Annotated in this window: 47 protein-coding genes and 8 tRNA genes (1 of these 55 only partly in view); 27 read left to right on the top strand and 28 right to left on the bottom strand. The window is 43.0% G+C overall.

Going from position 1 to position 57,671, the window contains the following annotated elements:
* Nucleotides 1-51 precede the first annotated feature (51 nt).
* Nucleotides 52-127: transfer RNA gene (locus tag L3V43_RS03605), tRNA-Glu, on the bottom strand.
* A gap of 75 nt (nt 128-202) precedes the next feature.
* Nucleotides 203-278, bottom strand: a tRNA-Ala gene (locus L3V43_RS03610).
* Between the two features lie 522 nt (nt 279-800).
* On the opposite strand from L3V43_RS03610, the gene L3V43_RS03615 reads away from it, so the two are divergent.
* The 7 genes from L3V43_RS03615 to L3V43_RS03645 all read left to right on the top strand — a co-directional run bounded on the left by L3V43_RS03615 (nt 801) and on the right by L3V43_RS03645 (nt 3,899).
* Nucleotides 801-876 (top strand) — tRNA-Val (locus tag L3V43_RS03615).
* 65 nt (nt 877-941) lie between these two features.
* Nucleotides 942-1,017, top strand: a tRNA-Val gene (locus tag L3V43_RS03620).
* Between the two features lie 226 nt (nt 1,018-1,243).
* Nucleotides 1,244-1,319 (top strand) — tRNA-Val (locus tag L3V43_RS03625).
* Nucleotides 1,320-1,449: 130 nt separating this feature from the next.
* Nucleotides 1,450-1,525 (top strand) — tRNA-Val (locus tag L3V43_RS03630).
* 65 nt (nt 1,526-1,590) lie between these two features.
* Nucleotides 1,591-1,666, top strand: a tRNA-Val gene (locus tag L3V43_RS03635).
* A gap of 131 nt (nt 1,667-1,797) precedes the next feature.
* Nucleotides 1,798-1,873 (top strand) — tRNA-Val (locus tag L3V43_RS03640).
* 394 nt (nt 1,874-2,267) lie between these two features.
* A complete protein-coding gene (locus L3V43_RS03645) occupies nt 2,268-3,899 on the top strand; it encodes a response regulator (protein WP_010378834.1) in 1,632 nt (543 codons plus the stop codon).
* Nucleotides 3,900-3,922: 23 nt separating this feature from the next.
* Here L3V43_RS03645 and msrB read toward each other — a convergent pair whose 3' ends face one another.
* From msrB to L3V43_RS03675, 6 genes are all read right to left on the bottom strand, one after another.
* Nucleotides 3,923-4,363 carry a peptide-methionine (R)-S-oxide reductase MsrB gene (gene msrB / locus L3V43_RS03650; protein ID WP_039491435.1) on the bottom strand — a complete coding sequence of 147 codons (441 nt, stop codon included), beginning with the start codon at nt 4,361-4,363 and terminating at the stop codon, nt 3,923-3,925.
* Nucleotide 4,364: 1 nt separating this feature from the next.
* Nucleotides 4,365-4,877, bottom strand: coding sequence for a DUF2919 domain-containing protein (locus tag L3V43_RS03655; protein ID WP_045990300.1), 513 nt, complete (start codon nt 4,875-4,877; stop codon nt 4,365-4,367).
* Nucleotides 4,878-4,881: 4 nt separating this feature from the next.
* Nucleotides 4,882-6,900 (bottom strand): NAD-dependent DNA ligase LigA, encoded by a 2,019-nt coding sequence (gene ligA / locus L3V43_RS03660; protein ID WP_237115730.1) that lies wholly within the window; start codon nt 6,898-6,900, stop codon nt 4,882-4,884.
* A 66-nt stretch (nt 6,901-6,966) separates the two neighbouring features.
* On the bottom strand, nt 6,967-7,692 hold the full coding sequence (zipA, locus tag L3V43_RS03665) for a cell division protein ZipA (RefSeq protein ID WP_102057497.1): 726 nt from the start codon (nt 7,690-7,692) through the stop codon (nt 6,967-6,969).
* 18 nt (nt 7,693-7,710) lie between these two features.
* A complete protein-coding gene (locus tag L3V43_RS03670; protein WP_237115729.1) occupies nt 7,711-11,100 on the bottom strand; it encodes an AAA family ATPase in 3,390 nt (1,129 codons plus the stop codon).
* Nucleotides 11,101-11,164: 64 nt separating this feature from the next.
* Nucleotides 11,165-11,899, bottom strand: a complete 735-nt coding sequence (locus L3V43_RS03675; RefSeq protein ID WP_010607584.1) for an RNA methyltransferase — start codon at nt 11,897-11,899, stop codon at nt 11,165-11,167.
* Nucleotides 11,900-12,026: 127 nt separating this feature from the next.
* Between L3V43_RS03675 and L3V43_RS03680 the strand changes: the two genes are divergently transcribed.
* Nucleotides 12,027-12,323, top strand: a complete 297-nt coding sequence (locus L3V43_RS03680; RefSeq protein WP_237115728.1) for a hypothetical protein — start codon at nt 12,027-12,029, stop codon at nt 12,321-12,323.
* A 32-nt stretch (nt 12,324-12,355) separates the two neighbouring features.
* Here L3V43_RS03680 and gpsA read toward each other — a convergent pair whose 3' ends face one another.
* From gpsA to L3V43_RS03700, 4 genes are all read right to left on the bottom strand, one after another.
* On the bottom strand, nt 12,356-13,363 hold the full coding sequence (gene gpsA, locus L3V43_RS03685) for an NAD(P)H-dependent glycerol-3-phosphate dehydrogenase (protein ID WP_010607583.1): 1,008 nt from the start codon (nt 13,361-13,363) through the stop codon (nt 12,356-12,358).
* A gap of 3 nt (nt 13,364-13,366) precedes the next feature.
* On the bottom strand, nt 13,367-13,855 hold the full coding sequence (gene secB, locus L3V43_RS03690) for a protein-export chaperone SecB (RefSeq protein WP_010607582.1): 489 nt from the start codon (nt 13,853-13,855) through the stop codon (nt 13,367-13,369).
* An 83-nt stretch (nt 13,856-13,938) separates the two neighbouring features.
* The gene (gene grxC / locus L3V43_RS03695; protein ID WP_237115962.1) at nt 13,939-14,196 is read right to left on the bottom strand and encodes a glutaredoxin 3; all 258 of its coding nucleotides are present in this window, start codon (nt 14,194-14,196) and stop codon (nt 13,939-13,941) included.
* Between the two features lie 12 nt (nt 14,197-14,208).
* Complete coding sequence (locus L3V43_RS03700) at nt 14,209-14,640, bottom strand: rhodanese-like domain-containing protein (RefSeq protein ID WP_010378806.1); 432 nt, start codon at nt 14,638-14,640, stop codon at nt 14,209-14,211.
* A gap of 277 nt (nt 14,641-14,917) precedes the next feature.
* On the opposite strand from L3V43_RS03700, the gene gpmM reads away from it, so the two are divergent.
* From gpmM to L3V43_RS03725, 5 genes are all read left to right on the top strand, one after another.
* The gene (gene gpmM, locus L3V43_RS03705) at nt 14,918-16,459 is read left to right on the top strand and encodes a 2,3-bisphosphoglycerate-independent phosphoglycerate mutase (protein ID WP_237115727.1); all 1,542 of its coding nucleotides are present in this window, start codon (nt 14,918-14,920) and stop codon (nt 16,457-16,459) included.
* A gap of 12 nt (nt 16,460-16,471) precedes the next feature.
* The gene (locus L3V43_RS03710; protein WP_102057500.1) at nt 16,472-17,617 is read left to right on the top strand and encodes a peptidoglycan DD-metalloendopeptidase family protein; all 1,146 of its coding nucleotides are present in this window, start codon (nt 16,472-16,474) and stop codon (nt 17,615-17,617) included.
* 38 nt (nt 17,618-17,655) lie between these two features.
* The gene (locus L3V43_RS03715; protein WP_010607577.1) at nt 17,656-18,867 is read left to right on the top strand and encodes a S41 family peptidase; all 1,212 of its coding nucleotides are present in this window, start codon (nt 17,656-17,658) and stop codon (nt 18,865-18,867) included.
* An 80-nt stretch (nt 18,868-18,947) separates the two neighbouring features.
* On the top strand, nt 18,948-19,691 hold the full coding sequence (locus L3V43_RS03720) for a divergent polysaccharide deacetylase family protein (RefSeq protein ID WP_102057501.1): 744 nt from the start codon (nt 18,948-18,950) through the stop codon (nt 19,689-19,691).
* A gap of 9 nt (nt 19,692-19,700) precedes the next feature.
* Entirely contained in the window at nt 19,701-20,174 is a 474-nt protein-coding gene (locus L3V43_RS03725; protein ID WP_102057502.1) for a GNAT family N-acetyltransferase, read from the top strand.
* 21 nt (nt 20,175-20,195) lie between these two features.
* On the opposite strand, the gene L3V43_RS03730 is transcribed toward L3V43_RS03725, so the two are convergent.
* A complete protein-coding gene (locus tag L3V43_RS03730; protein ID WP_102057503.1) occupies nt 20,196-20,849 on the bottom strand; it encodes a DUF2987 domain-containing protein in 654 nt (217 codons plus the stop codon).
* A 137-nt stretch (nt 20,850-20,986) separates the two neighbouring features.
* On the opposite strand from L3V43_RS03730, the gene L3V43_RS03735 reads away from it, so the two are divergent.
* Nucleotides 20,987-21,406, top strand: a complete 420-nt coding sequence (locus L3V43_RS03735; RefSeq protein WP_010378791.1) for a CBS domain-containing protein — start codon at nt 20,987-20,989, stop codon at nt 21,404-21,406.
* A gap of 60 nt (nt 21,407-21,466) precedes the next feature.
* Here the strand turns inward: L3V43_RS03735 and pepB are convergent, their stop codons facing one another.
* Nucleotides 21,467-22,762 carry an aminopeptidase PepB gene (pepB, locus tag L3V43_RS03740; RefSeq protein ID WP_102057504.1) on the bottom strand — a complete coding sequence of 432 codons (1,296 nt, stop codon included), beginning with the start codon at nt 22,760-22,762 and terminating at the stop codon, nt 21,467-21,469.
* A gap of 76 nt (nt 22,763-22,838) precedes the next feature.
* Between pepB and sfsA the strand changes: the two genes are divergently transcribed.
* The 10 genes from sfsA (at nt 22,839) to L3V43_RS03790 (ending at nt 31,038) form a co-directional block, all read left to right on the top strand.
* Complete coding sequence (gene sfsA, locus L3V43_RS03745; RefSeq protein ID WP_010607573.1) at nt 22,839-23,558, top strand: DNA/RNA nuclease SfsA; 720 nt, start codon at nt 22,839-22,841, stop codon at nt 23,556-23,558.
* Between the two features lie 174 nt (nt 23,559-23,732).
* On the top strand, nt 23,733-24,176 hold the full coding sequence (gene dksA, locus L3V43_RS03750; RefSeq protein WP_017216564.1) for an RNA polymerase-binding protein DksA: 444 nt from the start codon (nt 23,733-23,735) through the stop codon (nt 24,174-24,176).
* Nucleotides 24,177-24,186: 10 nt separating this feature from the next.
* Nucleotides 24,187-25,134: a tRNA glutamyl-Q(34) synthetase GluQRS gene (gene gluQRS, locus L3V43_RS03755; RefSeq protein WP_237115726.1), complete on the top strand. Its 948-nt coding sequence runs from the start codon at nt 24,187-24,189 to the stop codon at nt 25,132-25,134.
* Nucleotides 25,135-25,307: 173 nt separating this feature from the next.
* Nucleotides 25,308-26,624, top strand: a complete 1,317-nt coding sequence (pcnB, locus tag L3V43_RS03760; RefSeq protein ID WP_029215927.1) for a polynucleotide adenylyltransferase PcnB — start codon at nt 25,308-25,310, stop codon at nt 26,622-26,624.
* Complete coding sequence (gene folK / locus L3V43_RS03765; RefSeq protein ID WP_237115725.1) at nt 26,625-27,107, top strand: 2-amino-4-hydroxy-6-hydroxymethyldihydropteridine diphosphokinase; 483 nt, start codon at nt 26,625-26,627, stop codon at nt 27,105-27,107. It begins immediately after the preceding gene.
* 20 nt (nt 27,108-27,127) lie between these two features.
* Nucleotides 27,128-27,922 (top strand): 3-methyl-2-oxobutanoate hydroxymethyltransferase, encoded by a 795-nt coding sequence (panB, locus tag L3V43_RS03770; RefSeq protein WP_237115724.1) that lies wholly within the window; start codon nt 27,128-27,130, stop codon nt 27,920-27,922.
* 85 nt (nt 27,923-28,007) lie between these two features.
* Nucleotides 28,008-28,856: a pantoate--beta-alanine ligase gene (panC, locus tag L3V43_RS03775; protein WP_102057508.1), complete on the top strand. Its 849-nt coding sequence runs from the start codon at nt 28,008-28,010 to the stop codon at nt 28,854-28,856.
* Between the two features lie 9 nt (nt 28,857-28,865).
* Nucleotides 28,866-29,096, top strand: coding sequence for a hypothetical protein (locus tag L3V43_RS03780; protein WP_010607566.1), 231 nt, complete (start codon nt 28,866-28,868; stop codon nt 29,094-29,096).
* Between the two features lie 329 nt (nt 29,097-29,425).
* Complete coding sequence (locus L3V43_RS03785; protein ID WP_102057509.1) at nt 29,426-30,619, top strand: porin; 1,194 nt, start codon at nt 29,426-29,428, stop codon at nt 30,617-30,619.
* 11 nt (nt 30,620-30,630) lie between these two features.
* Nucleotides 30,631-31,038, top strand: coding sequence for a phosphate ABC transporter substrate-binding protein (locus tag L3V43_RS03790; protein WP_102057510.1), 408 nt, complete (start codon nt 30,631-30,633; stop codon nt 31,036-31,038).
* Between the two features lie 333 nt (nt 31,039-31,371).
* On the opposite strand, the gene L3V43_RS03795 is transcribed toward L3V43_RS03790, so the two are convergent.
* The 12 genes from L3V43_RS03795 to L3V43_RS03850 form a co-directional block, all read right to left on the bottom strand.
* Complete coding sequence (locus tag L3V43_RS03795; RefSeq protein ID WP_010607563.1) at nt 31,372-32,994, bottom strand: HAMP domain-containing methyl-accepting chemotaxis protein; 1,623 nt, start codon at nt 32,992-32,994, stop codon at nt 31,372-31,374.
* A gap of 209 nt (nt 32,995-33,203) precedes the next feature.
* Nucleotides 33,204-34,172, bottom strand: coding sequence for a phosphate ABC transporter substrate-binding protein (locus L3V43_RS03800; protein ID WP_017216573.1), 969 nt, complete (start codon nt 34,170-34,172; stop codon nt 33,204-33,206).
* A 77-nt stretch (nt 34,173-34,249) separates the two neighbouring features.
* Entirely contained in the window at nt 34,250-35,578 is a 1,329-nt protein-coding gene (gene phoR / locus L3V43_RS03805) for a phosphate regulon sensor histidine kinase PhoR (RefSeq protein WP_237115723.1), read from the bottom strand.
* A 51-nt stretch (nt 35,579-35,629) separates the two neighbouring features.
* Nucleotides 35,630-36,319: a phosphate regulon transcriptional regulator PhoB gene (gene phoB / locus L3V43_RS03810; protein ID WP_010378755.1), complete on the bottom strand. Its 690-nt coding sequence runs from the start codon at nt 36,317-36,319 to the stop codon at nt 35,630-35,632.
* 301 nt (nt 36,320-36,620) lie between these two features.
* Nucleotides 36,621-37,574: a porin gene (locus tag L3V43_RS03815; RefSeq protein WP_010607560.1), complete on the bottom strand. Its 954-nt coding sequence runs from the start codon at nt 37,572-37,574 to the stop codon at nt 36,621-36,623.
* Nucleotides 37,575-38,102: 528 nt separating this feature from the next.
* Nucleotides 38,103-39,167, bottom strand: coding sequence for a class II fructose-bisphosphate aldolase (gene fba / locus L3V43_RS03820; protein WP_010607559.1), 1,065 nt, complete (start codon nt 39,165-39,167; stop codon nt 38,103-38,105).
* Between the two features lie 198 nt (nt 39,168-39,365).
* Complete coding sequence (locus tag L3V43_RS03825; protein WP_010607558.1) at nt 39,366-40,544, bottom strand: phosphoglycerate kinase; 1,179 nt, start codon at nt 40,542-40,544, stop codon at nt 39,366-39,368.
* Between the two features lie 127 nt (nt 40,545-40,671).
* A complete protein-coding gene (gene epd / locus L3V43_RS03830; protein ID WP_010607557.1) occupies nt 40,672-41,682 on the bottom strand; it encodes an erythrose-4-phosphate dehydrogenase in 1,011 nt (336 codons plus the stop codon).
* Nucleotides 41,683-41,791: 109 nt separating this feature from the next.
* On the bottom strand, nt 41,792-42,409 hold the full coding sequence (locus L3V43_RS03835; protein WP_237115722.1) for a 3'-5' exonuclease: 618 nt from the start codon (nt 42,407-42,409) through the stop codon (nt 41,792-41,794).
* Between the two features lie 3 nt (nt 42,410-42,412).
* A complete protein-coding gene (locus L3V43_RS03840; RefSeq protein WP_102057515.1) occupies nt 42,413-44,251 on the bottom strand; it encodes a DUF294 nucleotidyltransferase-like domain-containing protein in 1,839 nt (612 codons plus the stop codon).
* A 90-nt stretch (nt 44,252-44,341) separates the two neighbouring features.
* The gene (locus L3V43_RS03845) at nt 44,342-46,066 is read right to left on the bottom strand and encodes a sodium:solute symporter family protein (RefSeq protein ID WP_010607554.1); all 1,725 of its coding nucleotides are present in this window, start codon (nt 46,064-46,066) and stop codon (nt 44,342-44,344) included.
* Between the two features lie 11 nt (nt 46,067-46,077).
* The gene (locus L3V43_RS03850) at nt 46,078-46,341 is read right to left on the bottom strand and encodes a DUF4212 domain-containing protein (protein ID WP_010607553.1); all 264 of its coding nucleotides are present in this window, start codon (nt 46,339-46,341) and stop codon (nt 46,078-46,080) included.
* A gap of 410 nt (nt 46,342-46,751) precedes the next feature.
* Between L3V43_RS03850 and L3V43_RS03855 the strand changes: the two genes are divergently transcribed.
* Nucleotides 46,752-50,177, top strand: a complete 3,426-nt coding sequence (locus tag L3V43_RS03855) for a PAS-domain containing protein (protein WP_102057516.1) — start codon at nt 46,752-46,754, stop codon at nt 50,175-50,177.
* A 76-nt stretch (nt 50,178-50,253) separates the two neighbouring features.
* Here L3V43_RS03855 and L3V43_RS03860 read toward each other — a convergent pair whose 3' ends face one another.
* Complete coding sequence (locus tag L3V43_RS03860; protein WP_158299130.1) at nt 50,254-50,400, bottom strand: hypothetical protein; 147 nt, start codon at nt 50,398-50,400, stop codon at nt 50,254-50,256.
* 356 nt (nt 50,401-50,756) lie between these two features.
* Here L3V43_RS03860 and L3V43_RS03865 point away from each other — a divergent pair, with 356 nt between their 5' ends.
* A complete protein-coding gene (locus L3V43_RS03865) occupies nt 50,757-51,305 on the top strand; it encodes an ECF-type sigma factor (RefSeq protein ID WP_206473067.1) in 549 nt (182 codons plus the stop codon).
* 18 nt (nt 51,306-51,323) lie between these two features.
* Nucleotides 51,324-54,104, top strand: a complete 2,781-nt coding sequence (locus L3V43_RS03870) for a serine/threonine-protein kinase (RefSeq protein ID WP_237115721.1) — start codon at nt 51,324-51,326, stop codon at nt 54,102-54,104.
* A gap of 172 nt (nt 54,105-54,276) precedes the next feature.
* Here L3V43_RS03870 and L3V43_RS03875 read toward each other — a convergent pair whose 3' ends face one another.
* Nucleotides 54,277-57,671, bottom strand: partial view of a choice-of-anchor U domain-containing protein gene (locus L3V43_RS03875; RefSeq protein ID WP_237115720.1) — the 3' portion only. The gene runs 2,197 nt beyond the window's last position; 3,395 of the gene's 5,592 nt are visible here — the last part of the coding sequence; its start codon lies off the right edge, out of view; its stop codon occupies nt 54,277-54,279.

Consider the following 57,671-nt stretch of genomic DNA (forward strand, 5'->3'; position numbering starts at 1 on the left):
CTTTATTTAGCTGTTTATTCTCTCGCTAACCGAGTTACTTACCAAAGTAAGTGGCGTCCCCTAGGGGATTCGAACCCCTGTTACCGCCGTGAAAGGGCGGTGTCCTAGGCCTCTAGACGAAGGGGACACAATAACAAACAACTTCACACTCGAGGCGTTGTCATTTGAATTATGTACTAGGACATATGCACTAACGATAAATTGGTGGAGCTAGACGGGATCGAACCGTCGACCTCTTGCATGCCATGCAAGCGCTCTCCCAGCTGAGCTATAGCCCCATAAATAGTCAGACCTGAACTGCTAGCCTGTATCGCTGAGTGCGGGGCGCATTCTATGCAGGAGCAAAAATAAAGTCAACAACTTTTATGAAAGTTTTTTCTAACTGATTCATTTTAAATCAAGAAGCGTAGAATATAACCAAACAGCTCCCCTTTGCAAGCCTAACACCTTGAATTGGATTATTTATTACACAATTTAAAACGCATACTTACCGCACCTCTGCCTTTTTGTTTTAAATCCAATTAGGCCAGAGTTTTTTACGGCTCTTTTCTTACTTCCGCATGGTATCCAACCCTGCTTAATTTCGCGCTATAACATGCAAAGCTCAGCAACTCATTTTCCCCCAAATAAGATGATTCTAGGACCAAAAATATAAGCCCTTTCACCTCTTCTATAATGAAGAGCTTAAAGCATTGAGCATAAAAACATCATACAGTATAGTTTTTTAAAGTTAAGTGTTGACTCTTTTCAAACTAAACCTATAATACCGCCCCACAACGGCAGACGTTGTAATACAATTTGGGTTGTTAGCTCAGTTGGGAGAGCATCGCCCTTACAAGGCGAGGGTCACTGGTTCAAGTCCAGTACAACCCACCACTTCTACTCTTAGATTAGAATTGGACATTAAACTCTATTCAAGAGTATAAATTGAAACACAATTTGGGTTGTTAGCTCAGTTGGGAGAGCATCGCCCTTACAAGGCGAGGGTCACTGGTTCAAGTCCAGTACAACCCACCACTTTATTCTTTATTAGATAGAGTGGTTGATGCAAAGCATCGCACTAAGCCTGAGCAAGGCGAGGGTCACTGGTTTAAGTCCAGTACAACCCACCACTTTATTCTTTATTAGATAGAGTGGTTGATGCAAAGCATCGCACTAAGCCTGAGCAAGGCGAGGGTCACTGGTTTAAGTCCAGTACAACCCACCATAACTCTATTCAAGAGCATAAATTGAAACACAATATGGGTTGTTAGCTCAGTTGGGAGAGCATCGCCCTTACAAGGCGAGGGTCACTGGTTCAAGTCCAGTACAACCCACCACTTTATTCTTTATTAGATAGAGTGGTCGATGCAAAGCATCGCACTAAGCCTGATCAAGGCAAGGGTCACTGGTTAAGTCCAGTACAACCCACCATAACTCCATTCAAGAGTATAAATTGAAACACAATTTGGGTTGTTAGCTCAGTTGGGAGAGCATCGCCCTTACAAGGCGAGGGTCACTGGTTCAAGTCCAGTACAACCCACCACTTCTACTCTTAGATTAGAATTGGACATTAAACTCTATTCAAGAGTATAAATTGAAATACAATTTGGGTTGTTAGCTCAGTTGGGAGAGCATCGCCCTTACAAGGCGAGGGTCACTGGTTCAAGTCCAGTACAACCCACCACTTTATTCTTTATTAGATAGAGTGGTTGATGTAAAGCATCGCACTAAGCCTGAGCAAGGCAAGGGTCACTGGTTCAAGTCCAGTACAACCCACCATCACTCTATTCAAGAGTATAAATTGAAACACAATTTGGGTTGTTAGCTCAGTTGGGAGAGCATCGCCCTTACAAGGCGAGGGTCACTGGTTCAAGTCCAGTACAACCCACCACTTTATTTTCTAGATAGAGTGGCCGATACAAAACATCACGCTAAGTCTAAGCAAGGCTAAAACCACAACTTTAAATCTAGTACAAGACACTTTTTCACTTTATTTATAGTCATTGTTACTTGTCATATACTCAAACAGCACATCAAACTGAATCAATTTAAAACTGCCATAAAGTCCATAGAAACAACCTCGTTTTTCTCATTTATTAACTAATTAGTTACTCTACTAAGCCTCCCAAATTTTGGTTATACCCTTAACTATTTTGCCACTAACCCCAGTAAATAGTTGGGATAAGCTAAATAGACTAACCTACTAAAAATGAGTTAATTTTTGTTTTCAAAACTACACCTAAGTACTAGACTAGAAGCAAAGCCATTGTCTAAAAATTGTTTCTATGTCAGCTCCATCTATTCAAAATGCCAAAATGTTAATCGTTGAAGATCAACCATTAGCATTGAGCTATATGAAACAATCTTTAGAACAGTTAGATTTCAGAAATTTAAAATTTGCAGAGAGTGCAGACAGTGCAAAGGAGCTTTGTACCATCAATAAGTTTGATCTCATCGTATGCTCTTTTGGTTTAGCAAAAAAGCAAAATGGCTATCAATTTTACGAAGAGCTACGCTCCAAACAGTTAATTCGCTCAAGTACCGCTTTTATTTTTATTTCTTCTGAAACTAGCCCCGAGTTAGTCCATAGTATTATCGAACTTCAACCTGATGACTTTTTAGTTAAGCCCTTTTCAATAAAAGAGCTACAAAACCGTATAGAACGAGTTTTAAAGCGTAAACAAGCTTTAAGGCATATAAACTTGCTTGTAGACGACAAGAACTACTCAAAGGCCTTAAAAGCGCTAGATCTAGAACTAGACAACAAAGATCATAACTACACTTCCCTACTCCTAAAGCTAAAAGGAGAACTTTTACTCAGACTCAATCAATTAGAAGAGGCAAAGTCTTTTTATAAGTCGGTTTTGGCTCTGCAAAAGTTTACATGGGCAAAGCTAGGCTTGGTCGAGGCGCTCATTACCAACAATGAAGATGTTATCGCTCAAAAGATGTTGAAAACCTTAATCGAGCGACCGGAAACTCGTCTTCCTGCGCTCGATTTATTGAGCAAACTCGAAATAAAGCTAAACCAATATGAGAATGCCCAACAATTGTTAGAGCAAGCAATTGAGATGGCACCTAGAAATATAAATAGACAACAGTCACTTGGTCGAGTTGCGCAAATTAATCACGACTATGAAGCCAGCTATAAAGCGCATAAAGATATCGCAAGTTTCGCGCGCTACTCGATCCATGACAAACCAGAAGTGTATTTGAACGCCGCACGAGCAGGAATAGACTTTGCCTTGAGTACCGATCAATCAGACCAAGTTACTCGTCTCACAAGGCAAACGCAACAATACCTGAGTGATTTAAAACAGCAATTTCCAAACGCACAAACCCAAGCGCAAATCGATGTCCTCAACGCCCGCGTCCATTACCTAAAAGATGAGCATAAAAAAGCGAAACAACTGCTAGAACAGTTAGAAGATGAACCCGTTATTCGCTCAGTAGATTCCACTTTAGACAAAGCAAAAGCACTACATGAGGTGGGGTTAAACCACAAAGCTCAGGAGCTATTTAGTCAAGTTATTGCACACTGTGAACGCCATAACTCAAGCGCAGATCCCATCACAATGCACTATCTATATCAGCAGCAACAAGAGAAAAAAGAGATCACTATGGGTCCTAGAGAGCTGAATAACCATGCGGTCACACAGTTTAACAAAGGACAATATGAAACCGCTTTGGAGGCATTCACTCAAGCATTTAGAATTATGCCTAAAAACTCAGGAATAGCGCTAAATTTACTGCAATGTATGAGTGATAGTTGTGCTAAGTCAGGAAGTACTTTTAATTCCAATTTAGCAAAGCGTTGTACTACCTTGCTAAATCAGTCTGAGTTGGATAGTGAACAGCAGATCCGCTACGGTAAACTCAAAGCTAAACTAAATGAAATGAAACTCGACTTTGAGTAATCACTTGTTTTATCGCAATTGAGCTATTTCTTTTCCATTGCAAGGGCATTAACACAATAACGCAGTCCACTTGGTTCAGGGCCGTCGGGGAATACGTGACCTAAATGGCTATCACACACGTTACAAGTGATTTCGACGCGCGTCATTCCATGACTCTTATCGCCATGATACGCAACCGCTTCCACTGCTGCAGGCTGTGTAAACGAGGGCCAACCAGAGCCACTATCAAACTTTTCTTCGGCATCGAATAACAACTCGCCACAGCATACACAGTAGTATTTACCAGGTTCAAAAAGCTGACAACTTTGTGAGCTAAACGGGCGTTCAGTCCCCTTTTTCCTGGTGATCATGTAAATTTCTGGAGCAAGCTCTGATTGCCATTGCTGGTCCGATTTTTCAACTCTGCGAGGAGCAACAGGATTACCATTTCTGGCAAAGTTTAGTATATCTAACCACTTTAACATCTCAATTCTCTCTCTTGTTTACTTCTGTCTTTTGCTCTTCAACAGGAAGTGGCCAATCGCCAAAAAAGCAACTTAGATAGCGGCTTTTAATTAAATATAAAAGTACCCAACTCACCAACACAATTTGTACAGCAATATAAGGAGAAAAACTATAATGGGTTTTCCCAGCTTGCAGGATCAACCACGCTAAATCGAGTACCGCTGTTAATATAAGCGGCAAACGCATATAACGCCAGACGGCAGCGAGCTTTGGAGAGCTTGTTGGTCGCCTAAGAGAAAACACAACGGTTGGTATGAGCGCGATACAAGCGATCCCTGTCGCGACAAAAAAGTGAAACTTAGACTCAAAAAATAGCGACATCAAATCCAAGTCTGGGCGTCTCGCAAGTGCAGAAAACACCCAAATAAGTAACGGGCGGAGCAACACAACCAGCGCTAAATTAAAAGCGATTGGCGTACGATAAACGCCATATTTATCCCAGTATTCAGGGCCGTATCGTGTTACTGATTTCATTTTACTACTCGTATTTGCTTAACAGTGCGATCAGCGCCTCTTCATCGAACACCTCAACACCTAGCTCTTGTGCCTTCGTGAGCTTAGAGCCTGCTTTTTCGCCAGCATAAACTGCATCCGTATTTTTCGACACACTACCCGCGACCTTAGCGCCAAGCGCTTGCAATCTCGCTTTAGCATCGTTGCGGTTCAATTGGCTCAAGGTTCCAGTCAACACATAAGTTAGCCCTGCTAAAGGTTGTGTATCCTCTGACGGTGCTGCCACATCTTGCCAAGTTACACCCACTTCAATCAATGCAGTTACCACCTCTTGATTGTGCTGCTCGGCAAAAAAGCTATGAATGTGCTGCGCAACAACAACACCAACATCACTTACTTGCTGTAGAGTATCAATGGAGGCGGCCATCACTTTTTCAAGCGTCAGGAAGTGATTTGCCAAGTTTTGTGCTGTCGCTTCACCGACTTCTCTGATCCCAAGCGAATACAAAAATTTGGCTAACGTTGTTTGCTTTGCTTCTTCAAGTGCCGCAACCAAGTTTTTAGCAGACTTAGGTCCCATACGTTCAAGAGACTCAAAATGCCCTTGTCTTAAGATAAACAGATCGGCAGGGGTTTTGATTAGCTCGCGCTCAACTAACTGCTCAACTATTTTGTCGCCAAGGCCATCTATGTCGAGGGCCTTTCTCGATGCAAAGTGCTTAATTGCTTCTTTACGTTGTGCACGGCACACTAAACCGCCAGTACAACGCGCAACCGCTTCTCCTTCAACGCGTTCAACATGAGAATCACACACCGGACAAGTATCTGGGAACTCAATCTCTTTGGCATCATCTGGACGCCTATCTAACACGACCTGAGTTACCTGAGGGATCACATCCCCAGCTCGGCGTACAATAACGGTATCACCAATCTTTACACCTAAACGCGCAATTTCATCACCATTATGAAGCGTGGCATTCGATACCGTAACACCACCAACAAAAACAGGCTCTAAGCGTGCGACGGGCGTGATCGCCCCAGTACGACCGACCTGAAACTCAACATCAAGCAGCTGAGTGATCTCTTCTTGTGCAGGGAACTTAAATGCAATCGCCCAGCGCGGCGCACGAGCAACAAAACCAAGCTGCTCTTGCTGCGCTTTATCATTCACTTTGATCACTACGCCATCAATTTCATAGGGAAGCTCAGCACGGCGCGTCATGATATCTTGATAATAAGCCAAAGCTTGCTGTGCATTATCGACAAGCTTTGTCTCAGGGCTCATTGGCAAGCCCCAACCTTGTAATTGCTGTAGCTGCGCATAGTGCTCGTTGGCCAGCTCACCGCCTTCAACTAAACCCATAGAATAAGCATAAAACATCAACGGACGCTTAGCGGTGATTTTTGAGTCTAATTGACGTAAACTTCCCGCTGCCGCATTTCTTGGGTTTGCAAAGGTCTTATCACCTTTCGCTTGTGCCGTTTCATTTAGCTTAATGAAACCCGCAGTATCCATAAAAACTTCACCACGCACTTCTACTTCATGCGGAATATGTTCTCCACGCAGTTTCAGCGGAATATTGCGAATGGTTTTGACGTTCTCAGTGATGTTTTCCCCAACTTGACCATCTCCCCTTGTCGCCGCTTGAACGAGCACACCATCACGATACAAAATAGACACAGCCAAGCCATCGAGCTTTGGTTCACAGCAAAAAGTAACATCTTTACTTGTCAATAGGCGCTCTTTTAAACGGCGATTAAATGCCGTAAATTCACTTTCGTCGAAGGCATTATCGAGCGACAACATAGGTACTCTGTGTGTTACTTGCTCAAACTTGCTAAGCGCTTCACCACCCACTTTCTGCGATGGGGAATCCGGACTTTGTAACTCAGGATGCTGCTGCTCAAGCACCATCAACTGGCGCATTACACGATCATATTCCGCATCAGGCACACTTGGGTTATCTAGAACATAATATTGGTAATTGTAATCTTCGAGTTGCTGCCTAAGAGCTGCAACTTGGCTTTCAATGTTGTCTGACATTTAAACCTCTAAACGTAAAAAGCCACCAGCGGATGCCAGTGGCTTAAAAATAATTCTAAGTAGCGATTAAGCGGCGAATTCACGCACTTTTTCAACATAACCACGCACGGCTTCAACCGTTAACGGCTCGCGGTCTTTATCAAGTACGGTTGCACCAAACTCTTCAGCTAGTTTTTTCGATGCACTGTGAAGCATATTAAATGCAGCCAAGTTATCGCCTTCACAAGGTAAGGTCATAAATAGGCTAATGCCAGCGGTGCTAAATTGTTCCATGTTATCGATATCAAACGTACCTGGGTTGTACATGTTTACCAATCTAAATAACACAGGACCGTTTCCGGACGGCTCTAAATGGCGATTGAAGAAGCCCTCATCAGAATATTTAAACCCAAGGCTTAACACGGTTGGTAACAACCTTGAACCTGCCATTTTCAGGCCTTCAGGCATGTCAACGTGAAGAATAATAAAGTCTTGTGGCTCTATCGCATTCTCTTCAAGCTCAACCTCTTCAGATCCACTGTTCTCGGTTTGCACCTCAGTTTCAGACTCTTCAGTCGCTATAATGCCCTCAGTCGCAGGCTCGTCATCCACCGCACTAAAGGTCATCTCTCCAATTTCAGGTTCGTCAGGCTCTTTATCATGATTCGGCGTTTGCTCTTTGAGTTCATTGGGCTCCTTTTTAGACACTTTATCGCTGCTCTTCTTACGAACAGACCAAAGTCCATGTATGAGTAACCCGCCTATGACCAACGCACTGATCACGATTAATGCCCATCTTAACTCTGTGGCCATTGCTCACCTTTTTTGTTGTTATGCCTGTGCCATTTGCACCGCTTGTTCTATATCTACGGCAACCATACGCGACACCCCGGGTTCTGCCATGGTTACCCCCGTCAGTCTACCCGCCATTTCCATAGCGACCTTGTTATGACTGATATAAATAAATTGCACTGTTTGCGACATTTCTTCAACCAAACGACAAAATCGTCCTACGTTTGCGTCATCAAGCGGTGCATCTACTTCATCCAGCATACAGAATGGGGCTGGATTAAGCCTGAATATTGAGAACACCAATGATAATGCGGTCAGCGCTTTTTCTCCACCACTTAACAGATGAATTGTCGAGTTTTTCTTACCAGGCGGCCTTGCCATGATAGAAACACCACTTTCAAGCAGGTCATCGCTAGTCAATTCTAGATATGCATTCCCCCCACCAAACACTTTAGGAAACAACTCGGCTAAATCTTCATTCACTTGATTAAAGGTGGCACTAAAGCGGGTTTTGGTCTCTTTATCAATTTTTCTGATCACCGCTTCTAACGTTTCTAACGCATTAGTGAGATCATCCAGCTGTGTATCTAAATAGGTTTTACGTGCCTTCGCTTCTTCAAACTCTTCAATTGCGGCTAAGTTTACAGCCCCTAACTTACCAAGATCATTACTGACTCGACTCAAATTGGCTTGATACTGGCCCAAGTTTGCGTCTTCAGGTAATTGCGCCAGCTCCGCTTTTAGCGTCCGACCAAGCTCCTGCAAAGGTTCAAGTGCCGCTTGCGCCTTTATCATCAAGCTTTGCTCTTCAAGTTTCACTTGTTGCAAAGACTCATTGAGTTTACTCACTTCGCCTTGTGCATCTTTTAATGCCGCTTGTTTTTGGGAGAGGTTTTCCTTGGCTTGGTTAAGCGTATCCAACATCGTTTGCTTTTGCGCCTTGGCTTCTAGATGTTGGGAGAGCAATAATTCAATGTCTTCATGTGCCTCCGCGAGCGGCTCTTCACAAAGCAAAATATCTTCTTGTGTTTGCTCGATGCGCTGATTTATTTCATCGCGGCGATGTTGCAAGTGTTCCAACTTAGAATTGCTGAGCTGTAGTTCACTTTCTGCCTGCTGCGACGCAAGTTTAGTGGTATGAACTAATTGCTGCGCATCTTGTAATGCGGCGCGTCGAGATTGACTATGTTGTTTAAACTCAGTCAACTTAGCCTCGGCTAGTTGTTGTGTTTGTTGTGCTTGCGCTAGTAACTCTTCACGTTGTAATTGCTGTTCAGTATAAAGTTCAAGTTGTTCAATGACCTCGCCTCGTTCTTGAGCAATGACATCAAGCTGTTCCTGAATTTTCTGTCCTTGCTCACGCCAAGCGCTCAGATTCTCATCCAGCATTTCAACTTTGGTTTTATGGCTGGCGATTGCTTGGGCCTTTTCGTGAACACATTGCTGTATTTCTAATAAACCAACTTGCGTGTCTTCAAGAGCAATACGCTTTTGTGCTACAACCTGTTCAGCCTCTTCTGCGAGTTGTTGCAAATGAGGAAGTTGAGTATGACATGACTGCAATTGGGCATAGCGTTTTAACGCGCCACTCTCTTCATTGCTTTTCGTCTTGGCCTTAAAGTTATCTCCCACAATAACGCCACCGACCGTCACGCCGAGAAGGAATTGTTCACACGATTTAAAGTCTGTAGATTCAGCACATAATTTTATTTTCGTTAAAAAGCTGGGGAACAGCCCTGAGCTTATTTTTGTCGCAACGGAATCAGCGGGAACTTCGAGTTCAGTGGGCCACAGCGTATTCATTTCGCGTTGCTCAACGACTAAATGCGTCAACCCAAGCAGTGCCGCCTCCACGCACTCTTCATACCCAGACTCAACAACAAGCTGCGATAACATAGTCGTAGCAGAAGTCTCCGACGTTTCCTCTGCCCAGCGTGATAACGCCTTTATTTCAGATTGCACTTCTTGTAACGCCTGAAGCGCTTTTTGAGCATGAGTCTGTGCCTGTAAGATTTCTTCTTTATTGGTTTTCTCTTGACCTTGCAACTTACCAGCTTGGCTTTGTAATTTAGCCATCGCTTGAACTAACTGATGATGTGCATCCTGAGCTTTAGCCAAGTCATTTTCCAACATAGATGCGTGATGCGCGTCAGCCTGTTCCTGCAACTCAGCCTGACGCTTATCTATGTGCAGTTTAGCTTGCTGTTGTTGCGCTAATTGGCTTGCCCCTTGCTGTACCTGAGCATGTATTTGTTGATACTGCTTCTGCGCGTCATTATACTGTGCTTCTAATTGAGTTTGCTCTGTGTCACTTTGCTCATTTGTGAGTTGAATTTCTTCCAATTGCAATAGCGCAATCTCAAGTCGCTCAGAAACTTCAGCGACTTTTTCAGCACTGCTCGCCACATACTCGGCTTGCTCGTCTTGCGCCTCAATCACTTCTTGCTGTTGTGATTTCAGTATTTGGGACTGCTCAATAAGCTGACGCTTTTTTTCAGTTAGATTGACCTTCTGTTGCTCAAGCGTTGCCAACTGGGTTTCAATTCGGTGCACGCTATGTTGTGCTTGCTCATAGCCATCATTGAAATGCTTAATTTCATGTTCTAGCGTCGCCAAAATGCTGTCATGGCCACTGTGAGCTTCATTAAAAAATGCTAATTTTTCGTTGAGTTTGGCAATTTCTTTGGCTTTTATTGCCTGCTTTTGCTCAAGGCTTTGCCACTTTAAAATTGCTATCCACGACTTTAAGTCACGCTCTTGCGACTTTAAAGACTTATATTCGCTCGCCTGTTGTGCTTGAAGTGCCAGTTTATCTAGCTGACTCTGTAGCTCTTGCCTAACATCGAGCAAACGCTCCATGTTTTCGCGGGTACTCTTGATCCGGGTTTGGGTTTCTCGTCGACGCTCTTTATATTTTGAAATTCCGGCGGCTTCTTCTAAAAAAACTCTTAACTCTTGCGGCTTACTTTCGATCAAGCGAGAGATCATCCCTTGCTCAATGATTGCATAACTGCGAGGACCTAGGCCAGTACCTAAAAAGATATCCGTGATATCGCGCTTACGGCACTTACTACCATTTAAAAAATAAAGAGATTGGCCATCTCGCGTCACTAAGCGCTTAATGGCAATTTGGTTACGATCTGCAAACGTGCCGGGCAACCGGCCTTGAGTATTATCAAAAATCAGTTCTACAGAAGCTTGCGAGATAGGTTTACGTTTGGTCGAACCGTTAAAAATAACGTCCGTCATGGCATCGCCACGGAGGTTTTTCGCGGAGCTTTCTCCCAGTACCCAGCGAACTGCATCAATAACATTAGACTTACCACAGCCGTTTGGCCCAACCACACATGTCATCTGGTCAGGAAACGGGATCTTGGTTGGCTCTACGAAAGATTTAAAGCCGGCCAGTTTGATGCTACTCAGTCGCATAGCTTATTATTATTGTTCGCGGTTACTTTTGAGAATAAGACAATTCATTAGTAAGATCTATGAGTTAGCAATGACAGCGTTTAATATTATCCAAAATGATCCCGGTAGCCATCGCCACATTCAATGATTCAGCACCACCAAACGCAGGAATAGTCACCTTTTTATTGATGTGCGCCGCTATGGTATCGCTAATACCATGAGACTCGCTGCCCATGACCAACACGGCATTACGACTAAATTGGCACTGATGTACGCTCTCACCACCAAGGAATGCACCATAGCACTCGCCTTGATATTGTTTTAAAAAGGCCTCGAGATCGGTTCTCACCACATTAACACGCACAAATGAGCCCATAGTGGCACTGATCACTTTAGGGTTAAATTGATCGGCGCAGTTTTCGCTTACCACGAGCTGCGTTAATCCATACCAATCAGCAAGACGAATAATGGTACCGAGATTACCCGGGTCTGAGACTCCATCTAATGCCAACACCAGCCCAGCAGTATTGATTTCTTCTGCTGGCGGCATTGCAACGACCGCTATCGCCGCATTATTTGACACCAAAGTACTCACCTTGCTCAACACTTCCTCTTCTGCTTCTACACAGTCAATATTAACGAGTTTGGATTTATACTTTGTCATGAACTCATTGGTCGCGAACAGCTGTTCAACAGCCAACCCAGCATCAACTAACTCAATCACATTCTTTTCGCCTTGTACTAAATACAGGCCATGTTGTTTGCGATATTTTTTTTGCCCTAAAGCACGAAGTAGTTTTTGTTGATTCTTGGAGATCATGTGCACCTCAAAAGTTGGATTCACCATTATACCTGTTCAGTATCAGATAAAAAGCGTTTCCACGAGGCATTAAGCTAAGAAATTATGTTATCTTGTGCCGAATGACACACAAGGCATAGAGGTAATCATGTCACCTGAGCTAACGCTTATTTTACTCAACTTTATTCTACTTTTTGTGGCCTACGTATTCGTTTACCCAAAGTTAAAAGAGAAAAGCCTCGCCAGTATCAGCAAACAAGATTTATTGGTTACTGCGGTTTCTTTAGTCGTGTCTGGAAGTTTGTACTATGGCAAGGGTATCGAATTTTCGTTAGTGTTTTTTAAGAGTAATTGGGTGGTGTTTACGATTGTCGCATTTAGCGTGATTGAAATCCCATTTTTACTGTGGTTTAAGCGTCGCTATAACATTAAGTTTGGAGAGTAATAGAGAGGTAGCTACGCCTCTCTATTCGATTATCACTCAGCTCGCTTCTCGCGACCAAGTAACGCCATTGCGGCTTCTTTCACATCTTTTTGCTCATAAAGCACTTGATAGATCTGCTCAGTGATCGGCATTTCAATACCAGTGCGTTTGGCAAGTAGATAAACTTCTTTGGTATTGCGATAACCTTCGACCACCTGACCTATACTCGACATCGCCTCATCGACCGACTTTCCCGAGCCAAGTGCAAGACCAAAACGGCGATTACGCGACTGGTTATCCGTACAAGTGAGAATGAGATCACCAAGCCCCGCCATACCCATAAAGGTTTCAGAGCGCGCGCCTAACGCACATCCTAAACGACAAAGTTCAGCGAGTCCTCGGGTGATAAGCGCCGTTCTAGCATTCGCACCAAAACCAAAGCCGTCAGACATGCCCGCGCCAATTGCGATAACATTTTTGACCGCGCCGCCGAGCTGAATACCAATAAAGTCTTCGTTGCTATACACCCTAAACGAGCGACCGCAATGCAACAGCTCAGCGAGCTCTTCACGAAACTTTGCACAAATCGAAGACACTGAAATAGCAGTAGGTAATCCTGCGGCCATTTCTTTTGCAAAAGTAGGTCCACTTAGCACCGCCAGCGGCACATCGTCACCTAACACATCCAGTGCCACCTCTTGCAATAGTCGCCCAGTATTTGGTTCGAGCCCCTTGGTTGCCCAAGCTACTTTTGCATTCTCAAGTAGCATAGGTTTAATCTTCTTCAAGGTGTCTGCAAACGCATGACTTGGCACAACCACCAAAATACGCTCGCTAGACTTAACAGCCGTTTCTAAATCGGCCTCAAGTTCAAGCGTGTTTGGAAACTGGATGTCAGGAAGATAACGTTGGTTTTTGCGCTCAGCTGCTAGCGCCTCAACGTGTTCGCTATTGCGGCCCCACAGTGTCACTTGGTGACCATTTCGGGCGAAACAAATAGCAAGGGCGGTGCCATAAGACCCCGCCCCCAATACAGTTACAGCTGATTTTGCTGTACTCATCAATTATGCGTCAGCGGTTTGCTCAGGCTGTGCTTGAGCCGCACGTTGCTGCATATACTGAGCGAATAATGCGTCAAAGTTAACTGGCGCAAGGTTTAACTGTGGGAAAGTACCACGGTTAACTAGGCTAGCTACCGCTTCACGCGCATATGGGAATAGAATGTTAGGGCAGAATGCGCCTAGCATGTGTGCCATTTGCATTTCTTCAAGATCTGCAATTGCAAAGATACCAGCTTGTTGGATTTCACATAGGAATGCAGTTTCTTCACCAATAGTTGCCGTTACCGTTAGTGCTAGAACAACTTCAAAAACGTTGTCATCAAGCTTTGCTGAACGTGTGTCCATGTCTAGCTTAACTTCTGGTGTCCACTCTTTTTGGAAGATACCTGGTGAGTTTGGCGTTTCAAACGATACATCTTTAGTATAGATACGTTGAATGTTGAACTGAGCGCCTTCTTGTTGTTGTTCTGCTGCTTGGTTTTGTTCTGCCATGATAATTTCCTAAATTCTGTTGTGATCCTGCTAATTCTTAGCAGTCATTATAAAAAGTAAGCTGAGCCAAAGCTCAATCAATCTTATGCTTGTAATAGCTTATCAAGTTCGCCTTGCACTTCAAGCGCCATCATATCGTCGCAACCACCAATATGGCGCTCAGCGATAAAGATTTGTGGCACAGTATAGCCACCGTTGGCTTTTTCGATCATCTCGTCACGAAGCTCAGGCTGTGCGCCAATATCATACTCAGTGTATGTGACACCTTTTGCATCTAATAGTGCTTTTGCACGATGACAAAAAGGACAATAGTCTTTGGTGTAAATTACGACTTGGCTCATCATAGACCTCAGTTATTTTCCGTTAGAGATTGGTAAACCCGCACTTTGCCATGCGCCAATACCACCTGATAATACGTACACTTGCTCGAATCCAGCTTTGTGCATGTTATCAGCAACAGCAGATGCCGTCATACCTGTGTTACAGACCAATATAATGGGCTTAGATTTATGTTTTTCAAGACCAGCAAAATCTTTTTGCTTGAGTTTTTCCGCATTCACCTGCTCAGAACCTGCAATGTGACCTTGGTTAAACTCTTTTGCTGCACGCATATCGAGTACCTGACCATCTTGGCGGTTAACAAGCATAGTCAACTGCTGGGGATTAATTTGTCTAATTTTAGAAAACTGACTCTTAAACCAACTACTCACTAACATCGCGGCTAACACAACCCAAATGATGCTAAGTACCGGATGGTTACCTAAAAACGCAACGTATTGTTCCATTAATTTATCAACCAAAAATTATTAAACGATAAAGTGGCAGCAAGTATACCTGCTTTATTCTCGACAAAACAGACTTGTTCAACATGAGCAAATATCAATCTCAAAGTTGATAATTCATCACTGCGGGGCTGAATATTCATACAAAAACAGGTATTCTACTTACCAGCAATCAGAGCAAGCTTATTGAAGCGCTGCAGCCCAAGTTAGTTAATCTAACCTTGTAGCGTTTGCTATAAGACATCAACATCGTGCCTAATTCAGGATTTCAGGAGCGCAAATGACAGCTAAGAAAAAGCCATTGGTATTAATGATTTTAGACGGTTGGGGCTATCGCGAAGAAAGCGAGAGCAATGCTATTTTAGCAGCCAATACCCCAGTATTAGATGAACTATGGCGCTCTGCTCCGCACACCTTGATTTCAGGTTCAGGCCTTGATGTTGGTCTACCGGATGGACAAATGGGGAATTCCGAAGTTGGCCACGTTAACCTCGGTGCAGGACGTGTGGTTTATCAAGACTTCACGCGGATCACTAAAGCGATTGACGATGGTGAGTTTGAGCACAATCCAGCTCTGGTTGAGAATATCGACAAAGCCGTGGCAAAGGGCAAAGCCGTTCACCTAATGGGATTATTGAGCCCAGGTGGCGTTCACAGCCATGAAGACCACATTGTTGCAGCAATTAAATTAGCAGCAGAGCGCGGTGCAACCGTTTATTTGCACGCATTTTTGGATGGCCGCGATACACCTCCTCGTAGTGCACAAGCGTCAATTGAGAAAATGGAAGCCTTGATGCAATCGCTCAATTGTGGCCGCCTAGCGTCTATTATTGGTCGCTACTATGCTATGGACCGTGATAATCGTTGGGACCGCGTCGAGTCTGCATACAACCTGATGGTAAGTGGCGACGCTGATTTTACTTATAGTAATGGCGTTGAAGCGCTACAAGCAGCTTACACGCGTGATGAAAATGATGAGTTTGTTAAAGCATCAGTGATCACCGAAGCTGGGCAACCTGCCGCTACTATCAATGATGGTGATACGGTTATCTTTATGAACTTCCGTGCAGACCGAGCGCGCCAGATGACCCGTGCTTTTGTCGATGCTGACTTTAACGGCTTCGAAAAACGCAAAGCACCGGACTTAAGTGCGTTTGTTATGATGACTGAATACGCTGCCGACATTAAAGCCCCTATCGCTTTCGCGCCTGAAGCACTTGTCAATGTGCTAGGTGAATGGCTAGCTAAGCACAACAAAACTCAGCTGCGTATTTCAGAAACGGAAAAATATGCCCATGTCACTTTCTTCTTTAGCGGCGGTCGCGAAGATCTCTTTGAAGGAGAAAAACGTGAACTCATTCCTTCTCCACAAGTCGCCACTTACGACTTGCAGCCAGAGATGAACTCAGAAATGCTAACTGATAAGTTAGTTGAAGCCATTCATAGCGGTGAATTTGACGTCATTATCTGTAACTACCCGAATGGTGATATGGTTGGACACTCTGGCGTATTCGAAGCCGCAGTAAAAGCATGTGAAGCCGTTGATAAGTGTATCGGTCGTGTGGTTGCAGCGTTAAAAGAAACCAGTGGTGAAGCTCTGATCACAGCAGACCACGGCAATGCTGAGCAAATGCAAAACCCGAAAACGGGCCAAGCTCACACAGCACACACCAGTGAGCCTGTACCATTTATTTATGTAGGTCGTGATGCAGAGCCACAAGCAGGAAAAGCACTAAGCGATGTTGCACCAACAATGCTGCATTTACTTGGTATGGAGCAGCCTAGCGAGATGACAGGCACTCCAATTATGCGTTTAAAATAACGGCCTGCCTGTATGCCGTTAAAAACGACATTTCACTATGCCGCACTTCTCGGTGCGGCGTTACTCATGACAACAGCGCCCACTGTTGCCAACGAATCTAGAACCAAACAAGACTTAAGCGAAGTTCAGCAACAGCTTAAAGCTAGCCAACAAGCATTAGAAAAGCAGCGCGGTGAAATTAACAGTCACGAAGCAAAGCTCAAAGCCTTCGAACTTGATATTGCCAAAAGTGCCAAAGCTATCTCACTCACAGAAATCGGGATCAAAGAAAACAAAACCGAGCAGGCTGAACTTAAAAAGCAAGAAAGCACGCTGTTAAACGACAAGAAAAAATTTGAAAAGATCCTTGCGGCTCAGCTAAAAAGTGCCTACATGACGGGCTCTCATGATTATTCTAGAATGTTACTTAATCAAGAGCATGCCACAAAGCTCGAGCGCACCATTGCCTATTATGATTACCTAAATAAAGCACGCATTAAACAACTCGAACAACTCAAATCTATCGGCCAAGAATTGGCACAGACTCAAGCTGAGTTAGCAAGAACACAAGCACGCTTAGAAGCGCTACAAAACCATCAGAATGAACGCTTGGAAGCGCTCAAGAAGGCGCAGCAAGAACGTCAAAACCAGCTTGCAAACCTAAATAACAAACTCAGTGAAACACGCTCTGCTATCGCTTATTTAAAAGAAAATGAACAAACCTTAATCCAAACGTTAGAAGAGCTTGCCAAGGCACAAAGAGAAGCCGAAGTACGTTTAGATGGGCTAGCCAAACTCAAAGGCAAAATGAGTTTACCAACCAAAGGTCGAATTAAACATAAATTCGGCCAAAGCAAACATGCAGGCATGAATTGGAAGGGCGTCCTCATTGGTGCAAAAGAAGGGGCTGAAATTGCGAGTGTCGCCCCCGGTCAAGTTGTGTATGCAGATTGGTTAAATGGCTTTGGCTGGGTTATTGTGCTCGATCATGGTCATGGTTTTATGAGTCTATACGGCCACGCACAAACGCTGCTTCGCGATGTTGGCGATCAAGTTCGCAGTGGTGAAGTGATCGCTTTGGTAGGACAAAGCGGCGGACAAAGAGATCCTGGTCTATACTTTGAAATACGGCATAAGGGAAGCGCTGTAGATCCGATAAAATGGTGCAGATCCAGTTAACTGAATAACCCGTGCTGCACCTTGATGAGGAGCAGCACATGAATAGACAAACCCGTTTTTACGCGCTCGCAGCGCGCTATGTTGCATTATTAAGCTTCCTGCTTTTGTTAAGTTTTAGCGCTTTTAGTCACGCGTCTACACAAAAGTTCTCGGCTCAAGAAATCGATGAAATCCTGTATCATATTCACACCTATTATGTTGAAGACTTGCCTCTGAGTCGCTACAACGCGGGCAACTTATCGAGCCTCTTCGATAATTTAGATCCCTACTCTAAATACCTCAATGAGGAAGACTTGGAATCCATCTTCAGTGCAGCAAATGGACGCTACACAGGGCTTGGTATTGAAGTCGAAGAGCAAGATAATTACGTGATTATCTTGGATACCCTGCCCAATTCACCAGCAGCCCAAGCAGGCATAGAGAGCGGTGATAAACTCCATGCAATCAATGGCGCTAATGTTGCGGGCAAATCGATAGAAGAAGTGTCTGCCCTACTCAAAGCTGCAAATAAAAATCTCATCAATTTAGTAGTATTAAGACAAGACGAGCTGGTTGCACTTGAGCTTAAACGTCAAGAGATAGTCATTGAAAGTGTCGCCAGTAAACTCTTAAACGACGGCACCGGCTTTTTAAGCGTCAACAGTTTTAATCATCACACCTACCATGATGTTGCAAGACACATAAGCCGACTACAAGTACAGTTAGGTAGTCCATTGAAAAAGCTGGTTATTGATTTACGTGACAACCCCGGCGGTACACTTAATAGTGCCGTGGCAATCTCAGATCTTTTTTTAGATAGTGGCACAATCGTCACGACCAAAGGCCGCTTCTATGACGCCAATCAGGCTTACATTGCAAAGCGTGGAGATATTTTAAATGGTGCGCCTATTTTGGTATTAATCAACAATAATTCCGCTTCAGCGGCCGAGATTTTAGCCGCCGCACTCAAGGATAATAAACGTGCCTTAGTCGTTGGCTTACGTTCCTATGGTAAAGGTTCAGTGCAATCCTTGATCCCAATTGGCAATGGTACTACTGCATTAAAGTTAACGACAGCGAGATACTACACACCAGCAGGTACATCAATTGAAGGTAAAGGCATAGAGCCCGATGTATATTTTACCAAACAAGCGCTTTCCCTGTTGGATAAAAGCGCTATAATCACTGGTGAAGAATCAATCAAAACAACAGGTATTGAACAACTTGCCTCGCATTGGCCTAAGGCACTGGCGTTAGTTCAATCACAGTAAATAAAAACGGTCCTGTAGGGCTGTAAACTATAATAATAATTTGTGTGCTAAAAAAAATAATCGGGATAATACTGGCCTGCATGACTTTTGCAGTGCCAGCAAAACAGTTTGCCATTGTTATAGACGATATTGGCAATCACCAACGTGACTTAGAGTTGCTGTCCTTACCGGGTGGGATCACCTTTTCGATCCTGCCCCACACCCCTTTTTCTCAACAATTTGCCTTTGCAGCCAGTCGCCAACAACGCGAGCTTTTATTACATGTGCCAATGCAGGCACAAGACACGGAAAAGGCCCTTGGCCCGGGCGCATTAACCACCGATATGGAAAAGTGGCAGTTGCAAATGACACTTGGCAATGCGCTATCGACACTGCCTCAGGTTAAAGGCGTAAACAATCACATGGGCTCAGCATTAACAGAACAAATAGAGCCAATGAAATGGACAATGGAAATACTAAAAAAGCGCGGATTATACTTTTTGGATAGCCGTACCACTAGCCACAGTCAAGCCCAATATGCTGCCAACCTTTACGGCGTAAAAAACGTCGCTCGACAGATCTTTCTAGATAATGATATATCCACTGAGGCGCTCAACAAGCAGTGGCAACATATGCTTAAGCTACTTGATAATCACGAGCATGTTATTATCATTGCGCACCCATATAAGGAAACCGCCGCCTTTCTTGCAGCCAAGTTAGCTGAGCTTGAAAGTATTGATGCCAAACTTGTTCCCGTGTCTCAACTGGTTGAACAAAAATACGTACGACTTGCAGAAATTGCTGAGCAACACGCTATTTCCGGGCAATTAAGGCTCCAAGAATAAATATTAGCAATGATTATCATCAGACAATTTCAAAGCGGCGAAGAAGCAGTGTTACGCAAGCTTATGTTTGACACAATACGCTCGGTAAATATACAGCATTACTCCAATAGCCAAGTTAATGCATGGGCACATAGCGACGTTGTCGATAAAAGCTGGCAAGACCGATTAAGGAGCAATCAGCCCCTTGTCGCCGTACTAAATGGTAAAATTGTTGGCTTTGCCGATATCCAAGCTGACGGTCTTATTGATCACTTTTTTTGCCATGCAGAACATCAAGGCCAAGGCATAGGTAAAGCACTTATGCTCGCACTCTTAGAACACAGCAAAATAACCAACACAACGCGCTTATTTTCCCATGTTAGTAAAACGGCTAAACCTTTCTTTGAATATTTTGGTTTCCAAGTGATAAAGGAACAACAAGTGAAGGTTCGTGGCGAAGTGTTAACTAATTACCTGATGGAAAAGAGTATGCCTGCCTGCTAGCAGGCATACGAACTTTCTTCCCTAATCTATGGGCGCAAACCGCGTGGGTAAGGCACTAAATTGCAAGGATGGATTTTGCTTCATCCACTTTTTCTTATTAGGGATTTGGATCTTAAATTCATCATCCGTCACAAACTTTTGGGTTTTACCCTTGGCATCCACAAACTGAATTGATGCAGGCTCGGTAAATGTAAACTCTAGTTCATCAAAGCTTGGAGCAAACCAAGACAAGCTACCTGCCATCAACTCAACAAAAGCGTCCATATCCTCTAAAAGAATAAACAAATCGCGATACATAACCTGCTGCTTAGTCAACGGCGCTATATCGGTATTGACCAGAATCGCAACGGCACCTTTTTCTTGATTGATCACTAAATTAACTTGATCTGCACGAGACTGCGGGAGAATAGGTAAATCAATATTGCCGTCTTTGTCTATGATACCGTTGGCAATGATCTTGTCATCTTGCTCCAGCCAAAGTTTAACATCCTCAAGCGCGATATCAGGCTGCTTCACTTCCACTGTAAATTTAGACAAGATATATTGCGACTGCGCTTTGTTGGCGATTAAATCTAGAATTTGATTAATCTCACCATATTCAACACTTCGCTCAGCGGCGAAAACAGAGTTGCAAAGTAAGCTCGCAACAGCACCTAACATCAGTAACTTTTTCATTGGGTTATCCTTTCTTATTGTTGTCTTCATAAGAGGAGCTCTTCGAGAAATAGTTCAAAACTTGATCTCAATTCCATACATGCCAAATAGATCAAGCTAAACTCAACATAAGCATATGGAGTGAAAAGGAGTAGCAGATGACCCAAACCGTAGCTGATTTAATGACCCCAGATCCGTTCGCAGTGATTGCTGAAAATACCTTGCAAGATGCGCACAATTTAATGAAAGAAAAAAATGTTCGTCACATTCCAGTGATTGACGAAGCAGGAGCCTTAGTTGGTATGCTCACGCAAAAGATTATGATCGCCAAGGTAATGGGAATAATGGCAACCTATGGCGCAAATGCGCTTGCCAGAAAAGAAAAGCAAACAAAAGTACAAGATATTATGGCGACCGATTTTGCGAGCGTGCGCCCAAGCCAATCACTACAAGATGTGGTGCGCTTTTTTGTCGATAATCGCCATGGCTGTATGCCTGTGGTAGACGAGCAAAACAAATTGGTTGGAATACTGACTTCATCAGACTTTGTGCGACTCGCTGCTGCACTCTTGTCTTAAACGTGGTAACAAGCGAGTGTATTCCACTGTCTCGCGGAATACACTCAGCTAACTGCATGATTACGCTTTTTCTTGAAGCGTTCTCGCTACGGTTCTCATGCCTAAGGTCGTTGCACCTGCGGCCCATTGACCACTAGCGCTATTTTGGAAAGAAGCCGCAAGGTCGATATGCACCCAACCTTGACCTTCGTTTGGTACAAAGCGAGACAGGAAACCCGCTGCATTTGATGCACCACCAAAGCCGCCACCTTTTTGCGCTCGGCTGTTAGCTGTATCCGCATAAGGCGATGGACAGTTATTTTGGTGCCACTTTTCTAGAGGCAATGGCCACGCGGCTTCAAATTCGTCACTCGCGAACTGCTGTACATCACCGACAAGTGTTTTGTCTAAACCAAATAACGCATTGTACTCTTGGCCTACAGCAACGAGCGCGGCGCCCGTTAATGTCGCGGCATCAATGATAAGCTCTGCGCCTGTTTCACCGGCAGCCATCAAGCCATCAGCAAGCACCAAGCGACCCTCTGCATCGGTATTTACGATTTCAACTGTGGTACCATTTTTGTAGGTAAGAATATCACCTAACTTATAGGCATGGCCTGAGATAAGGTTCTCAGCACAACATAGGAACAACTTAACACGACGGTCAAAACCACGTTGAATAGCCAGCGCTAAACCAGCCGTTACTGTTGCCGCACCGCCCATATCACACTTCATCGTAAGCATGCCTTCGCTTGGCTTAATCGAGTAGCCACCTGAGTCAAACGTGATCCCTTTACCCACAAGTGCTGCGCTAACTGGTGCGTCATCATTACCTGTTGGGTTGTAGTCAAGCTCAAGCAACACAGGAGGACGCTCACTGCCGCGTCCCACTTCGTGGATACCAATCCATTGCTGCTCTAACAGCGCGTCGCCTTTAATGATTTGATAGCTAACATGCTCAGGTGCCAATGACTGAATAAACTCAGCCGCTTTTCCAGCAAGGCTTTCAGGATAAATATCTTCGGCCGTCCCGTTGATCATCTGACGCATCCATGTTGCCGACGCTTTTAGTGCATCAAGTTCGTTAAGACTTGACTGGTCGTTGTCAACAAACACCACACCATCTAATGCTTTTGGTGACACAAAACCTTGATAAAAAGCCCATTGAGATTCAGTACACCACAAGCCACCTTCTAGATGAACTTGTTTAATCCCTTGTTGTGCGATGCTACGAGCCGCCTTTTGAATATTCTTCAGCGTTTCGTCTTGTTGTAAATGGATAAAAGCACCGTCCTTTTCAAACGACAATGCAGCACCAGCAGATAAATACTCTGGTTTTGCGTCTTCACTCAGTCGTACAATAAATTTCTCTGACATTCTCTTTTCACTCTTGTGCTTGTAAGTGTGGTTAAGTGTACACTAGCCACTAAATACACCCAACCTAAAGCGACCAATGAAGTTTTCTAGGCAATTACAACAAGCAACCTTGCTCAAACGATATAAACGCTTTCTTGTCGATTTACGCGCCCCAAGTGGTGACGAGTTCACCGTACACTGCGCCAATACTGGTAGAATGACCAATTGTGCTGACCCGGGATTTACGGCCTATTACTCCACCAGCGATAACCCTAAACGAAAGTACATTCATTCGTTGGAGCTGACGCAAGATAATGATGGTCATTTTATTTGTGTAAATACAGCGGTGGCCAATAAAGTGTCTGTTGAGGCCATAGAGCAAGGAAGAATAACGCAACTGCAAGGCTACAAAACACTTCAAACTGAGGTGAAATACGGGGCTGAAAATAGCCGAATTGATATTTTGTTGAGCGACCTCGAAAATGGACAATCCTCGCAATTCTGCTACGTTGAAGTAAAGTCGGTGACTTTGCTCGAGCAACAGCAAGGTTTTTTCCCTGATGCAGAAACCTTAAGAGGTCAAAAACATCTTAGAGAATTAATCCACATTAAACAGCAAGGTCATCGTGCGGTGTTACTGTTTGCCGCGCTCCATACAGGGATAAATTGTGTCAAACCAGCCAGCCATATCGATCAAAAATATGCAGCGTTAGTAAAAGAAGCAATTTCTCATGGAGTAGAAATCATTGCTTACCGAGCGCATATTGACGACAACCAAGTACAATTAATTGAAGAAATTCCTTTTGATTACGCTTGACTTTTTTCATGCTGCCCACATATAGCCGTGATAGTTTTCTCCCCCAAATAGTTAAACATTGAAAAAAGTGGCTGACATTTGCAGTAAAAAAGTGTTTGCTAAGGGGTAAAGATTTTGCTATTTATACCCGCCGGCGAAAGCTGGGGTTATGTATTAAGGATTTAGGAGAATGGTATGCCAGACCAGAAAAAACTAGGGTTATTGGCTCAAGCCGGTGTAGAACCTTATCAAGAAAAGCCAGGCGAAGAATACATGAATGAAGCACAACGTGCTCATTTCAAAGCGATATTAGAAGCATGGCGTGCCGATCTACGTAATGAAGTAGATCGTACTAAGACACACATGCAAGACGAAGCGGCAAACTTTCCTGATCCTGTGGACCGTGCAGCGCAAGAAGAAGAGTTTTCTCTTGAACTGCGTACTCGCGACCGCGAGCGTAAGCTAATCAAGAAAATTGAGAAAACACTTCAACTTATCGAAGATGATGACTTCGGCTTTTGTGAGTCGTGCGGTATTGAAATCGGCATTCGCCGTTTAGAAGCGCGTCCAACAGCTGATCTTTGTGTTGATTGTAAATCTCTCGCAGAAATCAAAGAAAAACAACAAGGCAGAGGATAATCTCAGCCCTGTGTCCCCAAGCTTAAAGCAAACTGGGAGCTATCGCGGTCGATTTGCTCCCTCGCCTTCTGGACCGCTTCATTTCGGCTCTCTAGTGGCCGCCCTGAGTAGCTATTTAGATGCAAAAGTCAATCAAGGTAAATGGCTCGTTCGTATCGAAGATATAGATACACCGCGCGTAGTTGCGGGTGCTGCCGACAATATATTAACCACTCTTGAAGCATATGGCCTTTACTGGGATGAAGACGTTGTCTATCAATCGCAGCGCCATGCCCTATACCAAGCCTATTTGACGACACTAAAATCAGACTCCCTTGTGTATGCGTGTCAATGTACTAGAAAGCAAATTAAAGCAATGGGTGGGTTTTATAACAATCATTGCCGAGCTTTAGCGCTAAGTTGGCAAGATAACGCTTTGCGCCTACAGCAGCGCTGTCCAGTTACTGAATTTAATGATGCAATACAAGGCACGATTGTCATTCCCCCTGCAATTGCGCATGAAGATTACATCGTTAAACGCCGCGACGGCTTATTTGCTTATCAATTGGTGGTGGTCGTTGACGACATAGAGCAAAAGATTAGTCATATCGTGCGTGGTGCCGATTTGCTAGAACCCACAGCAAGACAAATTAGTTTATTTCAACAACTCAATCGGCCATCACCTGAGTACGCTCACGTCCCACTGGCTGTCGCAGAGCCCGGATTTAAGTTGTCTAAGCAGAATCATGCTCCAGCTATTGATAACCGCAACCCGTTACCAACCCTTTATGCCGCGCTGCGTTATTTGCATGTGCCGGTTGATTCTCTCCATAATTATCAAGATGTTGACGCATTACTGACTCACGCTAGTGATATTTTTAGTCTAGATAGCGTTCCTAAAGTACAGGAAATTCAACTAGACTCTCTAGAAAATGGCGATTTTGCTTTTCGCCCACTGTTTTCAAGTACTTCAATTTAGTCTCATTTGAGTATATGATAGCGAGCCTTAAATGCGACCTGTTTTAAGACAAAAGCAGTGGTTCACAACAACTAGAATAGAAAACTTGATTGCTCAGGAGACGAGTTATTATTTCCAAGCTTGTAAACTTTTGCCGCCAGTTTGTAACTGGAAAAGGCGATGAGACGGTGAAAATGGCCAGCCCGACACCTGCGATAATTCCTCGCAGCGAGCATGGTATATCTCGTAAACAATTTAGCCCTAACGCTATCAAAGTGCTCTATCGCTTAAAAGACGGTGGCTATGATGCCTACCTAGTTGGTGGTTGTATCCGCGATATCATGCTAGGAATAGAGCCTAAAGACTTTGATGTCGTTACCAATGCAACACCTGAACAAATCAAAAAGCTCTTCCGTAACTGTCGCTTAATAGGTCGTCGCTTCCGTCTTGCGCACATTGTTTTTGGACGGGAAATTATTGAAGTTGCCACCATGCGTGGCCACCATCAAAGTGATGACTCTTGTGCCACGACAAGTCAGGCCAGCGAACACGGGCAGCTATTACGCGACAATGTCTACGGCAGTATTGAAGAAGACGCCGAGCGCCGCGACTTTACTATCAATGCGCTATATTATTCGATTAATGACTTTACTTTACGCGACTTTGCCGGTGGTGTTGCTGACATTAAAGCGCGTAAAATTGAGCTGATTGGCGACCCTGAAACTCGCTATCGTGAAGATCCGGTACGTATGCTGAGAGCTATCCGCTTTGCAACCAAACTGGATATGGAGATTGCTACCCCGACCCGCACTCCGATTAAAGCACTAGCGCCGTTACTTGGGCATATTCCAGCTGCACGCTTGTTCGAAGAAACGCTAAAGCTATTTTTAAATGGTAAAGCGGAAGAAAACTTTCTTCAGATGCGTGAATACGGCTTGTTTGCACAATTATTCCCGGCGTTAGATAAAATCCTAGCACAGCCTGATAATGACTTTGAACGTCGCTTTATTCAGCAAATGTTTGCCAATACGGATAGCCGTATCAACGCGGATAAAAAAGTAACCCCTGCATTTATCTATGCAGCGCTTTTATGGTTCCCTATTTTAGCTAAAAGCGAAGCGCTCGCGGCCGAAGGTATGAATGAATATGATGCCTTTATGCAAGCCATTAATCACGTCCTTGCTGAAAATGCTAAACACGTTGCAGTGCCTAAACGCTTTACTTTAGGTGCCCGAGATATCTGGCATATTCAACAACGCCTAGATAAACGTTCAGGCCAGCGTGCATACCGCCTAAGCTTGCAGCCGAGATTTAAAGCCGCATATGATTTCCTATTATTGCGTGTTGAAAGTGGTGAGCAAGAGCAAGAAGAACTTGCAGCTTGGTGGACTGACTACCTCAAGAATGACGTCACCGGCCAAAAAGACATGGTGCGCAACTTAGGTAACCAAAGCAAACCTAAGCGTCGTTACAATAGACGTAAGCCAAAAAGAAAACCGAAAGAAGATTAAATGAATATTGCGTACATTGGATTGGGTGCAAACCTATCCGAACCGATGGCACAAATACAGCGAGCACTCGATGTGCTCGCCGCCCATCCAGACCTCTCGCTTGTCCAGCACTCTAGCCTGTATGGCTCAAAACCTATGGGCCCTCAAGATCAACCTGATTATGTGAATGCCGTAGCAAAACTAGCGACATCATTAACAGCAGCATCTTTACTCGATGTGTTGCAACAAATAGAGCTTGAACATGGTCGTGCACGCAAAGCTGAGCGCTGGGGACCGCGCACGCTCGATTTGGATATACTGCTTTTTAATACCGACACCATTAACAGTGATAGACTGACGGTGCCACATTACGGCTTGAAAGAAAGAGAATTTGTCGTCTATCCACTATTAGAGATAGCGCCAGAACTCAAATTACCTGATGGCACTGAGCTTAGCTCTTTAACACAAAAGTTACCACTTAACGGATTAACAATCCTCAAATAAACCAATCCAAGGGGTTTACCATGGCAAAAATTTCCGTCTCAACACTTGCCAAAATGAAGCGTGAAGGAACAAAAATAACAGCCCTCACCGCATACGATGCAAGTTTTGCAAAGTTATTTCACGACAATGGCGTAGATGTCATCTTAGTGGGTGATTCTCTGGGTATGGTTTTACAAGGTGGTGAAGACACTTTAGCCGTTACCACGGATGACATTGCCTATCACACCCGTTGTGTCAGAGCTGGTAGTAAAGAGCTATTCGTTATCGCCGATATGCCTTTTATGAGCTATTCAGATCCGCAGTCAGCCTGTCAGAATGCAGCTACCTTGATGCGCTCTGGTGCTAATATGGTTAAGCTTGAAGGTGGTGAATGGCTTTACGACAGCATTGCACTGCTTACTCAGCAAGGGATCCCAGTTTGTGGTCATTTAGGTTTAACCCCACAATCAGTGCACGTGTTTGGCGGCTTTAAAATTCAAGGTCGTGAAGAAGCACAAGCGCAAAAGATGATAGCCGATGCACAAGCGTTAGAACGTGCTGGTGCACAAATGATTGTGATTGAATGCGTGCCTTCAGCACTGGCTAAACGCATTACCGGCGCAGTGACAATTCCAGTCATTGGTATTGGCGCGGGTAAAGACACCGATGGCCAAATTTTGGTTATGCATGACTTGGTTGGTATTTCTGCAGGCTATATTCCTAAGTTTTCGAAGAACTTCCTGCTCGAAACTGGCAACATGCCAGATGCGGTGAAAAAGTTTTGTGCAGACGTGCAATCAGGTGAGTTCCCGGGGCCTGATCACGAATTTAATTAAATTTGCGATGAGCGATGCTTATCGCTGAGTCTGATCCAAGCGTTTTGTTTGGGTTAGTATTGTTATTATTGAGTTAGAGTACAACATGCAATCAGTTACTGAGATTAAATCGTTACGAAGCCAGATTAAAGCTTGGCGCCAACAAGGGTTGAGCATTGCCTTCGTACCAACGATGGGCAACCTTCACCGTGGTCATTTTTCCTTAGTAGAAAAAGCAAAAACCCTAGCGGATAAAGTCGTTGTCAGTATCTTTGTAAATCCAATGCAATTTGGTGCGAACGAAGACCTCGACAGCTATCCACGTACGCTTGAGCAAGACAAGCAAGGCCTTGCAGAACTAGAAACTGATATTGTGTTTACGCCTACCGTTGAGACCATATATCCTAACGGCCTAAATGCGCAAAGTTTTGTTGATGTACCAGGAGTATCAGAAGGACATTGTGGTGGCACACGCCCAGGACACTTTCGTGGCGTTGCAACGGTTGTCACTAAACTGTTTAACTTAGTACAACCTGATTTTGCCTGCTTTGGTGAAAAAGACTTTCAACAGTTACAGGTTATCAAAACAATGGTGAAAGACCTGTCTATGCCTGTTGAAGTGATTGGTGTTGCGACTCAAAGAGAAGTTTCTGGACTGGCGATGAGCTCACGTAATGGCTACCTCTCTGAATCAGAAAAAGATACTGCTAAAGTACTTTTTCAAGCACTAAAAGCAGCAGCTGGCGCTTTAGAAAACGGCGAAAAAGATTTTTCGAAGGTAACAAAAAATGCAACAGAAATGCTGCATAATGCAGGTTTAAAGTTGGATTATTTTAACATTTGTCAAAAAGATAGCTTGAAACCTGCTACACTCGAGGATAGTCAACTCGTCATTCTTGCCGCAGCTTTTCTCGGTAAAGTCAGACTGATTGATAATATTCAAGTCACAGTCTAAGGAATAATAATGAAAATTGCGTTCGCCTTGTTAGTACTTTCTACCACCCTACTAGGGTGTAGTAACTCTATCTCACCTGAGTTGAATCAATGTGCACAACAGAATTATCAATGCGAGCGCAACTGTGAGATGCAAAACACGCCAGAGACAATGTCGTTACAGATATGCACGGATAAATGTATTGAGCAGTATAATGCCTGCAAAGTACAGGCTGAAAAAATTACCGAGAGCAAACGATAGTTTGCTCTTTTTTAGCAAAAAATCCCCTTTATTCTTTTAAATACAAATACCTCCTGACTCCATCAGTTATTTTTTATTCACCTTTTTAGAATATTTTGCGATACAATAAACTGGTCTGATGAGATAGACATACAACACCAACTTAGCTTGGCTTAAGGCTTGATTTACTAAACAATGCAGGTTGTAAGCACTAACTTTTCTTAATAACTTGTTATTTCTGGTTTTTATTCTAATCTCTAAGACAAAAGTAACACGACTGTTGAGCTCAGTATCAGTGCTTTTAATGCGTGTTACAGACACGACTCTTTGCAAAGAAAATGGGAATCAATATGAAAAAATCTGCAATTGCATTAGCGATAGCGCTTGGGACAGTGAGTTTTCAAAGTGCCGCTGAGATCAGAATTAATGGTTTTGCTTCCATTATTGGTGGTCAAACGCTAGATAGTGACGACACACTATATGGCTATGATAATGATTTTGATATGGAAAATCGTAGCTTATTTGCTTTACAGCTGTCCGCCGATCTACAAGAAAGTCTAACTGCCACAGCACAGATCGTAGGTCGTGGCCAGAATGACTTTGATGCCGAGTTTGAATGGGCATACTTAACTTATGCGATTTCAGATTCTTCGCAGATAAGCGCAGGTAAAATGCGTATACCATTCTATCGCTATTCTGACTTTTTAGATGTGGGCTATGCATACCGCTGGGTTAAACCACCTCAATCTGTATATAACCTAAGCTTTAGCACCTATAACGGATTGAGTTATATCCATAATTCGACATTAGGGGAATGGGAAAGCACTGTACAGCTAGCTTTAGGCAGCGTAGATGACGACATTGTTGCTATTACCTATTCAGATGAAGCTGAGTTAAATAACACGGTAGGTATTAACTGGACACTAAGCAGAGATTGGTTCAGTGCGCGTGCGGCCTACTTTGCTACCGAAGCGAGCATCAGCGCAGCTAATAGCCCTGAACTATCAGGATTATTGGCAGGGTTAACTGGCTACGGGCTAACGCAACAAGCGGATGATATTGCTGTCGATAAAGATGATGCTTACTTTGCCGCGATTGGTATTGCTATCGACTACAACGATATCTTGTTCGATGCAGAATACACTCAGTTTGAAGTGGATAACAGCATACTTGCTAAACAACAGCAGTATTACGCTTCCCTCGGTTACCGTATTGATGCATGGACAGTCCACCTAACCTACGAACACAATGAAGATAAGAATGACAACGACGAGTTTAACTCTGTCCCACTCACCATCACCGCTCCAAATGGTGTAACCATTCCTGTCACGACCGATCCAACCAATCCAAATGCACCTTATTTAAGAACACTTGTTAATGGTGCGCTTGCAGGCGCTCGTGCAGAATCAGAAACGTGGAGTATTGGTGCACGTTATGACTTCCATCCGTCAGCAGCATTCAAGATTGAACTAAACCAATTCGATAACACGCTAACAGATCAAAAAGTTGAACTGTTGAGCTTCGGTATCGATTTAGTATTCTAACGGAGGTTAATATGATTAAAAAAATAATGACCTTAGGGCTACTATTAGCCAGTCAGGCAGTTTTAGCAGATGTTGCTGTTATCGTGAACTCAGCAAATGCATCTACTGTAGATGATGGTACTATCAAAAAATTATTCCTTGGCAAAAGCAAATCATTTGCCGATGGTAGTAGTGCGACCCCTGTGAATCAGGATGGTAACGCGGTATTTGACGAGTTTAACGACAAAGTGATTGGTAAATCTAGCTCTCAGCTAAATGCCCATTGGTCTAAATTAGTATTCACCGGTAAGGGAACACCTCCGAAGAAGCTAGATAGCGATCAAGCGGTAATCGATTTTGTTTCGAGCAATGCAGACGCAATTGGTTATATCGATGCTACTAAAGTAACCGGTGCCGTCAAAGTGATTGGTAAATACTAGGGCCTGTTGACCTTTGCTGTTTGATTTTTGTTCTTCTGAGTGGGTTTTGGTCGCGACGCCCGACTTGCCGCCTAGTGATCTAGGCAAAAGTTGAGCAACAATGAACAAAGCGCACTCAGGTGAACCCAAAGGGCAGCGCTTGATTGGCATTTCTACTGTGTTCTCGCCTGACTCACATAGAATGACTATGCTACGCAGGCTCTGCCTTGTATAAATACCAATCAAACTGCTGCAAAAGCAAACTTGAAAGATAAACAGGCCCTAATATTCCTTATCAAATAAAAACAGCCACTTAATGTGGCTGTTTTTATTTATCGTTTAAAAATTAAAGCATTAGACTCTAAATTTTGAGGTTGCATCTTTCAAGTTGTCGGACAGTACATGGAGATTCTCAGCAACGTCTTGTACTTCATTCAACGCTTGCATTGTGTCTTGGAAAGACTGGTGCATAGATGTCACATTGTTTACTACCATAGCGGCTACCGAGGTCTGTTCCTCCGTTGCCGCAGCAATTTGACCATTCATGCTATTAATTGACAAGATTTGTGCTGCTATCTGCTCAATCGACTGCCCAGTTTGTGCAGCAGCTTCAGCATTATTAATTGCCATACTGCTTGCACTTGTCATTGCTTTCACCGCTTGATTTGCTGCTTCTGTTAGCACATTTAAAAGTTCTCTTATCTCATTGGTCGACTTTGCTGTTCTTGAGGCTAATTCGCGGACTTCATCAGCAACCACCGCAAAACCTCGACCTTGCTCACCTGCACGAGCCGCCTCAATCGCAGCATTCAAGGCAAGTAAATTGGTTTGCTCTGCAATCGATGTGATCACATTTAAGATTTGCGTCACGTTCTGTGTATCATCAGCTAGCTTATTGATCGTCTCTGCTGCGTGATTAATTTCTTCACTTAACGCTTGTGATTCGTTAACTGACACCTGAATTTGGCGCTTACTCTGCTCAACTTCTTGTTCGGCCAGCTGAGCAGCATCAGAAGCTTGTGACGCTGAATGAGAGATATCACCCACACTTAACCGCATTTCTTCCATAGATTGACGTACTACTTCCGCGTCATGCGTTTGTTGATTCGTTGCCCCCTCAGCTTTTTCCATCCCCTGAATAAGGCGACTTGAGTCTTTCATCAAAGGTTCGACGACACTCATCACCTCAACAACAGCCCCTTTTAGTAACCCGACAAATTCATTAAAGTTTATGGATACCTGGCCAATTTCATCGTGAGAGCGCACATTGAGCGTGGTGGACAAAGAGCCCTGCCCTTGCGCTAATAGTTTCAGATTTTGCGCCGCATCCTTAGCTGAGTTGCCTATACCTCTTGCGATCATAACCGCTAAGAAAACCAGCACAAGTAAAGAAATAACGGCCACAATCAACATTATCGTGAGCGCGTTTGCTGAGCGCTCTTCGGTATTTTGAAGTAATTCAACAAAACGATCATTCGCGTTCGTTTTAGCCTTGGTAAAATCTGCGACTAAGCCTTCGTAGATTTCAGTTTTCTTTTTGGCATCTTCTTGGATACGAGAAAAATCAGCTGTACCATCTATCATTCCTCCAGCAATTTGTTGCGCAATTTTGCCGTACTGCGTAAGTTCATCGCTATTATCTGAGGGCATAAAGCCACTTTGTACCGACTCAATTTTTTGCAAGTTAGCTTGGATTTGCTGTTGATATTCTTTTGCTTTATCTAATAATTCAGCATCCCCGAAGGTTACAGCTTGAGTGAATAGCTCATCTAAATTCTGCAGCTTATTTGCGTTTTCTGTGGCGAGGTTAAGAATTTTGTATGTCTGCTCCTCTAATTCATTTAAGGCCCTTTGGTTAGAACTAATAGCGTTGTAATTAACAAACACGATAACCACAAAAGCGACAACCGCAACGAGCGTAATTGCGTGGATCTTTTTGGTGATACTAAGATCAGCAAAAGCAGTACCTAGACTCATATATACACCTTTTGAAGTAAGACGAGTTCATTATCGACTGATTTATTATAAATTTTAACTAAATATAGAATATTTCCAGCTTTTTTGCCGCCTGAGGATGAAGATTTAAACAAATTATTCAATCTGGGAACATAGAAGTGTGAAAATAAAAAATGCCGCTCAACGAGCGGCATCAATAACAACAAGTAATTAGCGGGTTGAGTAATTGATTAAAGTAAACCTAACTTTTTCAATTCACGTGTCGCCATTTCGCTAGAAAGAGGAACGTAACCATCTTTCTCAACGATCTTTTGACCTTCTTTAGACAACACCATCTTCAAGAATTCAGCCTCGATAGGTGCTAATTCTTTATTAGGGTGCTTGTTCACATATAGGTATAGGAAGCGAGACAGTGGGTATTTGCCCTGTGCCACATTTTCTAATGTTGCATCAACGTAGTTCGTGCCTTTTTTCGCTAATGGTACGGTACGTACGCCTGACGTTTTATAACCGATACCAGAATAACCAATCGCATTCACTGAAGACGAGATAGACTGTACTACAGACGCAGAACCTGGCTGCTCGTTAACATTATTGCGGAAGTCACCTTTACACAGTGCTTTTTTCTTGAAGTAACCATAAGTACCAGATACTGAGTTACGACCATAAAGCTGAATATCTTTTGCTGCCCAATCACCCGTTAGACCAACATCACTCCAGCGATTTGCCTGTGCTGCCGAACCACACTTGCGCGTTGAAGAGAAGATTGAATCAACCTGTTCAATTGTTAAGCCTTCAATTGGGTTATCTTTGTGTACAAATACTGCGAGCGCATCAATTGCTACGCGGATTTCTGTTGGCTTATAACCATAACGCTTTTCAAAAGCTTCGATTTCTTTTGATTTCATCTTACGGCTCATTGGGCCGAAGTTTGCCGTTGCTTCCGTTAGTGCAGGTGGCGCAGTAGAAGAACCAGCAGCTTGGATTTGGATATTTACGTTAGGGTAAATTCTTTTATATTCTTCTGCCCAAAACGTCATCATGTTGGCAAGCGTATCAGAACCTACAGAAGAGAAGTTTCCTGAGATACCGCTGGTTTTATTATACTCTGGTAACTTTTCGTCTAAAGCAGATACTTGAGTAGAAACTAATGTAGTAATAGCCACACCCATTGCGGCAACTAAGCTTTTAAATTTCATTGGGGTCACTCCAGTTGTTGGTCCCAGTTATTTTACGCAGCTCATTGTGCAGCGATAAAATGACAATAAAATTACTCTTAAATTACACTTTTATGACTTTCATCATTTGTCATAAAAATTCGCTTTTGTTTGGGGAAAGCAAACCAAAAGCGAGAGCCTTCACCCACTTTGCTTTCAATATGTAAAGCTGAGTCATGACGAGACAACACATGCTTAGTAATTGCTAAACCAAGGCCCGAGCCGCCTGTTTTTCGGCTTCGTGCTTTATCCACACGGTAAAAACGTTCAGTTAGTCGGTTAATGTGTTCAGGCGCGATACCATCGCCATTATCGACGACACTAAAGGTCGGCAAGTCGTTTTCTAAATACCAACGTACACGAATGTGCCCACCGGGTTTAGTGTAATGAATAGCATTAAAAATTAAATTTGAGTAAGCACTGCGTAACTCATCCCCAGCCCCTTTGATATCCAAAGTCGGATCAATGTCAAAAACGAGCTCATGGCCCTTTTCCTGATTAAGTGACTTCGCTTCGGTATAAATAAGATCAAGCATGGCAGGAATATTCACGGCTTTGTCATTGTCTTGCTTTCTCGCCCCTTCGATTCGAGACAAGGAAAGAAGTTGATTTACCAGACTATCCATCCGTTTACACTGATCTATCATAGTACCATGTGCTTTAGCCCACATTGCGGGGGGTGGCATATTATCGCTATCCATCATCTCTAGATAGCCAGCCATGACGGTTAGCGGCGTCCTTAGCTCATGAGATACATTTGCGACAAAGTCTTTGCGCATTTGCTCTAGTTGCTTTAGTCGGCTAACATCACGCGCCACTAGCATAAGCTGCTCGGCATACGGCATGACTCGTATTTCCAACACTTGCTCATGTGCAAGTCCGGTCTCAAGCTCTAATGCTTCATCAAAGCGATGTTCATGCATGTATTTTACAAATTTAGGATCTCGGATAAGGTTATCCAATCTTTGACCATGATCTGTAGGCCATTGCAAACCTAACACTTTCAAAGCTAATTGGTTACACCACACAATACTGAGATCTTGTTGCAGTACAACGACCGCGTCTGGGATAGCTTCAGCCCCCTCACGAAAGCGTCGGATCAGTTCAGCGAGCTCATTACGCTTTTTACGATTACGTTGCTGAAGCTGATAGATCCCTTCAAACACTTGCTCCCAAGCGCCCTTACCTTCAGGTGGATTAAAACTACGTTGGTTGAGCAGCCAGTCGCTCAAACGATAGAGTTGTTTGTAATGCCAAACTAATAAGACGAAAGCACCTATGAAAAGAAACAGAAAAGGTGCACTGACTAAATAGCCAATTAAGGCTAGTGGTAGGAAATACAAAAACAGGCGTCTCGTTAACGCCTGTTTATCAATCACTCGATACATAGACTAAATCCATTTAGGAACCAAATAATTCAGTTCCTCTTGGAATACTAATTACAGTTTACTCGAAAAGCGGTAACCTGCACCACGTACGGTTTGCACTAAGCGATCGTGGCCAAGCGGTGCGATAGCTTTACGTAAGCGACGAATATGAACGTCTACAGTGCGATCTTCAACGTACACATTAGTGCCCCATACGTGATCTAACAGCTGTTCACGGCTATAAACACGTTCAGGGTGTGTCATGAAGAAATGTAATAAACGAAACTCTGTCGGCCCCATATCTAACTCAGTGCCCGCAGATGTCACTCGGTGAGAAATAGGGTCTAAACGTAATCCGTGAACTTCTATCGCTTCTTCTAGCGACGTCGGTGAAACTCGACGCATTACCGCTTTAATACGAGCCATTAGCTCTTTAGGAGAGAAAGGCTTTGTCACATAATCATCCGCACCAACCTCTAATCCTTTAACTTTATCTTCCTCTTCACCTCTTGCCGTTAGCATGATGATTGGGATCTGACGGGTATATTCACTTTGCTTAAACTTTTTAGCAATTTGAATACCACTGCCTCCTGGCAGCATCCAGTCTAGTAGCACCATATCTGGATAAGGTTCTACCATAGCAGCAACTGCTGAATCATAGTCTTCCGCTTCAATTGCTTGAAAACCATTTTGCTCTAGTACGAACACCAACATTTCTCTGATAGGTGCTTCATCATCAACTACAAGTACTTTACGTGACATTCCCAATGTTCTCTCGTTACCGACGTTGTTGATGTCATTATTATGACTAACTGTGACATTTTTATGAAAGTGTAACGTGTAAACGCAAAACAAGCCAAAAAAATCTCTTTTTTGGCTACAAAGGGAATACCTTATTTATTTGTAATAATATGATTTTAAATATATTTTATACTAAAATATTGGTCTCAAAATAGTGTTTTCGAAATATGGACTACGATCTCCAAACCATACTACAAAAACTACGCTGCAATTCACCGCAAAATCAGCATGCTTTTTGTAAATAGCCTTACGCCTTTGTAAATTAAAAGTCATATCTCAATGTGACCGCCATCGTGTTGTGATCTTCGTTGTTATCCAAAGAAAATTTCGAATACCAAAGATACATACGAGCTTGTTTACTTAGACTTTTTTCCACACCTACTGAGGCTGCATTGCCAGAGTCTTTCAGCTTACCTGCAGCCCCATCCGAATCTTGATATTGAGCCAGTAAGGTATATGACTCAATCTGGTAAGCAGCACTCACCATGAAGCTATCTACTTCTTCATCACTATCAATCGCTTCATTTTGTTGATACATACCGCCGAGTTTAAAGTCCCCTAGTTTTCCTTGTACCGTCACGCGATTAATGTCTTGTCCCGCAACTTTATTGTCGTGGGCAACAGCAACATATACATTGGTTTTTTTGAGTTTGCTATCACCGTAACTTGCCGACAAAGATAAGCCATCTTCACCGTTTTGTTTGCTGTTGTCTTCGGCAATATAACTCACTGTAAACTGCAAATGATTAATAGCCGGAGTTGTATATTGCACGGTGTCACCAAGGCGATTTTCACCAACAAAGAACGAATTAATATCACCAGAAAAGTCATTCATTAAGTCCACTTTGCCTTGCGACTTTTTCATCGGTGTATCATCACGGCCGATCAGGAGCTGACCATAGCTCCCTTTAACCCCAAGATACTGAGAGCGTGCTGTAAGGTTATCACCTGACTTACCATCTTTGTCTTGATCTGTGATCTCAACTTGGAATTCATATTTATAAAAGACCTCAAGCCCATCCTGCAGCTTTGTCGATCCCTTTAACCCCATGCGAGAGTTATAACTCTCAATTGAAGTATCGCTATCACCGTCTTTATCAGAGTTTTGCACCCCGACATGAGCTCTACCGTATAGAGATACAGCTTCGTTTGCATAACTACAAACACTCATAGAGCAAAGGCTTAGAGCAACAAATGGTAGGTATTTCATTTTCATCTTTGATCACCTTGGATAGTATTTGGGCGCAGTACAACAAGGTTTGAGATGCCGAAGCCAGACAGAGAGGACGTAGCGAACAGATCTCGTATTGTTAAAGTTAGACACTTTTAGCTGGAGATCAAGAAACTGACTCCGGGATCAGTATTTTATTAACTGCTAGAGATCATCTATAGTCAGGATCAGATTTTTACCAACAAGATCGTCCCCAAGATCATTTTCTTACTAACCTCTTACTACTTAACGCTGGATCACGTTGGTATAAAAATGATCTAAGCGAGGCTAACTTATTGATCTGAGGTTTTGAAATATATCTACTTAGTTAAACAATGATCTTTGTTAGTAAAGATCTGATCCCTATTTACCTCGCTAGTAAAATGGCGATCCAAGTGTATTTTCACCTTGCAAGCCCTATTAAACATTGGCTTTCAATCATGGATCAGATACAAAAAAGCCTCTATTTCAGAGGCTTTTTGAAGTATCAGAGTGCGATGCACAATTTTACTTAGTCAAATTTTGATCCGTAAGTTATTTCACTTTAGGATCTAACTCACCAGTTAGATATCTCAAGTGCATATCATCAAGTGAAATTGGCTTGATCTTAGCAGCTTGACCAGCTGTACCAAACGCTTCGTAGCGCGCAACACAGATCTCAGTCATCGCTTTCGTCGCTTCCGCTAAGAATTTGCGAGGATCGAAATTACTTGGGTTTTGCGCAAGGTGGCGACGAATAGCACCTGTTGATGCTAAACGTAGATCAGTATCAATATTAACTTTACGAACACCGAATTTAATACCTTCAACAATTTGCTCGACCGGTACACCGTAAGTCTCAGGGATTTCGCCACCAAACTCATTGATGATTGCTAACCAATCCTGCGGTACTGAAGACGAACCATGCATTACTAAGTGAGTATCAGGAATACGAGCGTGGATTTCTTTGATGCGGTTAATTGCTAAGATATCGCCCGTTGGTGGACGAGTAAATTTATAAGCACCGTGTGATGTACCGCATGCAATAGCAAGCGCATCTACATTGGTTTTCTTGACGAAGTCTGCAGCTTCTTCAGGATCTGTCAGTAGCTGATCTTCTGTTAATTTACCTTCAGCGCCAATACCGTCTTCTTCACCAGCTTCACCGGTTTCAAGAGAACCAAGTACACCTAACTCGCCCTCAACAGACACGCCACAAGCGTGCGCCATTTCAACAGTACGACGAGTAACGTCCACATTATACTCGTAGCTTGAAGGCGTTTTACCGTCTTCCATTAGAGAGCCGTCCATCATGACTGATGAGAAACCAAGTTGAATTGAGCGCTGGCATACAGCAGGTGAAGTACCATGATCTTGGTGCATTACAACTGGAATATGAGGCCATTCTTCTACAGCCGCTAAAATCATGTGGCGGATAAATGGTGCACCAGCATATTTGCGTGCACCAGCAGAACCTTGCACGATAACCGGACTATTTGTCTTGTCCGCAGCTTCCATAATCGCACGCATTTGCTCTTGGTTATTCACGTTGAATGCCGGAACGCCATAACCATGCTCAGCTGCATGATCGAGAAGTTGACGCATACTGATTAAAGCCATATTGCTTTTCTCCAATTGTTGATAGCCACCGCTATCGGTTTGAACGGATAATATGTTTACACCAGCCAACGCTGATGAAGTTAACCACTTTATTTGTTGGCTAACCGGACGCTACGCGTCGTCAAGCAAACATCAAGTATGTGAGAGAGTGATGTTTACCTGATATTAAGAGGCAGCTTAACGCTACCTCAATCAATTTTAGTCTCTAGCTCGCTGCTCAAGCATGGCGACCGCAGGAAGCGTTTTACCCTCAAGAAATTCAAGGAAAGCACCGCCACCTGTAGAAATATAAGAGATATCTTGCTCAACACCATACTTATCGATAGCAGCTAACGTATCGCCACCACCAGCAATTGAGAATGCTGACGACTTAGCGATAGCATTGGCAATCGCTTCAGTACCATTACCAAATTGATCAAATTCAAATACACCCACTGGGCCATTCCAAACCACAGTGCCAGCATTTGCAATGATCTCGGCAAGTTGAGTTGCAGTATCAGGACCGATGTCGAAGATCATGTCTTCGTCTGAAACTTCGCTCGCATCTTTAATGGTAGCAACTGCAGATTCTGAAAACTCATTACCGACAACCACATCAGTCGGAACAGGAATATCACCGTCATTCGCTCTGGCAGCAGCCACTAGCTTGTTCGCTTCAGGGATCAAGTCCGCTTCGTACAGCGACTTACCAACAGGGTTACCCGCTGCAGCAATGAAAGTATTCGCGATACCACCACCAGTAACGAGTTGGTCAACAACCTTAGACAATGAATCAAGCACGGTTAGTTTGGTTGATACTTTAGAGCCGCCAACGATAGCCACCAAAGGACGAGCTGGATTATCTAGTGCTTTGCCAAGCGCGTCGAGTTCTGCCGCAAGCAATGGACCTGCACAAGCCACCTCAGCGTACAAGCCAACACCATGTGTTGAAGCCTGTGCGCGGTGCGCAGTACCAAAGGCATCCATCACGTAGACATCACAAAGCGCTGCTAGTTTTTTCGCAAGTACTTCATCGTCTTTCTTCTCGCCAACGTTAAAACGCACGTTTTCGAATACGATAACTTCATTGTCTTGTACATCCACGCCGTCAAGATAGTCAGTCACTAAACGTACATCTTGAGATAACGCATCATTAAGATAATCCACAACCGGCTGCATGGAGTATTGTGCATCATATTCTCCCTCGGTTGGACGACCAAGGTGAGACATCACCATCACTTTAGCACCTTTTTCTAGCGCTAATTTGATACTAGGTAGTGCAGCACGGATCCGCGCGTCCGACGCGACTTTGCCATCTTTAATTGGCACATTTAGGTCTTCGCGGATCAACACACGCTTGCCGTTTAAATCTAAATCCGCCATCTTAATGACTGACATTGGACATCTCCTTAAAGAACGATACATTTTGTTATCTACAAGGCAGCAATCGTTTGCTACCTCGGTTTGAATTATTGTTTTAATTTTGTGCAGACAATTTGATTATAACAGCGTCTGAAACAAATGATTAGCCACGCATCATCACGCAAGCGGTATCAAGCATACGATTAGCAAAACCCCACTCGTTATCACACCAAACTAGCAGCTTAACCAAGCGCTTGTGACTCACTCGAGTTTGCGTACCATCTATAATACAAGAATGTGGATCGTGATTAAAATCAACCGACACTAGCGGCTCTTCAGTGTAGCTCAGTACCCCTTCTAAACGACCACCAGCAGCCTGCTTTAGAACTGAGTTTACCGCATCAATTGTGACATTTTCATTGAGCGTCACACTCAGATCCATCGCCGTAACATTGATTGTTGGCACCCGCACCGCGATCGCCTCAAAACGACCTTGGAACTTAGGTAAAATACGTTCAATACCGCGAGCCAGCTTAGTATCAACAGGAATGATGGATTGGCTTGCCGCACGCGTACGCCGCAAATCACTGTGATAAGCATCAATCACTTGTTGATCATGCATAGAGGCGTGAATAGTCGTAATAGCACCGGACTCAACACCAAACTTATCGTCTAGCACTTTAATTACCGGAACAATACAGTTTGTCGTACATGAGCCGTTAGACACAATGGTGTGCTCAGGTAACAGTATTTCTTCGTTGATACCGAAGATCACCGTCGCATCAACATCAGCATCCGCAGGATGTGAAAATAATACTTTCTTTGCCCCAGCCTGAATATGCGCAAGTGCGTGCTGACGAGAATGATAGACGCCAGTGCAATCGAGCACCACATCAACATCCAGCGCGCGCCAAGGCAGGTGACTTGGATCTGGCTCTGAAAATAACTGGATCTTATCCTCAGCTACTTCCAAAAAAGATTCTGTTAACGAAACTGGAAAAGCAAAACGCCCATGTGAGGTATCGTATTTTAGAAGATGCGCGATCCCTTTAGGATCCGCCAACTCATTGATGGCTACAATTTGTATTTCGTGGTGACGACCCGACTCATAGAGTGCTCTTACGATATTACGCCCTATTCGACCAAAGCCATTAATTGCAAGCTTGATTGTCATTAAATTGAAAATCCATGAAGTCGCAAGTACGAAAGTTCCCCTTCGTTTTGATGGCGCTATTGTAATCGACCTGAGTGAAATGTGTAAGGGGCTAGGGCAATTTTTTAACTCAAGTTAAATCCGCAATTTTACATTTACCGCCAGCACAAATGGCCTGAGATTGCGCCAACAGTAGTTCCGCTGTCGCTAAAGCATCGCTAAGCGCATCATGCAATTGGTGAGGAGGTAAACCATAACGCATTCTACAAGCGTTTAGTGTTAATGCGTCTTGCGCCAACGGATAGCCTTGCTTTAACACACGACGCTTATCTATCTGCATGGTATCTAACAGCAAAGCAGGTCTTACGTTTAGCTCAAAGCGCTGAAATGCCGCCTTAAGAAACGCCCAATCCATCTGTACGTTATGACATACCAACACTTTACCGTGGAGCGCGCGCTGAAGCGCCAGCAACAAAGTTTGTAAGGACTCACCGTCAGCTAATCTGCTACTATCAATACCGTGGAAAACTGGACTTTGTGCAAGCGTTCTCACTTCACTGTTCAAATGATACTGCGCATCTTTCACTTGGATCCGCATATTTTTAATTGGCAACCAACCAGCCGACACAATTTCATGGCGCTTAGGATCAAGACCTGTGAGCTCAAGGTCAAGCACCACCAACTCGGCTTGCGCAAACGGCAGATGTTTATGGTGCCACTTAGCAACTGAGTGAGAAAACCAGTTCATTGCTTATAAACTCCCTCGAGCAAACTTAAACGCACTCGCCTGCTGTGCTTGTTTGACTAAATAAAATGCTTCTTTGAGTTGATGGCGTTCAAGAGAGGAGAGGTTTTCTGGGTTAATACAATTTCCTGGTAAACCTTCACGGTTGATTTGGGTCTTTAACCGCAATTGTGTTAAAAACCGCCAACAGTCTTTTAGATTGTCGATATCCGACTTGGCAAGTAATGGGCTTTTAGTCAGTGCTTCCAGGCGCTCTAATGTGTTAGCTCTTGCAACCCCAACCTTGAGCGCATACAACCTAACCACATCGTTGATAATGGCAACCCCACGTTTTTTCAGATCTAAATACTTATGTTTGCTCTTGTCTTTTTCCAGCTTAAATTGTTGAAATATCCCGATCGGTACCGAATTTGCGTTGATGTCTGTCGCCATTGCCGCATAAAACAGCTCGTTTCGACTGATCTGATCCAAAGATTGGCGCAGGGTCGCATAGAGATCGCTGGCGCCATCAATAAAACGCATATCAAAGTAGATCTTGCAATTAAGCATCGCTTTTGGCGTAGGAGACAAGATCCACTTGCTAAATTTGGCGGTCCACTGGGCAACTGTGCCACGGCAGTCTGCATTACTAGCCATGATATTTCCTGGGCAAGATTGAATACCGCACTCGTTGAGTTGCTCACAGACAAACGCGCCTAAAGCAGCAAAGTAACGACGATCGTTTTCGCTGATATTATCTGGTAGCAACAAACCATTGTCTTGGTCTGAATGTAAGGTCTGCTCTTCTCGTGCCTGAGAGCCAAAACAGATCCACGCAAAACGGCATGGTGCAGCACCGTGCTGCTGTTGATATAAATAGATTAATCTTGATGTTAGCGCATCAGTGAGGCCACTTAATAGCTTGCCAATCAGTGAAATATCTTCGATATGATAGGAAAATTGACGCAATAGATCCGGGATCTCCTGAGCGCAGTTTTTGATAGCCAGAAGATTTTGCGCTTTATAGATTCTGCCAATAAGTTGCACCGGATCACTTTTTTGCTGTCTCAGCAGATCGGTGCTGGTCAGCATGCCCAGTGGTTTATATGCTTCATTTAACACTGGCAAGTGATGAATATTGTGCTTAAGCATTAAATGCAGGGCCGAAAACACACGGTTGTTTTCGAAAATATGTTTTGGCTTTTCCGTCATGATCTCAGCAAGTGGAGCACTGGGATCTTTGTCTTGCGCTAGAACTCGATTGCGCAGATCTCTATCCGTCACAACGCCAACCAAGCGCGCTTGCTCCGTGACCATAATTGATGAAACACGATGCTGGCTCATCAATTTGGCAGCGTCACGAATACTCGCTGTCGGCGCGATAGTAACCGCGTCTTTAGTCATTAGCTCAGATATTTTCCGCTCTGACCAAGTTTCGCTTTGCTGTTTATAACGAGAAGAAAGTAGTCGGTTAGCATGTGCTCTAACAAAGTATTGCTCAAAAGGTTTATATTCTCGGCGCAAAAAATCAAAGTTCTGCTCATTGAGAATATAAACCAAGCCATCTTTTTGAACTTCGATGCGATTTTGAATGGCATCACCGGTTAATAAAGAAGGATAACCAAAGTAATCTCCCTCACTCATACGACCAATGACTTCGTCTTTTGCAGAGATCAAATCAACCACACCTGAGCGCAGCAGATATAGATTTGGCTTGCCATCTTGAAGCCAATCTTGTTGATTCGTCTGGCTAAGATAAACAATTTCGATATGTTTTGAAAAGTAGCTGGCAGCCGCTTCGGGCAATTCAGAAAACGGGGCTTGTTTATAAACAAACTGAAAGACATCTTGAATTTCTGGCGTCATACCTAACTGTCCTTTTAATCGTCTACAATTTTGCACTATCAAAAACAAATTTGCCCAGCACGCTGGCTGGGCAAATTCGATTAGCATTGCTTAGTGTGCGTGAGCAGCGCTAGACCCTTTAGGGTTACGGATCCCATCAACCATCACTTTGACTTCTTCAGGTGTATCCGCAGTCACCTTCATAACCAGTGCAGCTACAACGAAGTTCACTAGCATACCTACAATACCGATCCCTTCAGGAGAAATCCCAAACAACCAGTTTGCAGGGGCATTTAGCTCAGGGCTAACAAACTTAAAGTAAATAATATAAGCCGCAGTGAAACCTATACCCGTTACCATGCCGGCAATCGCACCTTCTTTATTCATTCGCTTAGAGAATATCCCCATGATAATTGCAGGGAAGAAACTCGCCGCAGCTAGCCCGAAGGCAAATGCAACCACCGAGGCAACAAATCCTGGCGGGTTTATACCAAAATATGCTGAGATCCCAATCGCTACCATCGCTGCTAAACGCGCGGCTAGCAGTTCTTGTTTATCGTTGATATCCGGCTTAATGGTACGCTTCAACAAGTCATGTGATACCGATGTTGAAATAACCAGTAGCAAACCAGCGGTTGTCGATAGCGCTGCTGCAATACCACCTGCAGCGACCAATGCAATCACCCACGCAGGCAGATTTGCAATTTCTGGATTCGCCAATACCATAATATCGCGGTCAATCTTCACTTCGTTTGCACTGGCAGGATCGTCAATCTTACCTGCAGAGTACTGCATTTTGCCATCACCATTCTTATCATTGAATACGATAAGGCCCGTCCTTTCCCAGTTTTTCACCCACTGTGGTGCTTCTTCATATACCGTGCCACTACCATCTTTACCGTTGATAGTATCGATCATGTTTACACGAGCGAACGACGCAACAGCGGGTGCAGTTGTATATACGATAGCGATAAACACTAAGGTCCAAGCGGCTGAAATACGAGTGTCTTTTACTCTTGGAACGGTAAAAAAGCGAACAATTACATGTGGCAGACCAGCAGTACCAACCATAAGTGCAGCGGTAATAGCAAACACATCAACCATACTCTTAGAGCCTTCAGTGTACTGCGCAAAACCGAGCTCGGTACTGAGTCCATCTAGCTTGTCGAGTAGGTAGGTGCCCGAGCCATCAGCCAACGTAGCGCCAAAACCGGTTTGTGGAAGTAAATGGCCCGTCATCATCAGTGAGATGAAAATAGCAGGAACTAAATAAGCAAAGACAAGTACACAATATTGAGCGACCTGTGTATAAGTGATCCCCTTCATACCGCCAAGTACCGCGTAGAAGAATACAATCACCATACCGATGTAAACACCCGTTTCAATATCCACTTCGAGGAAACGAGAGAACACCACACCAACACCACGCATTTGACCGGCAATATAGGTAAAACAAATGAAGATAGCACACAGGATCGCAACCACACGTGCAACCTGAGAATAGTAACGATCACCAATAAAATCTGGTACCGTGAACTTACCGAATTTACGCAAATAAGGTGCTAAACACAGGGCAAGTAATACATAACCGCCGGTCCACCCCATGAGGTAAACACCGCCGTCGTAACCAGCGAAGGAAATAATCCCCGCCATTGAAATAAAGGACGCTGCACTCATCCAATCTGCAGCAGTTGCCATACCGTTTGCAACAGGAGGTACACCGCCGCCAGCAACATAGAATTCATTCGTGGACCCAGCTCTCGCCCAGATAGCGATACCGATATAGAGCGCAAAACTAAGGCCGACGATAATAAAAGTTAAAATTTGAACATCCATCGATTAGCTCCTCACTCATCCACGCCGTATTTTTTATCTAACGCATTCATTTTTGAAACGTAGACAAAAATTAACGCAACAAAAGTATAAATTGCGCCTTGCTGAGAAAACCAAAATCCGAGTTTAAATCCAAAAAAACGAACTTCGTTGAGCACATCAACTAACAGGATGCCGAATCCAAATGAAACGACAAACCAAATAGCGAGTAGCTTAAACATCAAGGCGAGATTTTCTGACCAATATGCTTTCGCTTGTTCTTCACTTTTAAAAGCCATTTTAAATCTCCTATCACCCGCTCCAACATGGAGCAAGTTGTGTTAATAGACCTTAATGAGAGTAGCAACGGCTTGGTAAGTTGAAATTGAGACCTTAGTCGTAACGGCAAATTAACGTTTACGTAAACTGCAGATGCGTGATATTCATAAGAATTAAAAAGTCTTTATAAACAAAAAGATAAGTCAAAACAGGTTGGATGAAGATGTATTTTCAATGAGTGGATGCGACAGTAAGACATTAGTCTAACTTGAATGGTGAATGAACGTCTTCACTCACCAAAGAAAACTCTAACACTTTGATTTTAAATAAGATATAAATCTCAAATAAAATTATAGAGTAAACTAGACTATGGGTGCCATTTGTTTGCTAAAGTATGACGATATTAATACCAAAAACTATAACAAACATTATGACTGCCATTTTACTCCTTGTTGCCGCTGCTTATATTGGTGTACTTTTTTGGCTCGCCAACTGGGGAGATAAAACCACCCCCCGCGCACTCAAAATTAGTCATCATCCGTTTGTTTATGCCTTTTCCTTAGGGATTTATTGTACCTCTTGGACTTATTACGGCTCGGTAGGTACTGCGGCCACCAGTAGCTGGCATTACTTCCCTATTCTATTGGGGCCCATTTTACTGTTTTTGTTCGGTCAGGGGTTTTTGCGCAAACTCATATTGGTCAGTAAAAAGCAGAATATCACCACCATTGCAGACTTCATTTCGGCACGATACGGTAAACGCCAAACTACGGCCGTCATGGTAACGATGATAGCCCTATTGGCAACCATTCCATATATTGCACTCCAGCTCAAAGCCTTGAGTAGTAGCTTTTTGTTATTACAGCAGGATGAGCAAGTGTCTGGCACTGCGCTCGCATTAGCTGGCACCTTGATCATGGCATTATTTGCGATTTTCTTTGGCACCAGAAAGGTAGATGTGACTGAGTATCGCTCAGGGTTGATGTTGGCCGTTGCTTTTGAATCTATCGTTAAACTACTCGCACTCGGTATTGTTGCCGTGCTTGCATGGCAATCTTTAGCTCAAGTTCCAGACTCATTTGAAGCATTGAGCGAACATTGGCAATCTTTTGACTTCTTTAACTTCAACTTCGTTGGACAAACGCTTATGGCAGCGGCTGCCATCGTCTGTTTGCCCCGACAATTTCATGTTGTGGTGGTAGATAACCACAATACTTCACACTTAAAAACCGCACGCTGGGCATTTACACTTTACCTGTTATTGATAGCAGCCATGATCATCCCAATCGCTACCGCCGCTATCCACCCCGATATTGGCTATGGTGCGGCACCGGATAGTTTCGTACTCGCTTTACCTATCATGATGGAGCATCCGATCCTAGCTACATTTGTATTTATCGGCGGTTTATCTGCGGCAACGGCCATGATAGTCGTTGCGACTCTCACACTTAGTACCATGTTATCAAACGATGTGGTATTGCCTCTGTTGTTCAAGCGTAAATTTAAGAAGAACATTCTTAACAGCAGTTTTAAGAGTCAAATACTCTTAGTCCGACGCTTTGTTATCGCCGCAATCTTATTACTTTCATATATGTACCAGCAATGGTTTGGTCATGGTGAAGCACTCGCAAATATGGGGTTAGTTGCCTTCTCATTGGTGACTCAGCTATTGCCTGCAATTGTCGGTGGACTTTATTGGCGCAAAGGCCATGCGTATGGCGTATATGCGGGGCTCATCGCAGGTTTTATCTGCTGGATGCTATTTCTTATGTTTCCAATTCTGGAAGCAGGTGGATTACTTGATTATGAAATGCGCCAGACCCTTATCACCCGAGGAACTTTACTTGCACTGCTCGCCAACATTAGCTGCTATATTAGCTTTTCTATCGGTGCACAGGAGCGCCTAATCGACCGTATTCAGGCCGCGGCATTCGTAAACCCTAAAGATCAGGCTGCTCTCTCTAAACGCTTGAATAAACAAGTTCGCGCTACCGTGTATGACTTTAAAGTGCTACTACAAACCTTCTTGGGGGTTCAGCGCAGTCAGCAATTGCTCGGGCACTATGCTCAAAATAATATTTTAGAAGATAATGACGCGTACCCAGCTCCTGAATTTATCTCATTCTGCGAGCGCGCACTCACGGGAGTGCTCGGTGCTTCATCAGCCCAAGCTCTGATCCGTACCGTGTCATCGGGTCGCCAAATGGCATTTGAAGAGGTGGTTAACTTTTTTGATGAAACCACACAAGCACTACAGTTCAACCAAAACCTACTTTATACCTCATTAGAAAATTTAAGCCATGGGATTTCGGTTGTTGATAAAGATCTAAAACTAGTTGCATGGAACAGGCGTTATCACGAGATGTTCGCCTACCCTGATGGTTTCTTAGAAGTAGGACAACCGATAGAAGAAGTGATCCGCTTTAACGCCGAGCGCGGTGAATGCGGACCTGGAGAAATTGATAAACACGTCGATAAACGAGTTCAACATCTGAAAAATGGCACTCCTCACCACTTTATTCGCCACCGCCGTAATGGCCAAGTATTTGAGATGACGGGAAACCCGCTTCCTGAAGGCGGGTTTGTGACGAGTTTTTCAGATATCACCACGCATATTGCGACGCAAAACGCACTGGAAGAAATCAATATGGATCTAGAGAACCGTATTGAAGCCAGAACCCAAGAGATCCGCACCATTAATATGGATCTTAAAGCGGAAATAGCCAATCGTCACGAAACAGAGCAGGCACTAATGGCCGCTAAAAAAGAAGCTGAACAAGCAAATGAGAGTAAAACCCGCTTCTTAGCGCTTGCCAGTCATGATATTTTGCAGCCACTCAATGCCGCACGCCTGTACTTAGCAGCAATTGATACCCACAATCTAATAAGTAAAGATCAGGGTAACTTTGAAAAACTCACCGATAGTCTAGACTCTACCGTGCACCTGATGAGCGCGCTTTTGGATATTGCAAAACTTGAGCAAGGTGCAATGAAGCCCACTCCTAGGCACTTCAACATTGACGATATCTTATTACCACTGGCAAATGAGTATGCCATCATTTCAAAAGAGAAAGGTCTCGAACTTAAGGTGAGAAGCTCCCACAGCATTGTACATAGCGACACCACTTACCTACGCCGGATCATTCAAAATCTAGTTTCCAATGCCGTTAAATATACCGAAAGTGGCAAAGTACTTATCGCCTGTCGATGCCGTAAACATAGTTTAAGGCTTGAAGTATGGGATACCGGTCCTGGTATTTCAAACCATGAGCAAAATAAGATATTTAACGATTTTTATCGTATTCAAGCGGGCGATAATAAAGGTATTGGGCTTGGGCTTGGTGTTGTAAAGCGTCTATGCGATCTCTTATCCATCACAATTTCAGTGAACTCGGTTGTCAATCAAGGCAGCCGCTTTGCCATAGACATACCCTATGGCAATGTGGATTTACTCCAAGTAAAAGAAGATATTAGCCAAAAACCGCAAAGCAAAACTCAACTTAATGTCATCGCGGTTGATGACGACCCGAAAAACCTAGAAGCCATGGCGAGCCTGCTAGATAAATGGCATTGCCACTATCAGCTGTTTTACAAAGTAGAGGACGCGCTTGCTTACGCAAAACACAATCCCGCACCAGATGTTATTTTAATGGATTACCAACTTAACGATAACTGTGATGGGATCTCTTTGATCAAATCGCTACGCATCGTATGGCAAAATACGGTTCCAGCTATTTTAATTACCGCCGTGAGGGATGAAGAAGTAAAAATCGCCGCTAAAAGTGAGCAGATCCATTACCTGTCTAAGCCAGTAAAGCCAGCAAAACTCAAAGCTCTGCTCAACCATGGACGGTGATCAAAAAAGCCTAAATAAACTTAGGCTTTAGTCTCGGATATCAAAGCTTTACCATTATTGTAAAGCTAAGCAAGAACTAGTGTGATGCCAGTGCCAGTAATTGATTTTCAGCTTCTACGAAGTCGCTAACTTGTTCGGCTGTATAAAAAATCTCTCCCTTCACAGTCATCACTAAACTAAACTGGCTCTTGTGCTGTGCAATAAACAACTCATCAACAGTCACATCCGAAATCTCTTCTATCAGTGGTCTTATCCCCTAAATTATCATTATTTGGACTGTCTGGAGATGAATCATCAGAGCCAGAACCTGCCAATAGCAAACCCAAGGCAATACAACTCAACGTAAATCTATTTTTCATGGATATCCCTCCTCGGTCCTTTAAAGTAACGCAACACGGTTCTTTACGTGCTTTCATTGCGATGCAGTTACACCTAAGTGATAGCTTCACTGTTGAACTATCTGACAAAAATCGTCTTAACGAAAAACCTGTGAGATTTTTTCTGCCAGCTAGAAATTAATTACATTTGATACCTATTTGTTGCTAGGATAATGAAGTAATAACAAGATAGGGAATGCGCATGGATATCATTGCACTGCTGGCCGATTGGCAAAGAGGCAGCAAAGAAAGTGAGAAAAAGCTTAAAGCCTTAGTTTATAACCACTTAAAAACCGTTTGTAGTTTACACCTTGAAGCACACAAGAAACAAATGGACGCGACATTCATTCTAAGCCATTTGCCTAATACTACCTGCCTCTTGCACCAATCCTTAATGGAATTGATCCCTCCAAGCTATGGCATTGAGCATAAGACACACTTTAATCGCTACTTAAGCCTTTTTGTACGTAATATGCTACGAGATGAAATTCGCAAATTAAAAGCACAAAAGAGAACACCACCTACTTATTGGATTGAAGAAGCTACAGAGGCACCTCCTGACCAATATCTAGCACTAGATAGTGCCCTTTCACTGCTTGCGAAACAACACCCAACAAAAGCAGATATTTTTTCACAGCATTATTTTTTGGGCCTTGAGCCTGAACAATTGGCTCAGCAACTTAATATTTCAACAGCGACTGTTTATAGAGAGCTCAAAGCCGCAAAAGCCTTTATCAGGGTAAATGCGTAAAATAATAAAGGAAGCCCTATGACTTTTAATGATGCGCTCAGCGTATTTGATCACTTACTTGACAATTATTCTCAAAACCTGACCGCGGGTTTAAATAGCATACCCGAATTGTCGCCACAACTGAGAGATGAAGTAACGGCATTAATCTCAGCACATGAACAAAATGTGCAGCAAACTTTGTTTAGCAATATCATTGCGGCTCAAGTAGATACTTTAGATGCAGATAAAGATTTGCTTTCACTCACCGGTGAACAGATCCAACACTTTAAACTCAAAACGCTACTGGGCTCGGGCGGTATGGGGGTGGTGTATCTTGCTGAGCGCTGCGACGGCCAACTAGAACAACAAGTCGCCATTAAAATTATTGCGCCATCAATCACTTTGTTAACCTCAAAAGAACTCGCGTTTAAAGAAGCGCAATATTTGGCCCGCTTAAACCACCCCAATATTGCTAAAGTGTACGACGTTGGCACAACAGAAAGTGGCCTAATTTACCTAATCATGGAATACATAGAAGGCGACCCCTTACAGCAGTTTTGTGCAACTGCGACTAATGATGAAATGCTGAAGCTACTGATTAAAGTATGTGATGCAGTAAGCTACTCTCACCAAAATCGAATTATTCATGGTGATTTAAAGCCCGATAATATCTTGGTGGATAAGCTGGGTGAGCCAAAACTGGTTGACTTTGGCGTAGCTCATACGCTAAGCGAGCAAAGTAACGCAACCTATTCAGCATATATCAATGGGCTAAGTAGAGACTACGCCAGCCCAGAGCAGCTTGCTGGAGAGCCATTAACCACACAAAGTGATGTGTATAGCTTGGGCAAGATCTTAAAAAAACGATTAAATTCGGAAACTAATAGGGCTAAAGTTAATGCTGATTTACTTGCAGTATTAGACAGAGCAACTTCAGCGGCCTTATCAGTAAGATATAGTTCAATCGCCTTATTGCAGGCCGATCTTCATGCAGTTTATGAAAAAAAGCCTTTATCAGCTACAACAAAGAAAAATACAATTCTTTATAGGTTGCAAAAACGATTCTACCGTCAGCCATTTCTTACCTCACTTTTATCTGTAGCAGTACTTGCAATCATCACAATGACCGCAGCACTGATTGTTAAAAACCAACACTTAAATGAACAGTATCAGCAAAAGTCGGCAATTGTTAACTACTTAAAAGATGTCTTTTATGCCGCAGATCCGAGATATTACAACGGAGAAAAGCCTGATTATGCACAGCTTCTATATTCTGGTAGCGCTAATTTAGACACTCAATTACCTAAGCAGAACGACGCCAGAATAGAAATTAAAGAAATTATCGCTCGCGCACTATTATCACTCGGAGATTATGAAAGGGCACGAATGCTGTTAGAGTCAGATATAGATAGCAACAAGCTCAATATACCCTTGGCAGAAACCATGTTCTATCAAGGTGCTTATGACCAAGCTGATGAGCTATTAAGCAAACTCACTCTAAGGCATGGTAGTGAAGAGTGGATAGAAAAAATCATCATTAGAAGTGCGATTCAATTAAAGCGAGGCAACAATAAAGAAGCCGTTGAAACGCTAGATAAACTTGCAAACCTAGTTCCAAGCACCGCAAACCAACAAAGACAGCTCATTCAAGCATCAGTAAAAAAAGCCATAGCTTACGATGAGCAGAGCATGTTTCAAGAAGCACTGCAAGAAATACAAAAAGCTGCTAAGCTGGCAGAAGCCACCTACCCTGCTGACCATATTGGCCTACTTGATGTTTACAATACTCATGGCAACATTCTAAGTAGCTTAGGTGAGCTTGAAAAGGCCAGTAAGATATATAAAAAGCACCTTAACATTACCAAAAAGGTACTCGGTGAGCAGCACCCTTCCACCGGTAATGCATACAGAAACATCGGCTTTATAGAAGAAATGCAGGATCATTTCGAACTCGCGATCGAGTATTACAAGTCTAGCGAGTCCATTTTTTTAGAAAGTTATGGTGAGGACCATGAACAACTGGCATTTTTATGGAATGACATCGGGATAGCCTCACGCCTACGAGGAGACTTTGAGCAATCAGAGCACTATTTATTGAAAGCAGCTACAACCGCCAAAAAGGTGCTAGGTAAAAACAACCCCAATGTAGCTAGTATTTTAGGTAATCTCGCCATTGCTCAATTTTATTTAAAAAGACACGAGCAAGCTATCGATACGCTAAACTCCGCTTTAAAAATTGATTTATTATCATCGGGAGAGCTTCATAGCCGAACTGGTCATAGATATTTCTGGTTAGGTTTTGTTCATGCAAATATTGGGGAGCTGGAACAAGCAAAAAAATATAATTCGAAATCAGTAGATGTATTTTCGCAGATATATCCTAAGGGAAATAAAACGACTTGGGACGCAATCATGCACAAGTTAACTATACAGTTGTCAAAAAAAGAGTATAAACAACTTGAAGAAAGCTTTATAGCTGCTGAAGAGTTTATACGCAGTTCAGCTGAACAGACTCGTTTTTCGAATGATATAAATAAGGTAAAGGTGCTTAGTGCGTTAATTAGAGGAGATATTGAACAAGCGAAAATAGCATCATCTAAAATTGATGTAACGGTTTCGCATGATAGTAGCGAGGCATTACTTAATTTTTGGAAAAATATTCCGCATAAAAAACACACAGATTTATCTAAGGCTAAACAACAAACCTATAATCACCGAGGAGTCAGACGGATAGAAGAACTTCATAGCTTGCAAAACTGCTACATTAACAAGCCTCTTTCTGAGTGCAAAATAGCAAGTCCAGTGTTACTTTTGCTCTAGTTTTGCAGAATAATGGTAATTTCTGGCAGAGCCTTAGCGATAGCGGTGTTTAACTTACTTTTCTCAGTTCAAAATTGGTCAATTAATTAACGCTATTGGTATTAAAGCCAGACTCAATCTTTAATAATTGAGCCTGGCTTACTAGTTATACGCAGTTCGTTTAAGCCATTGGCTAATGAGGGTAGACCTTGATGTAGCGTGTGTGTTCATTGACTTCAATGACCATATAAGACTTACCGTAGTAACCCAGTTCTGCATAGTTGCCATCAACGCCATTCGCTAGGTTTTGGTGGTTCAATACGTTGCTTGTTATGTAAGTTTGATACAAGTTTCCATTGTGATCCTTAACTGCATCAATGTGAGCATACTCATTGTCTTCGACCATAATGACGTAATATCTGTAAGAACCATAAAACCTTCTGGCTGATGCTGAGTCGGTATCACCAATTTTTTTGTATCCGTGCTCTAGCGGCGCAAGCCACTCATTATGATTGGCAAGCCTATTATTGCCGGCAAAAACAGAATATTTATGCCTGCCTGGCGCCGCTTGTATATATTTTCTTGCTAACTCTCTGTCATAAAAGAAGTATTCTTCTGCCTCACCAGAGCAATTATTGAATGCATCTCTTCCCCAGCACAACAACAACTTGTCTGGCTCTGAGCGATAGATACCTATGTAATCAACATCGGAGCCATCATCAATTCTGATGAAACCGTCAACGATTGTGTACTCAAGGGTGATGTTTCTTCCATTTACAACCGCACGAGCCTCTCTATCACTAAAGGTAATCTCTGTGAGCTGAAACGATTTGTCATTTCCTGAAAAATAAACATTGTACAAGGTTTTTCCATTCAACCATGAAGAACTAAATTTGGATATATTCCCCTGCTGTTTTGGATAAACTCTGAAATAAATCTGATCACTTGTTCTGGCACCTTCGTTGTCTTTTACTTCTAGATAGACTGTAAGTATTTTCTCTTCATCGGTTTCTGAAATAGTGAAGGTTGCAATACTATCAGATACGCTAAATGGTAAATATTGCTCCCCCATCTTCACATACCAACGCCGACTCAGAATATAACCATCAGGGTCATTGTAGTGTGCTGGCAAAGAAACATTTTCTCCAGAAGTAAGCTTGTTACTAACTGGGCTGATTATTGCTACAAAAGGAGAAATATTTGACTGGTTTTGAATAAAGCTTACCTTAAACTTTTCATCTTCCAGTTTATTACTCTCCGTCTCGATCGACAGTTTATAATCATAGACTTGAAACTCAGGAGAGACGTTATGCTCGCCACTACATGCAATTGTTGAATTATCTGAGCTGACACAAGCAAGTAGTACTTTATCTCTGGATTCAGTTTCTATATTGACAATTAACTCATCAGCTTCAATGCTCGAAACTTCGTCTAATAACAGCGAAAACTTTATGGAATCTAATTCTTTAATCTCACTATTTGAGACTTTGATTTCTGTTTTCTTAGTGAAAAGCCCAAACTCATGAGATGTATTGAAGACCTTAAAATCAGCAATGTTTACAGATTCATCGTTAATTTTTCGTATGTGTTTATCAGCGCTTAAGATGATATCTAGCATTCTTCCATCTTCAGCTAAAATTTGTGGGTCACTGAAGGTTTGTTTTAAGTTGCCAGTTGGCTCCTGATTAGAAACTGCTAATTTATATAGTTCATATCGTTGTAAGAACAGATCAAGGTTGACCCAAAAAGCCCTAATTTCCTCTGGTTCAGTAATTAATCCAGGAGGAATTTGACTTCTAGAGTTAGTAAGAAAACCATCTTGTATACCATAACCGTTATAAAGTGCATCACCATTATCACTATTGAGAGTCGTTTGTACTGTACTAATAAATTTTTCAAAGTTGAATCCGCCGTTATTTCTTAATGACGCGTACCTCTCTATTTGGAATCCTAGGATTTTGTCACTTACCTCCTCAATTTCCTTTATCGGTTTGGTGATTACTGCTTCTAAATACCAAGACACAAAGTCTGTAGGCAATATACCAGTAGCGCCATTTATTAGTCCAGTTGCTCTGGTAATATTACTAAGCGTACTGGCATCGAAAAAATCGAAGCCGAATTCAGCGGCTTCTACAATTAACTCTGCATCGTCTATAAAGTCCGTGAATGAAAAACCGGCTTCAGCAAGTTTTTTATATTGGTTGGCTAAGGTATTGGTATAAATTTCCTCTTCTTTAAACTGATCAAATGAATCTGCTAAATATGTGTAGTATGCACCTGTGTTACCATCTGTTATTGCAGTTAGATCGTTATAAATTGATTTTCCTAAATACCACGATGAGTAGATATCAAAAATTGTAATTTCTGATTCTTTATTGCTTTTTCCATTTAGGTTTAAAATTTCTACCCATTCGTCATCGTTGAGGTTGTAAAGCCTTTCACAATCTTCTTCTGTAAGGCCGCTATAATTTTTATTATCACATGCACCCTTTACCATTAACTCAAGGTTATGGATTACCGCTTCGGATTCACTTTTTCCAAAAATGTCTTTTTCAAGTATGAAATCGGTAAAGTGTGTGGTCTGAAAATATGCATGTTTAGAAGAAGTGTCTACATATATTGGTTTTATGCTTTCAATAACATTACCTTGTGATATTCGTGTCGCTATGATGCTTTCAGGATCAATATCACCGTGATACGCTAGTTTTATTGTGACAGGTACATCGAAGGTCGTACCGGAGGGCTCTAAAGTTAATATATCGCTCTTTAGTACTCCATTAACACCATGAGTGCTTTCTGCAGAGCTTAGCTTTGCTGATATCGTAAGGTCTCCTCCAGATGAGCCGACGGGGAAATAAACTTCTGAGCTGGTGTTGGTATTATCAACAAGGTGCACCGTATTGTCCTGATCAGCAACGATGGTTGCTACTTCTACAGCTTCTTGCTCAAGGACGGTTAGCTGTCTATCAGTTTTATAGAAAACCCCGTTCTCTGTAGACAATGATATTGATACTTTATTAATGCCGCTTTGTTGTAGCTGTAGGCCTTCATTAGCATTCACAAAATCTGAGTTGTTTAAAGAAATTCTGACACTGGTGCCAAGGGGCTTTTCTGTTAAATTTGGATATATTTTATCGCCTATATTGAAATAGCTATCATTACTAATAACTAGTTTACTTTCAAGCTGCTTAAAAACGAAATTAAGCTTTTCAAGGTAGTTGGCTTTATTTTTATAATCACTTAAAAGGTACTTACTTTTCCCCATGAAAGTGCTTTCTAGACCTTTATGAAAGTAGGAGATATCACGATAAGATATAGTACCATCGCTATTTAGATCATTGATTAGAATATTTGCAAAGTGTGATAGTTGCTCATTTAGGTTGTTATTTCTAATATCTTGAGCGACCGCTTGGTAGATAATGTCAGAGAGAAGCGAGATAGCCATACCATTATCGAGTATATCGTGGTTGAAAACTAAACCATACTCCACAGCATTTTGACTTTCCGAGTTGTTGATACTCCCAGATACAGTGACGTAATAAAGCTTATTTTTCTCTATTCTTATTTTTTCAAAGAAAGCTGCTTTTG

This window comes from Pseudoalteromonas sp. L23 (genome assembly GCF_021728455.1).
Taxonomy (GTDB): domain Bacteria; phylum Pseudomonadota; class Gammaproteobacteria; order Enterobacterales; family Alteromonadaceae; genus Pseudoalteromonas.

Excerpts from the sequence above, each read along its gene's own strand:
- L3V43_RS03645 (WP_010378834.1), top strand. The coding sequence starts at position 2,268 with ATGTCAGCTCCATCTATTCAAAATGCCAAAATGTTAATCGTTGAAGAT.
- msrB (WP_039491435.1), bottom strand. The coding sequence starts at position 4,363 with ATGTTAAAGTGGTTAGATATACTAAACTTTGCCAGAAATGGTAATCCT.
- L3V43_RS03655 (WP_045990300.1), bottom strand. The coding sequence starts at position 4,877 with ATGAAATCAGTAACACGATACGGCCCTGAATACTGGGATAAATATGGC.
- ligA (WP_237115730.1), bottom strand. The coding sequence starts at position 6,900 with ATGTCAGACAACATTGAAAGCCAAGTTGCAGCTCTTAGGCAGCAACTC.
- zipA (WP_102057497.1), bottom strand. The coding sequence starts at position 7,692 with ATGGCCACAGAGTTAAGATGGGCATTAATCGTGATCAGTGCGTTGGTC.
- L3V43_RS03670 (WP_237115729.1), bottom strand. The coding sequence starts at position 11,100 with ATGCGACTGAGTAGCATCAAACTGGCCGGCTTTAAATCTTTCGTAGAG.
- L3V43_RS03675 (WP_010607584.1), bottom strand. The coding sequence starts at position 11,899 with ATGATCTCCAAGAATCAACAAAAACTACTTCGTGCTTTAGGGCAAAAA.
- L3V43_RS03680 (WP_237115728.1), top strand. The coding sequence starts at position 12,027 with ATGTCACCTGAGCTAACGCTTATTTTACTCAACTTTATTCTACTTTTT.
- gpsA (WP_010607583.1), bottom strand. The coding sequence starts at position 13,363 with ATGAGTACAGCAAAATCAGCTGTAACTGTATTGGGGGCGGGGTCTTAT.
- secB (WP_010607582.1), bottom strand. The coding sequence starts at position 13,855 with ATGGCAGAACAAAACCAAGCAGCAGAACAACAACAAGAAGGCGCTCAG.
- grxC (WP_237115962.1), bottom strand. The coding sequence starts at position 14,196 with ATGAGCCAAGTCGTAATTTACACCAAAGACTATTGTCCTTTTTGTCAT.
- L3V43_RS03700 (WP_010378806.1), bottom strand. The coding sequence starts at position 14,640 with ATGGAACAATACGTTGCGTTTTTAGGTAACCATCCGGTACTTAGCATC.
- gpmM (WP_237115727.1), top strand. The coding sequence starts at position 14,918 with ATGACAGCTAAGAAAAAGCCATTGGTATTAATGATTTTAGACGGTTGG.
- L3V43_RS03710 (WP_102057500.1), top strand. The coding sequence starts at position 16,472 with ATGCCGTTAAAAACGACATTTCACTATGCCGCACTTCTCGGTGCGGCG.
- L3V43_RS03715 (WP_010607577.1), top strand. The coding sequence starts at position 17,656 with ATGAATAGACAAACCCGTTTTTACGCGCTCGCAGCGCGCTATGTTGCA.
- L3V43_RS03720 (WP_102057501.1), top strand. The coding sequence starts at position 18,948 with ATGACTTTTGCAGTGCCAGCAAAACAGTTTGCCATTGTTATAGACGAT.
- L3V43_RS03725 (WP_102057502.1), top strand. The coding sequence starts at position 19,701 with ATGATTATCATCAGACAATTTCAAAGCGGCGAAGAAGCAGTGTTACGC.
- L3V43_RS03730 (WP_102057503.1), bottom strand. The coding sequence starts at position 20,849 with ATGAAAAAGTTACTGATGTTAGGTGCTGTTGCGAGCTTACTTTGCAAC.
- L3V43_RS03735 (WP_010378791.1), top strand. The coding sequence starts at position 20,987 with ATGACCCAAACCGTAGCTGATTTAATGACCCCAGATCCGTTCGCAGTG.
- pepB (WP_102057504.1), bottom strand. The coding sequence starts at position 22,762 with ATGTCAGAGAAATTTATTGTACGACTGAGTGAAGACGCAAAACCAGAG.
- sfsA (WP_010607573.1), top strand. The coding sequence starts at position 22,839 with ATGAAGTTTTCTAGGCAATTACAACAAGCAACCTTGCTCAAACGATAT.
- dksA (WP_017216564.1), top strand. The coding sequence starts at position 23,733 with ATGCCAGACCAGAAAAAACTAGGGTTATTGGCTCAAGCCGGTGTAGAA.
- pcnB (WP_029215927.1), top strand. The coding sequence starts at position 25,308 with ATGGCCAGCCCGACACCTGCGATAATTCCTCGCAGCGAGCATGGTATA.
- folK (WP_237115725.1), top strand. The coding sequence starts at position 26,625 with ATGAATATTGCGTACATTGGATTGGGTGCAAACCTATCCGAACCGATG.
- panB (WP_237115724.1), top strand. The coding sequence starts at position 27,128 with ATGGCAAAAATTTCCGTCTCAACACTTGCCAAAATGAAGCGTGAAGGA.
- panC (WP_102057508.1), top strand. The coding sequence starts at position 28,008 with ATGCAATCAGTTACTGAGATTAAATCGTTACGAAGCCAGATTAAAGCT.
- L3V43_RS03780 (WP_010607566.1), top strand. The coding sequence starts at position 28,866 with ATGAAAATTGCGTTCGCCTTGTTAGTACTTTCTACCACCCTACTAGGG.
- L3V43_RS03785 (WP_102057509.1), top strand. The coding sequence starts at position 29,426 with ATGAAAAAATCTGCAATTGCATTAGCGATAGCGCTTGGGACAGTGAGT.
- L3V43_RS03790 (WP_102057510.1), top strand. The coding sequence starts at position 30,631 with ATGATTAAAAAAATAATGACCTTAGGGCTACTATTAGCCAGTCAGGCA.
- L3V43_RS03795 (WP_010607563.1), bottom strand. The coding sequence starts at position 32,994 with ATGAGTCTAGGTACTGCTTTTGCTGATCTTAGTATCACCAAAAAGATC.
- L3V43_RS03800 (WP_017216573.1), bottom strand. The coding sequence starts at position 34,172 with ATGAAATTTAAAAGCTTAGTTGCCGCAATGGGTGTGGCTATTACTACA.
- phoR (WP_237115723.1), bottom strand. The coding sequence starts at position 35,578 with ATGTATCGAGTGATTGATAAACAGGCGTTAACGAGACGCCTGTTTTTG.
- phoB (WP_010378755.1), bottom strand. The coding sequence starts at position 36,319 with ATGTCACGTAAAGTACTTGTAGTTGATGATGAAGCACCTATCAGAGAA.
- L3V43_RS03815 (WP_010607560.1), bottom strand. The coding sequence starts at position 37,574 with ATGAAAATGAAATACCTACCATTTGTTGCTCTAAGCCTTTGCTCTATG.
- fba (WP_010607559.1), bottom strand. The coding sequence starts at position 39,167 with ATGGCTTTAATCAGTATGCGTCAACTTCTCGATCATGCAGCTGAGCAT.
- L3V43_RS03825 (WP_010607558.1), bottom strand. The coding sequence starts at position 40,544 with ATGTCAGTCATTAAGATGGCGGATTTAGATTTAAACGGCAAGCGTGTG.
- epd (WP_010607557.1), bottom strand. The coding sequence starts at position 41,682 with ATGACAATCAAGCTTGCAATTAATGGCTTTGGTCGAATAGGGCGTAAT.
- L3V43_RS03835 (WP_237115722.1), bottom strand. The coding sequence starts at position 42,409 with ATGAACTGGTTTTCTCACTCAGTTGCTAAGTGGCACCATAAACATCTG.
- L3V43_RS03840 (WP_102057515.1), bottom strand. The coding sequence starts at position 44,251 with ATGACGCCAGAAATTCAAGATGTCTTTCAGTTTGTTTATAAACAAGCC.
- L3V43_RS03845 (WP_010607554.1), bottom strand. The coding sequence starts at position 46,066 with ATGGATGTTCAAATTTTAACTTTTATTATCGTCGGCCTTAGTTTTGCG.
- L3V43_RS03850 (WP_010607553.1), bottom strand. The coding sequence starts at position 46,341 with ATGGCTTTTAAAAGTGAAGAACAAGCGAAAGCATATTGGTCAGAAAAT.
- L3V43_RS03855 (WP_102057516.1), top strand. The coding sequence starts at position 46,752 with ATGACTGCCATTTTACTCCTTGTTGCCGCTGCTTATATTGGTGTACTT.
- L3V43_RS03865 (WP_206473067.1), top strand. The coding sequence starts at position 50,757 with ATGGATATCATTGCACTGCTGGCCGATTGGCAAAGAGGCAGCAAAGAA.
- L3V43_RS03870 (WP_237115721.1), top strand. The coding sequence starts at position 51,324 with ATGACTTTTAATGATGCGCTCAGCGTATTTGATCACTTACTTGACAAT.